Consider the following 54,630-nt stretch of genomic DNA (forward strand, 5'->3'; position numbering starts at 1 on the left):
TATTTCCAGTATGAAAAAAATGATAAAGGATTACATCGTTTTACTAATAGGTCTTGTAATCTCAATTTCTATTTTTTATATGTTTCAAACGCTTGCGTTAAATAAAGAGTTTACAATGAATAACAGTATTATTGGTTCAATCGTATTTGTATTTCAAATAGGCTCTGTTTTGGTGGCGTTTATTACCTTCTTTTATATTTTTTATGCAAACTCATTTCTTCTCTCACTCCGGCGGAAAGAACTTGGCATGTATCTTGTTTTAGGAGCGAAAAAGAGTAAAATTAGTCAACTTTTATTCTTTGAGACATTTTCTATGGGAATGATTTCACTAGCATTAGGTAGTGTATTCGGAGCTACTCTTTCTAATTTCGTTAGTAAATTTCTAACGAAACAATTGGAAATTTCAGCGGAAGGTTATCAAGCATTTTATGTACCTGCATTCAAAATAACATTTATATTCTTTAGTGCGTTATTTCTACTTACATCCGTTGTGAATGCGATTCGTATAGCACTTAAAACGGAACTAGAATTAATTCGTACAGAGGAGCAAACGGAGCGCATACGAATGAAAGGACCAGCCACAATATTGTTACTTTTATGTAGTTTGCTAGGACTAGGAGTAGGGTATTATTTCGTCATCTTCGTAGGAATAAAAGGCGCTGGAGCCATTATGCTTCCACTATTCACGATTACAATTGGGACATATCTTATATTTATTTCGTTCTTACCTATGATTGTTAATAGGTTAAAGAAAACGCGCTATTTAAATGAGAAGAAATTAAATGCATTTACATTTGCACAATTGCAGTTTCGTGTAAGTAGTTTGGCGAAAATATTAGGAACGGTAACGATGCTAATTGGACTGGGTGTGGGGGCAATGGCTGGTGGCATGTCTTTACAGAAAAACGTAATCCTTACAGCAGAAAGAATGTCAGGTTATGATATTACAATTCATGATCCAGAAGCAGAGGATTATAAAGCTATGGAAAAAATGAAAATTGTAGATAAAAAACAATATAAATATAAAGTTAATAATGAGGCTGTTTACTATTTAAAAGAAGAATTATTAGAGAATCCGCCACTGTTGTTTGGAAGGAAAGAGACAACACATATTACTGAACCACTTCCATCTTCGAGCTATAGGATGTTTAAGGGGGAGGAAGTTGTTCCATCTAGTTCCGTGTTACCGATGAATTGGGATAAGAGTATGGACAGTGATTTTAGGTCGAATATTACTGTATATGATCGTAAGCCGGTCTATATCGTTGATACAAATCGTTATGAAGCAATTCAAGGGAATGAGCATACGTTTTTTATTGCTAAAATCGATAATATTTTACGGTATAAGACAGAGTTAAAAGAGATGGACAATCGCCAAATTGAAAAAATAGCCGCTGCTATTAATAAACCTAAGGAAGACGTATATTTACCAACAAACTATAGTGATTATGAATCTATGCTTGCCTTTTCAAAAGGAACTTCCTTTATGGGATTCTTTTTAGGTCTTGCTTTTTTAGCTATGATGGCAAGTTGTTTAATGTTTAAGATCCTTTCTGGAGCTACGAAAGATATAGGGCGTTATGAGATGCTTCGGAAAATTGGGGTACGTAAAGAATTACTTATGCAATCTATGTATAAAGAATTAGGCATTGTATTTCTATTTCCAGCCGTATTCGGTCTTATACACGTTTTGGTAGGAATGAATGTATTTACATTTGTTAAATTTTTTGTGAATCCATATGTGAATATTGGACTTCCGATTTGTATATTTTTAATTATTTACGTTGTTTACTATTTGATCACTGTTCAATTATATAAGAGGATTGTCCTTCCAAAGGAAAAATAGAATATAGAATCCAAAAGCCCCAATCTACTATGATTTGGGGCTTTTGGGTTCTTAAAGAAATGTTAAGAATATCCGCCGCTATTTATTAAGAAATGCTATTTATACTTAGAAATGGGTTAAGAAGCACTCGGAAAATATGTAAGGAAAATAGAAACAATGGTAGCGAATTGATTTAATGGATATAGGGTATAAAATATGATGTGAGAATTTCTAATATCTTACTTTTGTTGTAAGAGAGCATACACTATGTTATTAATTCTTAGCATCATTTTGATAGGAATGATAGTTGGAATGAGTTTGGGATATTGAAAAAGCTTTGCGAGGATACGCAAAGCTTTTTGTATAGTTTATTTTCTTTCGATTCACATTGTAAATAAGGAGAAAGAGGATCCTCTTTGTTTCAGTTTATAAAAGGTGAAGAAGGGAATTTATTATATCTTTTGTAATAAGCGTTCGCTGCTTTCCATATCGCTTTTGCATAACGGACATTTCGGTTCTGCTTCTAATGAAAAGTTTTTACGCATCCATCCACGGCAGTTTTCTTCTTTGCATTCCCATACAGCAATTGCTTCTGGTTCTTCTACAGGTTTATCATTTTTTCTCCAATACATGTGATCGCTCCCTTAAATTGAAAAGTTTTTCAGAAAAAACAAAAAAGGTTGTTAACGATCTCGTTAACAACCTTTTTTGTATTAGTTTATTATACTTTATTTTTTGAAAAAATGCGAAGGTTAGTAATTGTTAAAGTATAGAAAAATAAGGATTATAAATCATCGTTGAAAGCTTTGGTAATAATTCAATTTGATACAGTGTATACCGTCAACCTTCTCTGCGTTTTTCTACATCTTCTTCGTGCCATTGTTTTGTTAGATTTGGAATTTCTATGTCATCACTTAGGCGTTTCTGCTGTTGTGTCTTCCCTAATATGCTCTTTGCATGGCAGCCTTTTTGTTTTGAAAACATTAGGAAGTTTAATAAATTTATCCGGCATAAACGGGTAGTAGGGACCCGGCCTCAAAACTTGGTTGGAGCGAAGAAGTTAGGTAGGAGTCGGGCTACCCGTAAAAGCTCGATTAGCTGAACTTTATTGAGATGTTTTTGCCATTTCTATAAATCTTTGTTCAATTTCATCCAAATCGAATGAATGGCATATTCTGCGGTCTTCTTTATCCAAAATTTGATAGTGTTGAGATAAAATATTTTGTTGTATTTGGTAACCATTTAATTCTTTTATTTGTCGCCACTACATTTTTCCTCCTAACGTTTTCGCGAAATTCGTATTGTAATGTGCAAAAGCGATTGTTTTTATAATTTCATTTACATCATCCCCAAATGTCATCTGGACTGTATCGCTCTGTTCGAAGAGTGTTACGACACAAACTGCCCCTGACCATGTTAGTGTGCGTCTTCCTTTTTCAATTTCTACTAATGTTTTCTTCGATAAACCAATAATTTCTGACATTTTATCTTGTGATAAATTATTTTCAACACGGATGAGTTTTAATTTTGAATTAACGAGTTCAATAAATTCTTGTTTATTCATCATACAGCTCCTTTTTTATGTAGTGTAAAATTACACTACAGGTGTAATTTTGTCAATTGTGGCGTGGAGAATTCTTTTTTTATTTCTTGAGCTTACTAATTAATATTTCACTTCTAGTTTAAGAAAATGTTAAGAAACCGTACGAGTTTTTATTAAGAATTACGCTCTATACTTAGAAACATCTTAAAGAAAACATAATGAAAGGCGGAATATAGATGAAAAGATTTATTTTTGGATCATTACTTGTTATCGTCGCAGGAGCGGCATATTTATTAAATGGGAGCGCTGGGATTGATAGAATGAATCCATTTCTTGATATAGAGCACCATTATGCAATAATTGATAACGATGGTAAAGAGTTAGGTGAAAATAAAGGTCGTGAATATAAAGTGAAAGCTTATGATGAAAATGGTAAGGAAAAAGAAGTTATAATTGACGGAGTAGATGAATTACCAAAAGGATCGTACTGGTATGTGCTTACGAGAGGTAAGTTCTTATATGATAAAGTGCAAGTAACGATAGATAAAATTCCTGATGGAGCAAAGATGGAGTTAGGATTGTAAGTATAAAACCGATTCTCAATGTGGGAATCGATTTTATTATTTTATGGTAAAATTTAGTGGGGGGAGGAGAGAGTGATGCTACTCATTGTTAGTCTTATTTTAATTGGATTTATGTGTAGTATGAGAATCGTATCTTTACATATGATAGAACGAGAAAAGATAGAAGAGCGATATGTATATTGTCCAAAATGTGATGCGAAAATCCGAAGAGGGAATTCTGCTCCTTTTTGTTCGAAATGCAATTTAATATTTTAACTATAGGAAATCCGAAATCATTTTGTATAATTTCGGTTTTTTTATGTTGAAAGTAGAAGAAATAAAGAGCGGAAAAAAGTTTGAACAAGGAATTGATTATACGAATATTATTGAAGGATATCCCATTATTATGAAATGTTTCATAGAGATAGATCGATAAGTTTTGAGGGTTTTATTACCTGATGAAAGAGGGATTCTTCCTACTATGCTAGAGTGTGATGAATGTTATAAGACTCAATTGGACGATATTGAGGAAAGTTTATAAAAAAGAGCTTGAAACCATTCAAGCTCTTTTTTATAACTATTTATGTCCTAAAATATGCTCAACCTCATGCACATTTAATTTACTTGCCTTAGCAATTGTTTCAAGTGGTATACCAAGATCATGCATACTTTTAATCATTTGAATTTTTCCTTGTTGTACCCCTTTTTCCAAGCCCTTTTCCATTCCCTTTTCCAATCCTCTTTTCATACCTTCTTTTTCTGCATGGGCGAATTTTGCGGCTTCATCCATTAAAACTTTCTCCCTTGCATCATAGGCTTGTCGGAAAGAGGAATCTTGACTCATACGTTCCCACTTGTTTATTGCTTTTTGTAAAATAGGGTCTTGATCCATAGCAATATCCTCCAATGTTTTAGTTAATTGTTCATCCTCATTTGCTGAAAGCAATAAAAGCCAACGAACAAATGGATCTTTCCACGGATTTACTTTTTCTTCATGCCATTGTTTTGTTAACTTTGGAATTTCTACAATATGAATTTCTATGTCATCACTCAAGAGTTTCTGTTGTTGTGAATTCCATAATGTGCCCGTTGTATGAAATTCTTTTTGGTCTGAGAATATTATGAATTTTAATAAATTAATGGTGATGGTTTTATGAAGGGAACTGTAAGGCGTACCTTTTTGTAATTGAGATGTGTATAATTTCCCCAATAATATAAACTACGTTTCATCATATCGTGATTATTATTGAGCTGTATTTCTACATTTACTTTTGTTCCTGTGTTTAATGTCGCTGAAATATCTAAAATAGATAACTTATCCTCTTCATATTCCCGATGTAAATGTGGATCTTCTAGCTGTAGAGAAGCGATGGGGGATTCTAAAGAATTTTGTAACGTAGCGTTTAAAAATACAATTAGAATATCTTCACTACCATTCGTACCAAACAATTGTTTAAATGCAAAATCAATGCGTAAATTAACTAACTGTTGGTTGAACAAAGCTTTCCCTCTCCCTTGTATTAGGTGGCTTCTTTCCTTCATTGTATCTAAAAAGAACTAGGGCATGCAAACAGGAAACTTTGCTATTTTTTTAGCAATATTATTAGAAAGTCACAGGCAAGAAAGTCTATGTTATACTCTAGTGAAATTGAAAGAATTTATATAGAGGTGAAGATGATACAGATGAAACAGGATATTTTGAAACTATTAGATAAAAAGCAAAGTAATTTTGAATTCCCTACCCTAGATAATGCAGAGATGAATATTTCACAAGTGAAATTCTCTCTTTTCTTTAAAGATAATGAGGATTGGTTAATGGTGTTTCAATTTGTTGGAGTAGGTTCATTAGGGGTATGTAATGATATTCAAGTATTTGGTGATAGAGTGAATCATTTAATTGGTGATGATGCTATTTTGCAATTAAATAATGGAGAGTATGAATTATTTGATGATGAAGGTGAATTTATAATCGATATTCATAACGGTAGTTTGCAAATTCGTGATCATCATTTTGAATATAAATTTACAGAAGAAGATTATGTGAATCATGGAATAGAAGTACAAACGACAGAGTCTTATCCCGCATATTTCATGCGTATGCTTGCTACTAATGACGAAGCTCGGAATTTAGTATGGTGGGAAAAAGAAAAAATTTTAGAAGAGTGCGGTTTAGAAGGCGACTGGGAAGTAGTGTATGAAACGGAAGAATGGCAACATGTTGAAGACGAGAAAGTAAGTGAAAATGAATTCTTCCAATCAGTAGCCGCTGCAATAGAGAAGAAAGATCCAGGCATTATTGTGAATAAGGATTCTAATACGCATTGGAAAAGTTGGGTGGAGTTTGATTACGAAAACTTGTAATTATAAGTAAAGCAAAATGCCTTTTTAATAAAAAAGCCGAGCCAAAGTGTTGAAACTTTAGCTCGCCTTTTTGCATTACACAACCGCAGGATTATAAATCATCGTAAAGTGTCCTTGCAATAATTCAATCTGACAAGGTGTATGAAGCGAGCTTTCTCCATCTGTATCTACTTCTTTTTCTTCTTCTGTTTCAATATGAATGGATTTCGCTTTTACGTGGAAGATGTCATTTTCATTTGAGTCTTCAAATAGTTTTTTTCCGATATAATCTTTAAACGCTTGAATGCCCGTTGATTTTACGACGAAAATATCAAGTGTGCCGTCATCGCACTTTACGTTTGGAATAAAGGACGGGATACCACCAAGATATTCACCGTTTCCAACCATAACAAGGACAGCTTCGTCTTCGTATACTTGTCCGTCGTACGTAATTTTTACTGGGAAGGTTTCAGCATTTTTGACAGTTCGAATAGTGCTTAAGTAGTAGCCGATCTTTCCAAGCTTTGCTTTCTCTTCTGCATCAATATTGTTTGATACTTCAGAGACCAGTCCAATACCCCAGAAGTTTAAGAAGTGTTGTCCATTTGCTTTTGCGACGTCAACTGGTTTTACATGTCCTTGTGTAATAAGCTTTGCTGCTTCTGCAATGTTTTGCGGAACACCGAGTGTGCGAGAGAAGTCGTTGCAAGTTCCGCCTGGAATGATTGCAAGTGTAGGTCTAGTTTCAAGAGGTGCTAAGCCATTTGTGCATTCAAATACAGTGCCGTCACCACCAAAGACGATAATTAAATCTACTTTACTAGCAAACTCTTGGCAATATTTTGTCGCATCACCTTGCTTTTTCGTATGAAGGATATGTAAGTCAGGAAAAGCTGCTGCAAGAGGTGGTACGATTTTCGTTAAGTTCGTATGTAAATCGCCTTGCCCTGCTTTTGGATTTACGATGAGGAGTACTTTTTCAAATTTTGTCTTTGTCATTATTTTCTCTCCCTTTGTCTTTTACGAATTGTGATAGAAAATAAACTTCCACCAGTAATTGATGGAAGTTTATTCTATTATATTATTCCGTTACAACTGAAGCGATAAATGGTAAGTTACGATATTTTTCTGCGCAGTCGATACCGTATCCAACGATAAATTCGTCTGGAATTTGGAAGCCAACATATTCAGCTTTTAAGTCCACTTTACGACGCTCAGGTTTATCAAGTAACGTACAGAATTTCAATGCTTTCGGTTTATGCATAAAGAAGTGATCTTTTAGGAAGTGAAGTGTTAAACCAGAATCGATAATGTCTTCTACGACAATTACGTTTTTTCCAGTAATGTTTACATCGATATCTTTTAATAGTTTTACTTTTCCAGTTGTTTCTGTTTGATTTCCGTAGCTAGATGCAGAAATAAAGTCGATTGTTACATCATTTTTAATGTGACGAATTAAATCGGCAGCGAATATGAAAGATCCTTTTAATACAGCGATTACTACGATTTCTTCTCCTTCAAAATCACGTTCGATTTGAAGTGCTAGTTCTTTTACTTTTTCTTGTAATTGTTCTTCAGAAATTAAAGTGTCTTTTATTTCAATATTCATTGGAGTCCTCCTACAGTGTAAAACTTGTGAACATTTCGACTGTAAAGGAAAGAAAGGGAAAAGTCAAAGAAGATATAATTTTTTTACAAAAATCCCCACAAAATAATCAGATGATATGATATACTGATTACGTAAAGAAAACGCTTCCATAAAGGGTGATTATGATGAAAAAGAAAGAGTATACAAGTGCAACATTTATAAAAGCATTGCTTTTAACAATTGTTCTTGGTAGTTTGGCTTACATAATTGATGTACCAGCGATTCGGATTTCACTAATTGGAATGACTTTAGTATTAGGCGCAATTTCCCACGGTATGATGTCACAGCTGCAAGAAGCTGGAGTCGATCATATGAAAGATCATATAGATGAGAAATGAGAAACCTTCACGTGTAGAGAGTGAAGGTTTTTTTGTTTCTTACAAAAATGTAAGGTAGTTGTAAGGCAAATCGATAGTTGCATAGTAGTGTTTTGGATAAACTATAGGTGTAAGGTAAAAGGCAAGCATATTTTAGGTAAATTAAGTTTTAGGCACTCTATATGTGAAAAAGGAGTAGGAGGGCATGGAGAAACGTTGGACGACCTTTTCTTTTCTAGCAACTAGCAACACCGTAATGCTAGCTGGCGAAATTGATTTTTTGCACTTGTTTGATCGAGAAGACGATCATTCTTCTTCTAAATTTACAATGAAATGGAATAAATGGAGCGAAAGTTGTAGGTTTGAAGAAGAGACCCCTAACGAAGAGCAAAAGATTATTTTGACAAACCCTATTAAAGCGTGGGTTGTTCAACGTCGTAAGTGTAACGTCAAAAATCACTTAAAGAAAACTGAGCCGAGACAATTAGTTATCGCTCCGGCCCGTTCTACTTCTAAATCACGCGAAAGTAACATGTAAATATTGAGACACACACCCGAAAAAACATCGTATATATTGCGATGTTTTTTATTTTTCTACAAGTAAATCTTTAAATGAAATATATTTTATCTGCATCTTATATTTATATCTCTTGTTTATTCTAGTGATACATCCGATACGAAGTGATGTAAAAAGTATAAAAGGAGAGAAATAAAATGAAAAAGAAACTATTACCAATCTGTGCAATGGCACTGTTAACAGTAGGATATTCTTCAGTAGTAAGTGCTTCAACTGGAACATTGACAAAGGAAGAAGCAGCGCAATTACAGCAAGATATAGCAAAAAAAGAAGCAGCGATTCAGGCGCAGCAAAAAAATGATACAGAGAAAAAACAAGCGGCACAAGCCCAAGAGAAGAATGAAGTAGCGAAAAAGCAAGCGGCACAAGCCCAAGAGAAGAATGAAGTAGCGAAAAAGCAAGCGGCGCAAGCCCAAGAAAAGAATGATATAGCGAAAAAGCAAGCGGCACAAGTACAAGAAAAAAGTAATATGGCTAAAGAAGTAGTAGCACCACAGGTGAAAGAAAAGGAAGCTATTGCAAAAAAAGAAGCAGCAAAAGAAGCTGGAGAGAAATTACCAAACACAGCATCTAATAATGTAGCAATGATGGTACTAAGCGCATGTCTTGTAGGGATAGGGACATTATTTGGTTTGAAACGTCGCAATAAAGTTAAGGCGTAAATAAAATATTGTCCTATAAAGAATAGGATAATTTCATATATTAAAAATGGTAGGTTATTCCTACCATTTTTGGCATGGAGGGATGAAACATGAAGTTACTCAATTATATCGGTATCATATTGATGGTTATAGGACTATGTATGGGATCATATTACGCTATGGAATGGTATAAAGGAAAAAGCTCTGCTCAGCAATTGACGAAAGAAGAAATAAAGAGTCTTAACAATATACAACATAATCAGCTTTCTCATGAAACAACTGTAACTTCCCAAGTGCCTTCTTCTCAAACAGAACATAAAGAAGGAGAAAAGATTGCTCTATTAAATATACCGAAAATAAAGAAGAAGTTTTCTATATATTGGGGGGCGAATGATGCAACGTTGAAGAAAGGAGTTGGAATGTTCGTTAGTGATTTAACGACGACACCATCTGGAGGGGGACATACTGTACTGAGTGGGCACCGGGATACTGTATTTACAGATTTAGGAGAGTTAAAAGAAAAGGACACTCTTGTGTTAGAGTATGATAATAAAATTTACACATATGAAATTCAAAAGACATGGATTACCCATGCGGATGATCGTACTGTTATTATAAAAAAAGAAGAACCGATATTAACACTGACGACTTGCTATCCGTTTGATTATATAGGGGATGCACCAGATAGATATATTATCGAGGCGAAGTTAAATGCTAGTTATTCAAAATGAAATTGTAGTTTCTGAAAGCGAGAGGGGGATATAAGTTATGGCAAAAAACATTTTAATTGTAGAAGATGAAGATATTTTGCGTGAAATATTAAAAGATTATTTTTTGAGCGAGCAATATGTAGTATTTGAAGCAAGAGATGGGAAAGAAGCTTTAGTTGTATTTGAGGAAGAAGAGGTTGATTTAGTTATTTTAGACATTATGTTGCCGGAACTTGATGGATGGTCCGTTTGCCGAAGAATTCGCAAAACTTCCGAGGTTCCTATTATTATGCTGACAGCACGTGTTGATGAAGATGATACGTTACTTGGATTTGAACTTGGAGCAGATGACTATGTGACGAAGCCATATAGTCCACCAATTTTATTAGCAAGAGCGAAAAGATTGTTAGAAAGTAGAAAAGTAACAAAGCAGCTTTTAGAGAATGAAGATGATACGTTAGCAATTCACGGTATTCACGTCCATTTTCCGTCGCGTACTGTTACGGTAGATCGGACAGACATTAATTTAACACATACAGAATTTGAAATATTAGCGTATTTTATGAAAAACCAAGGGATTGTTTTAACACGAGAGCAACTCATTTCAAGAATTTGGGGATACGAATTTGCTGGTGATGATCGAACGGTTAATAGTCATATTCGTAATTTGCGAAATAAGTTAGGAGAGAAAGCGAAATACATTACAACTGTCGTACGAACGGGATATAAATTTGAGGGGAATGTATGAAAAAAGGGATTGTACTAAAATTATTTACGCTCACAACAGCATTATGTATGTTAATTTTAGCGACGATATTTATTGGACAAACGATATTTTTTAAGCAATATTACGCGAATCGAAAAGTGGAAGATATTAAAGTGAATTTAAATTCCTTCGAAAAGAATTATTTGAACTATGCAGGAAGTGCAGAAGGAATTCAGAAGCTGGAGCAAGACTTTTTTAGAGAAAATAACACGTGGATTACGACATTGGATCAGAATGGGAATTTAAAACATGTGGATGATTTTTATGTAGAGGTTACTTTAGATCGTAGGGCAGAAAAGGAGTTTGGAAAAAAGGTAATCAAAATTCCTTTGTACTATCTCATGAGTATAGATGAAATTGAAGGTGGAACACTCCCTAAGTTGGAAGGACGATCCGTGTATTTTCATGGACTAAACAGGGATGATAGTTTTATCGCTTTTTATTTATATGTAGAAGAAGTAAATTTGAGTTGGCTGAATAAACCGTTAGGTAAGAAATTAGCCGCAAAAGAACCTCAGGTGAGTGATGAGAAGCCAAAAGTCGCTCAAGATGCTAGCATTGCAGAAAGAAAAAAGGTTGCTGGAATTATGAGTGCTGAGGAACAGAAGAGGGCGGCTCAAAATTCAGATTTCAATCTAGCAGGGAAAATTACGAAAGTACAATTCCCTGATGTAAAAGGGCCTGTAAATCCAATCTATAAAAATAATCTATTTTTGGATAATATAAAGGAATTTCAAGCTAATTTATTAGTAAAAGAAAGTAAGCAAATACAAGATGCAACAAAAATAATGGACTATGAAAAGAATGATATAAAATATAAATTATTAGTAAAACCAATAAAAGAAAGAGACGGATCAGTTACATATATATATGCGATGGCTTCTTTACAGCCCGTAGATGAAGCTGTACAAATGGTGCAAGATTATTACATCTATATTATTGCATTTGTAGTCGTTCTCATTTTTCTAGCTTCGTTTTATTACTCTAAACAAATTGCAAAGCCGTTATTAAAAATAAATGATAAAACGAAAAAAATAGCGCATTTAGATTTCACAGAACAAATACCGATTACTTCAAAAGATGAAATTGGTGATTTATCGAAAAATATTAATGTATTATCCACTAAGCTCCATTCGCATATTGGACAGCTAGAACAAGATATTGAAAAGGAAAGAAAGTTAGAAAATACGCGGAAAGAATTCATTTCTGGTGTTTCGCATGAATTAAAAACACCGCTGAGTATTATGAAAAGCTGTATTTCTATTTTAAAAGATGGAGTAGCTGAGCATAAAAAAGAGTATTATTTTCAAGCGATGGAGAGAGAAGTAGACAAAATGGATACGTTAATTTTGGATATGCTTGAGTTAGCTAAATTTGAATCTGGTACATATAAAATGAAAAAGGATTCGTTTTATATTGATACAGTAATTGAAGATATATGTGAACATCTATCTGTAGAAATAGAGAAAAAAGAACTTTGTGTTCATAAAAATATATGTTCATTTGAAGTAGTTGCAAATCAAGGCCGGATTGAACAAGTCATTGTGAACTTCATTACGAATGCAATACGTTATACACCAAATAAAGAGGATATCATTATTTCTACAATAGATGAGAAGAACCGTATAAAAGTGTGTATTGAAAATAAAGGTACTCACATTGAAGAAGAGCAATTAGATAAAATTTGGGATCGTTTTTATCGTGTGGATGCATCTCGTCAGCGTTCACAAGGTGGAACGGGTCTTGGTCTTGCTATTTCAAAGAACATTTTAGAACTGCATGATGCTGAATATGGGGTAGAAAATACAGAAGATGGTGTATTATTTTACTTTTACTTACCGAAAAAAGCGTAGATGATGCATGCTACGCTTTTTTTAATTTATTTTCATATTATCTTTACCTAATCTTTATTTTTAAACGATATAATTTGGTTAGAAAATGAGGTTATGTAAGGAGTCGATGAACCGTGCATAGCAATTGGCTAAGTATAATGGTATTTATTTTCTTTTGTGCATTTATTGTATTTTTAATTGATATTACGATATGAAAAAAAGAGCGCTTATTAAGCACTCTTTTTGTTTACATTCCTTTGAGAAGCACCGATGCTTTTGAATAAGCGTGGTGAAGTTCTAAATAAAAGAAATAGTAATACTGTACATAATATGAAAGAACCAAGCATTGTACTACCGTTTACAATTAATGAATATAGCACAGCTGATTGACCTTTCGGTGCATATTGTCCCCAGAAAATAATACCAGCGATAAAGTGACAGAAATAGCGAGCTAGACTACCGATAAATGTAGCAAGGATAATATAGGAAATCGTTTTCTTTCCTTCACCGTTAATTAAGGTCTGCTGAATTTGTTTATAGAAGAGCCCAGCAAATCCAATAAAAGCAAAGGCAATGAAGTACTCAATGAATGCTTGAACAGGTGTTAAAATGTAAGCATCTCCCACGACAATTTGTAATAATCCCCAAATTAAGCCTCCTAAGAAAGCCATCTTGAAGCCCCAGCGGTAAGCGATAATAAAAATAGGAATCATAGCAAATGAAATGGAACCGCCTGTTGGAAGTTTAAGTGATAATGGTAAAATGTCGATAATCATGGCGAAGGCTGCAAGAATTGCAGATTCGATCATCGCTTGTAAATTGGTGTTACGCATGTTGTCTCCCCCTAAATCCAAGTTGTACAAAAAAGAATAGATATCATAGGAGGATACGAAATACGTAAATAAAAAGAGGTATGTATTTCGGACGTTTGCACAATCCCTGCGTTAGCATTAACTAACAGGTTCGAAGGGTCGGAACGAAGTGTTCCCTCTCAGCGGCATGGCTCCCCCAGTGATAACGAGATTCTTTATTTGCTATTGTTTATTGTAAGCGAAATGGATGAGAATGGCAAACGAATCGATTATGACAATTATTGAAATAAAATTGTAGAAAAATGTTAATAAATATGAAGTCAAAGGGGATAGTGCTCGAGAAAAAGAGTGTGCTATAATTCTTCTGAAAATAATTATCATTCTCTTCGGAGGGGGAAGGTTATGAGCTTAGTAGATATTAAAATCGGTGAGAAAGTGCTAGTAAAAAGTGTTCAGTCTTTAGATCATTTATTAAAGAGAAGATTGGCTGCTTTCGGTCTTTCTGAAGGAAGCGAACTTCGCATGAAGCAAAAGGCGATGTTCAAAGGTCCTTGTACATTGGAGTGTCGTGGACAGTTAATTAGTATTCGTCATTGTGACGCGAAAATGATAAAGGTGGAATTAGCGTGAATAAGGTAGCTTTGCTAGGGAATCCGAATACAGGGAAGACATCATTATTTAATGCACTTACTGGTTCTTATGAGTATGTAGGAAACTGGAGCGGTGTAACAGTAGAAAAGAAGGTTGGTAAATTAAAAGATAAGCAAGGAACATTAATTGACTTACCAGGAGTTTATGATTTAAATCCAGTTTCGCGTGATGAAGGTGTCGTTACGAATTTTCTACTAACAGACGAATTTCATCATATGTTAAATATAGTGGATTCTTCGCAATTCGAGAGAAATATGCATTTAACGTTGCAATTACTTGAATTTGGAAAGCCGGTTTCAATTGGGTTAAATATGGTCGATGTGGCAAAGCAAAGAGGAATTATAATTGATGTAAAACGATTATCAGAGCTATTAGGTGTAACAGTCGTTCCTGTCGTTGCAAGAAGTGGAAAAGGTTGTGAAGAACTACTTGCTACTCTTAAAGAAAATGACAAAAACGAGAAAAAGCCATTTATTATTTCATATGGTGTACAAATGGATGAAGGAATTGGAGAGGTAATTTCTCTTTTAGAGAAAGCGAATTATAAGCATCCAAGATGGTTAGCTCTTCAATTTTTAAGCAATAACGAAGTAGTAGAAAAAGAAATGAAAGCATTGCTAATTTATAAGGAACTTGTAGCCATTCGATCTCGCTTAGAAGGAAAACTTGATTGTACGTTGGAAGAGCATATTTACAAAACTCGTGAAGCGTATATTGAAAAGTTAAAAACAAATGTTATGCAGCATGAGAAAGAAGGGAAAATTCCTTTTTCGGAAAAAGTTGATAGATTAATTACACATAAAATTTTAGGACTTCCAATCTTTTTAGCAGTTATGTTTTTTATTTTTCAGGTTACGTTTACATGGATTGGTACACCTTTATCTGATATGCTGGATGAGTTTTTTGGTGGACAGCTTACGGATTGGGTAACGGCCGGGCTCACTAGTGTGGGTGCTTCTGATTTTATTCAAGCGCTCGTTACAGAAGGTATTATTGCCGGTGTTGGTGCGGTATTAGTATTCGTTCCACAAATCTTTGCACTTTTCTTTTTCATTTCATTATTAGAAGACTCAGGATATATGGCGCGAATTGCAGTTGTTATGGATAGAATTATGGAGTTCTTCGGTTTAAACGGAAAAGCGTTTATTCCGATGATTATCGGTTTTGGGTGTAATGTTCCAGGTATTATGGCAGCGAGAACGATTGAACAAGAAAAAGAACGTTTACTTACAGTTCTTGTAACACCGTTTATGTCTTGCTCGGCACGTTTACCTGTATATGCATTATTTGCGGGAGCATTCTTCCCTCAAAGTCAGGCAACTGTTGTGTTCTCTTTATATGTTGCAGGTATTGTTCTTGCATTACTCGTTACAAAAATTATGTCTCTTACCATTTTAAAAGCGGAAAAATCTATTTTCGTTATTGAACTACCTCCTTACCGCGTGCCACAAGCGAAAACGTTATGGCTAAGCACGTGGGAGAAAGGAAAAGGATTTGTTCGTAAAGCAGGTACATTTATCTTCGGTGGCTCGGTGGTGATTTGGTTATTAAACTATGCAGGTCCATCAGGATTTGGTGTTGATATGGGAGACAGTTATTTAGCGATGATTGGTGGATTTATCGCACCACTATTTGCACCGCTTGGATTTGGAACGTGGCAAGCTGCGGCATCCCTTTTAACAGGATTTTTAGCGAAGGAAGTTGTCGTTTCAACAATGGCAATTATTTATGCGGTGAAAGAAGATGTGCTAGGAAATGTAATGGGAGCACATTATACAGCGCTATCAGCATATGCATTTATGTTCTTTATTTTATTATATGTTCCGTGTTTAGCGACAGTAGCCGTTATTAAACGTGAAACAGGGTCAGCGAAATGGACGGTTTTCTCTGTTATTTATCCACTTGTTGTTGCTTATGTATTAACGCTCATTATATACCAAGTTGGATCCCTACTCGGATTCTAGAAGGAGATGTATTACGATGGTGGTCAATATTATAATTGGAGCTATCATTTTTGGTTATGCAGCATACACGTTAGTTAATTTTGTAAAGAGAAGTAAAAAAGGAAAATGCGCAGCATGTTCTTTAAATAAGTCATGTCAGTCGAATACTTGTAGTCCGGATATGGAGCAAATTGCTCATAATAAATAGAAAAAGCTTTGCGAATTTCGCAAAGCTTTTTTGTTTTATTTTTTAATTTTTACAAGTTGAGAAGCTTCTACTCCGTTGTAACCAGGGAATTCTTTACTTGGGTCTTTATCGAATTTTAATACCCCAACAGATTTTTCATCACCTTTTACATTTCCGTAAGTTGCATCGTCAACAATCGCGAACATGTCTGCATATGAACGGCCACTTCCGATAATTGTGTTGCCTTCGTATTTTAATTTTGCTCCATCAAGTGTAGCGTTTTGTACTTTTTCTTTAGCAAATAATACACCTTGCTCTGCTGTTACAGCTGGCAATTTATCAAGTGGTTTTGTGTCGTCTTTTTCATCAACTTTGCTAAGTAATTCTTTCTTCACCAGTTCTTCACCAGTTTTCTTATCCATGACAAGAACTTTTTTACCCTCTAATGTTGTCATTTTCATTTTATAGAAGTCTTTTTCCTTCACTTCTTTTTTGTTTTTATCTGTAATTTGCTGAACTTGCTCTTCTGATCCATACAGTACAAAGCCGTTCGCTTTCTCTCCTAATAAAGAACAACCTGATAATGCTCCTAGTGAAATTGCTGCTGCTAATCCGATTCCTACTAATTTTTTCATGATGATTTCTCCTTTTATATGTTTTATAGTAAATACATTTTTTGTATTAGTTCTGAAATGATGAGAAGCTTGTTTGTTGCTTCTGGTATTAGTGTATAAGAAATATGAAAACGTAACTATCGAGTTAGGTTACAGTAACATTACACTTATGTAATTTAGTGAAATTGCACAAAAGTAAGTTAATTTAAAATGAAGTAATGAGAATATATTAGAGATACAATATTGTATCTAGAATGTCATATTATATTGGATGTATTTTGGAAATAACATGTAAGGACATCTTCGTTTTGTTATAATAAACATATAGCTGTAAAAATGACTATTCTTTACTGTTAAGGGAGATTTTTATTTTTCCAAGTAGTGAATTTGAAATATGAGGTATATCATAGGAGGAATTTGGATGTCTGTATTTAAACGATTAAGAGATTTAACTATGTCGAATGTGTATTCATTAATTGAGAAAGCAGAAGATCCAGTTAAGATGACGGATCAATATTTACGCGATATGCAAGCAGATGTACAAGAAGCTGAGAAAAGTGTAGCAGCTCAAATTGCACTTGAGAAGAAATTCAAAATATTATTTGAAGAGCAAGAAGCACTTGTGAAAAAACGTGAAGAGCAAGCTCATATGGCTGTTCAAGCTAGTAACTTAGATCTTGCGCGCCGTGCACTAGAAGAAAAACAAAATGCAGAGCAAAAGATGAATGAGTATAAAGCAAGCTATGAGCAAAACAAAGCTGCTGCTGATAATCTTCGTCTGAAGCTAGAAGAAATGCGTAAGCAATTAACAGAGCTGAAAAATAAACGTGAAACACTTGTAGCACGTGTAAATGCGGCGAAAGCACAAAAGAATATTAATCAGGCGATGTCTGGATTTGATTCAAACTCAGCAAAAGCTGGTTTAAGCCGTATGGAAGAGAAAGCTCTTCAATTAGAAGCTGAAGCAGAAGCAAGCGGCGAAGTGTACAAAAAAGAAAAGTCATTAGATGATGAATTCGCAAGCTTAAACAAAAATTCTGCTGTTGACGATGAATTAGCTCGTATTATGAAGCAGTATGAGAAATAATATAGAATAGACAAAGAAACCGACATGTCTGAAGAGAATTCATGTCGGTTTTCTATTATTTTTTTAGAGGAGGTTTTGCAATGACATGGACAAATGTGTTAGCCATGCTTGTATGGACTGGAGCAAGTGCAGTACTTTTATTTGCAATTATGTGGGTTGATTCAATTTTTACGAAATACAATGATTTAAAAGAAATAAAGAATGGGAATACAGCTGTAACAACGCGTTTCGTTATGAAATTATTCGCGCAAGGGTACATTTTATCTCAATCGATAACGAAAGCAAATGACTTATGGCAAGCGCTACTTGCATCAGCAGTTTCTTTCGTTATTTTATTAGTGGTAGAAATGTTTATCGAACTTGTGTTAAAGAAAATAGCAGGTTTAGATTTAGAAGAAGGTACGAAAGAAGGCAGTGTTGCGCATGCGATGTTGGCCGGATCATTACATATCGTTGGTGCACTTATTTTAGGTGCTTGTTTATAAAGAGAGAAGGAGGGGTAGATCGTGAGTTTATTTAAACGCATTAAAAATATAATGAAGAGCCCAGAGCCGCCGAAACCAGAGAAAAGTTTGTTAACGTTAGCTCCTGGCGATATGATTGAAGTTTCATTAGTCATGTATGAATTAACCGGGAAAACGAGTATGCATTCTCGTAAAGAAATTGTTTTAACATTGCAAGACGGGAAAGATATTCGTTATTTGAAAATTGAAGACCGTGAAAATACGTATTACAAATTATATACACCCATCGATGGTCGCTTAGATTCGATTGATGAAATTCCGACGACAATTGAAATGGATGATATAGAGTACCATATGGAAGAGCAATATAGCGGACGTGTTGTTGTGATGGGGAAAACACCATTCTCTGCTTCAGAGGAACAGTACGTATGGGAATTCCAATCAGATAACCGAAAATTATTACGTATTGAATGGCAAAATGGTCGCACAATGATGTATGAGGGAGAAGCAATTATTCCTGCTGATGTACAAATTATAAGAGCAACGTAAGGGGGCGTAATCATGTCAAACCGATTGTTTACCATGATTAAATCGTTCGTGATCCCTATACTTGCTATCGTTACATTACTTGTTGTTGCTGGATATGCCTTATCAGGTTGTCAAGGCGGGCAGACAAAGTCGATTCAAGACCGTTATCCACTTGAGTCTGTTGCAAAAGAAGGTAAACAAGAATCTTACGTGTATAGGGCCGCCAATCGGTCAGTTCCTGAAGTCGCAAAGGAACTTATAGCTGAAAGGAAACCGAAGCAAGCATCTAAAGAAGACGAAAATCAAATGTTCCTCGTTTATTCTGATAAAATGTATAATTTGCAAAAGGATAAAGAGAAACCATCTGATACGTTAATTGAAGTAAGCAATGAAGAATTTGTCCGTCAAAATTACCAACCATCCTTCCTGCAAGGATATATTATGGGAAGTATTTTAAACGATATATTCGGTTCAAAAAAATCATCTTCAGGTGATTACCGAGGATATAATGACAGACAAAATCATAAGCCAGTTGTTCCAGAAAGACCACCTACGAAAGAAGAAAAGAAAACCCCGCCTCCAATTACGAAGGAAGGGAAAGGATCTATCATTAAGCGAGGCGATAATGTAGATTCGAAATCTTCTGTAGGGGATACAGGAAGTATTACGAAAAAAGGAAGTAGTACCCCTCCGCCTTCTACTGGAAGCAAAGGGAAAATTACGAAAACACCAGGTGGCTCGAGCGGATCAGATGTAAAGCCGAAATCATCTATTAAAACGCCGCCAAGGAATACTTCTCCTCCGAAAACGAGGGTCGGTGGTTCAGGAAAGATTACGAAGAGAAGATAGTTATAGAGACCGAAAAGTGGAATTTGCTTTTTGGTCTTTTTATTATGGAAATTAATTCCTTATAGCTGGTACAATTAAGTTATAAGGAGGAGATTATCATGACTTTATATAAAAGGTTTAGTTTGATTATGTTCCTCGTCTTATTCCTCAGTTTGTTTATTAGCACAACGATGAAATTTCACTTTGTAGTAGGTATTCTATGGATATTATGTACATGCACCCTCTTTCTATATGTTCCGCTTCGCTTTCAACAGGAAGTACCGGCCTTTCAAAAATACGTAGCATGGATTAAGAGAGGAGGAAGATGGGGCGAGTAAAAATATATCAGCGATTATTAGAATATATCGACCGCAACTTAATAATAAGAAGAGGGTGTGCCAAATTGTTGGCACACCCTCTTTATTCATAATGATTAATGAATATCACGTTTCTTAAAGTTACCGCCTTTTACTTCTGCTACGTCATAAACTGTAATAAAGGCGTGTGGATCGATTTCATTAATAAGTTCTTTCATTTTACTTTCTTCTAAACGGTTAATTACACAAGAAATTTCTTTGAATTTCTCTCTTGAATAACCACCGTACACTTCGTTATATGTTGCACTTCGGCCTAAACGATCGCGAATGGTTTCTACCATTAATTCAGGCTCTTTCGTAATGATTTTAAATGCTTTTGAACCACTTAAACCAACTTCAACGATATGAATCACTTTCGAAGCAATAAAGTAAGCAATTGCTGAAAGGATAGCTCCTTGAAGACCGAATACTGTTGATACGAAAATAAATACGAACATGTTTAAGAATAAAATAAGGTCACTTGTTCCAAAAGGTAACTTACGAGAAAGCAATACAGCTAGCATATCGATTCCATCTAATGCGCCGCCGTTACGTAATGCTAGTCCCATACCGAAACCGATGATAATACCACCAACAACTGTAACAAGTAGTGTATCGCCTTCAATAATAGCTGGTATTCCGTGCATAACAACAGTGCCTACTGCTAATGAAGCAATCCCGATAATAGAATAAATTGCAAAGCTTTTACCGATTTGCTTATATCCTAACCAAACGAAAGGAATGTTAATAACTGCGATTAGAGCCCCTAATGGTAATCCAAATAATCTTGAACTAACGATACTTAAACCAGTCACACCACCGTCTGATACGTTATTTGGAATTAATACTGCTTCTAATCCGTACGCTGTGATAAATGCCCCAATAATAATCATCAAAGCTTTAGAAGCAATTTTTAGCTTATTGGGCTTGTTTTTGATAATTTTCTCCATGTAATTTCCTCGTTTCAAACTAGTTTCTTATTTGTTACGTAATTCACACCTAACTTCCATTTTAACATTTTATTTGAAAAAATTCTCCTTTAATGGATGTATGCAGGGAATATTATGACCATATTAACTTTAAAATATTTTTGAAATGAGTATAAGAAATCCCATCCTTTCAAAGGATGGGAGACTATTAAGAAATGATAAAACTAAGCACGGATAGGAATAAAGAAAATCCTAAAATAGCTCCGCAAACTTTCATATGACGCTTACGTCCCATCACAACGATTGCGACATATTCGCGAATCATTGCGTTAGGCCAGTAATAAAAGGCAGTTTTTGATCCAATTCCTTGGCTATTAAGACCTGCTTGTCTTGCATATATACCAGCGCGGAAAAGGTGGAAATTATTCGTTGTAAAAATACTTCTATACTTACCTTCAGGTTTTAAAGAATCCATAATTTCTTTAGAGAACGACATATTTTGATATGTGTTTACAGAGCGATTTTCTTGTACTGTATGTTCAAGCGGAATTCCTTTTTCAACAGCATACTTTTGCATCGCTTCTGCTTCAGGAAGGCCTTCATCGGGACCTTGACCACCAGAGAAAATAATTGTTGGTGGTGTATTCACAGCGGCTTGTTTCCAGTAAAAGTCGATCGCTTTATTAATACGACTTGCAAGTAAAGGTGGTACTTTATCATTAATTAAGCCGCTACCAAGAACGATAATGAAGTCTTGATTACGCCTTGGTCTGTTGAATTGATATAAAAAATAAGCGGTTAAGAAGTTAGATAAGTGTATAAAGAAATATACGGTTATAAGAGAAATACCACCAAAAATAGGTTGGAAATGTGGTGAAAATAAGTTAGCTGGATTTATGATAGCGAGTAGTATGCATAATAAAATCCCTAAGGCTGCAATTAAGGTTAAAGAGTTTGTAAATCGTCTTCCTTCACGCTTCATCAAGATTCTCGCATTAAGAAATAGCCCAAACATTAAAGCAACGATACCAAAAGGTATCATTACAAGTAGTGCTAACATAGGTAGAATAACGATAAAATGCAAAGAATTACTACCAGACTCATATGAGGCTATAGCGCAAAATAATAGAAATGAACAGAAAAAGGCATTAAATAAAAAGCCGTTTATTATTTTTCGTGGATCCTTTAAATAAGAGATAAGAAAAATAATAAACAATATAAGGGGAATAATTCCAAAATACATAAATATAGTACACCTCAATTTGTATAAGAATTTGACATACCATTTATATTACATGATTTTATAATTGAAAATGAAAGAAAAAATGATTTAGAATTTTCTCAATAAAATATATAGATACATATGTTACAATGTATGTAAAGCGATATATTAAAAGTAAAATGGTTGAAGAGGCACTCTATGGAGTGCCTTTTCTTTTTCGTATGTAATTATGCATATTATATTTATTTTCAAGTAAAGAGGATTAAAATATAAGTGGTAGGCAGACTATATAAAGCAGAATTTTATACAAACATTTCCCTCTACTTTTTGTATCTAACAATCGTATAACAATAAATAATTCTGTTTTATAGTGTCTGTTTATAAAAGTGTCTTCTTTGAAGGCACCTTTTTTGTTATGTAGTATAGATAGTTTCTACTGTTTGCATAGTGGAAACTATCTATACTAAACATTAGAAATCTTCCGTATAAATATTATCAATTTACTATATATTCCAGTGGTGTTAACCTACATATGAAAGGCTTTCTTTTTCAAAATATTACCCCTAATAAATTTTTGAAGAAGTCAACTGTCTCCAAAATTGCCATTCATGCTTAGAGAAAAAGCACTCATTTAGAGTGCTTTTTCTTATTGAAACATGCTATTTTTTTAGGCGCCTTTCATAAAATAAAAGTAACGAAATGAAAGTAGGTGACAAAATGCCGTCAATTGTGGAAGGTGTTATTATTGAAAATTGTAACGGAACAATTAACTTAGGTGATAAATATAACGTGCAGCCAATTGAAAAAACGAAGGCTTATAATGGATCAGGATCATCGAATACAGGAAAAAAAGTACAAACATTTAGTGGTATTAGTACATCAGATGTAAGGGATAGCGATGCGAATGATCAGGGAATACAATTTACTTTATAGAGAAATATGTAAAATTGCATAAAATGATGAACTGGCCCTGTGCTACAATCTAGCTGTGAGCTGTTAATGATTCTTCTGTATTATAGTTGTTAGATTGGAAATATAACATCTTATCAAAAATCATACGTAAAAAAGACACTTCAAACGAAGTGTCTTTTTTCATTTTAGTGATACCCTTTAGCAGAGTCTTTATGAATTTTGTTTTTAAAGATACTGTAGCTCCAAAGTTGATATCCAATAACAATCGGTACCATAACCATTGCAACGAAGAACATAATTTTTAAGTTTAATTGACTACCTGCTGCGTTGTATAACGTTGTGCTATACGCGTCGTTAATACGTGACGGCAACATTCTTGGGAACATACCTGCAAATCCAGTTGTCATAAACATTGCGATTGTTAAGCAAACGAATGTAAATGCAAGACCGATTTTATGTTTGTACACCATAATAAGTGCGAGTACACTCATTAACATGGCAAGTACTGGAAGAATGAATAGTACAGGATATTCCGTGAAGTTTTGGAATAAATTTGTACGATTTGCAGTTGCTACATAGAAAATAGCTAAAATGATAGCAGCTGCCATTGAAAATGGTCTTGCGATTTTATAAGCGCGATCAGATACTTCACCAGTCGTTTTAATCATAACCCAGAGGGCACCAGATACGACGAATATAGCAGTGAAGAACAGACCTCCTAAAATACCGTAATGATTTAGTAAGCTAAGTAAATTTCCTTCATAGCCATTTTTTCCGATTTGTAGTCCGTAATAAAGGTTAGCGAACGTAACTCCGAATAAGAAGGCGATTAGGAAACTACCAATTGTAAATGTCCATTTACAAGTTTTTTGCCAAATTGGTGAATCATCTTTATGCATAAATTCAAGTCCGGCAGCACGAGCAAACAGTGCAAGTAATACTAAAAATAGTGGTGTATATAGGTAACTAAACATATTTGCATATGTGATTGGGAAGGCAGCAAATGTTGCGCCACCAGCTGTAATTAACCATACTTCATTACCACCCCAGAAAGGGCCAATTGCTTCTTGCAATTGATTTCGTTCTTGTCGGTCTTTCGCAACGAAAGGGAAAATCATTCCGTTACCAAGTGCATACCCATCAAGAATGAAATAAACTGTCCAAATCACACCCCATAAACCGAACCAGATAATTGCGAGCATATCATGAGACATGAGCAGTACCTCCTTCAGTAGCAGGCTCTTCTAATGCTGCAGGTCCTTTTTTCGCGAACTTCAGCATTAAGTATACGTCTGCGATTAAAAGTAAAGTGTAGAACAAGATTAAACTAATTAATGAGAACCAAATTTGTGGAACGGATATAGGTGATACAGATTCTGCTGTACGCATTAGTTTATAAACTGTCCATGGTTGACGACCTACTTCGGCAACAATCCAACCAGCGTTAATTGCGATATATGGTAGTAAAACAGACCACATTGTAATTTTTAAATAACGTTTTGAGTTTTCTAGTTTTCCTTTTCGGTTTAAATAGAAGCCATACCAAGTTAATGCCATAAAGAACATGCCAAGTGCAACCATTAAGCGGAAGCTATAGTACACGAGGTTAACGTTTGGGCGATCTTCTTTCGGAATATCTTTTAAACCAACAATCTCTCCATCAAATGAGTTTGTGTAGAAGAAACTTCCTAGTTTCGGAATCGTAAGGAATTCAAAGTTTTTTTCGTTTTTCACATCAGGAATTTGAACAATCGAGAAGCCTTGTCCTTTTCCAGTTTCCCAAACTGCTTCCATCGCAGCTCCTTTTGCTGGTTGATATTTAGCTGCTGATACACCAGATTGATGGCCCATAAACGGTGTAACAGTTGCGGCGAATAAACCTAACAGTAAACCAAATTTGAATGATTTTTTGAAGAATTCCACTTCGTTTTTACGTAATAAATGATAGGCACTAATTGCCATAACGAAGAAAGCACCAACGATATAACAACCAATTACAGTATGGAAGAACATGTTCCAAGCATATGGGTTTGTAACAAGTGCCCAGAAATCATTTAATTCAGCGCGGCCGTTACGTACGACGTAGCCAACAGGATTTTGCATAAAGCCATTTGCTGTAATAATCCAAAGGGCGGAAATATTTGTTCCAAGTGCAACCATCCACATACAGAAGGCGCGGAACTTTGGTGAGATTTTGTCTTTACCGAATAACCATATTCCCATGAAAGTAGATTCTAAGAAGAAGGCAACGAGTGCTTCGATTGCGAGAGGTGATCCGAAAATATCTCCCATATATTTGGAGTACTCAGACCAGTTTGTTCCAAATTGGAACTCCATCGTAATCCCGGTTATTATCCCCATGACGAAGTTAATTGTAAATAATTTCCCCCAGAAATTTGCCATTTTGCGGTATGTTGGATTCAATGTGCGGGCGTATTGAGTTTCCATACATGCTACTAAAATAACAAGTCCGATTGTCAAAGGTACAAATAAAAAGTGATAAAAAATAGTAATTGCAAATTGAAAACGACTCAGTAACAGAACGTCGGACATAATAAATATTCACTCCTTTTTTACATTATCTACAATTAGTTTATAGTGAAAATAGCAGTGTAGTATGTGAGACTTGTTACAAAGCTGTGTGTATATTTTGAAAGAATTATGTCGGTTATCTAAAAATATATTGCTTTTATAATATTACAATATACTTTTTGTGTTTTTCATATTTTGGTACACTGTTTATGTAGTGTAAATGAGAGAAAAGAGGGTTCCTTACTATGAAGTCATTAGAAGAGATTTTGCAGTACAATGAAAAATTCGTTGAAGAGAAGAGATATGAAGAGTTTGTAGCAGGGAAATTTCCAAACAAAAAGATGGTCATTATCTCTTGTATGGATACACGTCTTGTTGAACTATTACCGAAAGCAATGAATATGCGTAACGGTGATGTGAAAATTATTAAAGTAGCAGGTGCTGTTATTTCACATCCGTTTGGAAGTATTATGCGTAGTATTTTAGTTGCTGTATACGAGCTTGGTGCTGATGAAGTATGTGTAGTTGGTCACCACGATTGCGGTATGGCAAAAATTCAAGCGAGCAGTACAATTGAGAAGATGAAAGAGCGCGGTGTAACAGAAGAAAAATTAGATACACTTCGTTATTCTGGAATCGATTTAGAACAATTCCTGCGTGGTTTCTCTAGTGTAGAAGAAAGCGTAGAACATAGCGTATCAGTACTTCGTAACCATCCGTTACTTCCTGAAGAAGTACCTGTTCATGGTCTTGTTATTAACCCTGACACAGGAAAATTAGATTTAGTTGTGAATGGCTACGACAATTAAGAATTTACTTTGTCATCCTTTTTATCTGGGACAGGATCAAATCCTCCCGGGTGGAAAGGGTGACATTTTAATATACGCTTACATGTAAGCAAAAACCCTTTTAATGCACCATGTTTTTGAAATGCCTCTAATCCATAATGAGAGCAAGTTGGATAGAAACGGCAAGTTGGTGGTGTCATCGGAGAAATGAACTTTTGATAAAAGCGTATAATCCCAATAAAAATCTGTTTCATAATGGTCTCCTTTTCGGCATATTCTTAAAGTATTATAGCACGACTGTACATAATACTTTACTAATGTGCATTTCCATTATATCATATTGGATATAACGGAATTAAATTAAAAGCGGGAGAGATGTTGTATGCCATCAGTAGAAAGCTTTGAATTAGATCATACGATTGTAAAGGCGCCTTATGTAAGACATTGCGGAGTTCACAATGTAGGTAGTGACGGTATTGTAAATAAATTCGATATTCGTTTTTGCCAACCGAATAAACAAGCAATGAAACCAGATGTTATTCATACGTTAGAACATTTATTAGCATTTAATTTACGTAAATATATTGATCGTTATCCGCATTTTGATATTATCGATATTTCACCAATGGGCTGCCAAACAGGATATTATCTTGTAGTAAGCGGAACACCAACGGTTCGAGAAATCATTGATTTATTAGAACTAACATTAAAAGATGCGGTTCAAATTACAGAAATTCCAGCTGCAAATGAAACACAATGTGGTCAAGCGAAGCTTCATGACTTAGAAGGAGCACAACGCTTAATGAACTTCTGGTTAAGCCAAGATAAAGATGAACTTGAGAAAGTGTTTGGATAAGAAGGAAAAACTGCCTGTGAAAGGGCAGTTTTTTTATTTGTAGAAATGTATGTTATGAAGAGTATTGACTTTAACGTATACGTCAAAGTTTATAGTAGGGATAAATAAAGTAAGTAAAGGGAGGAAATGATGGATAAGTATAGCATTGGCGAAATTTCAAAAGAAACGAATGTAACGACGAGAACACTTAGATATTATGAGGAAATTGGATTGTTACAACCGTCGTATGTTGCCGATTCAGGATATCGTTACTATTCAAAAGATGATGTAATTACATTGCAGCAAATCACAACTTTTAAACAGCTTGGTTTTAAGCTTTCAGAAATAAAAGAAGTATTAAAAGAAGAAAAGGGGATTTCAGAAGAAGAAAGATGGAAAAATGCGATTCAAAATGAAATTCAAACAATACAAAGGGAAGTAAAAAGATTACAGGGTTTAGAAAAGCTACTATATACAACATTTCATTCCATTCCATTGAATTAACAGGAGAGCTTAGAACTGAAGATTTAATGTTATTTATAAAATCAGTACAGGGAATTGATCAGAGGGAGAAATTTTGGAAAAGGTATTTTAATGAGGAAGAGCAGCAGATTATTCAGGGGTTACCAACATTTGAAGAAAACGATAAAAGAACGCAAGAGTGGCTGCAAGTATTAAGAGAAATTCGCGAGCGTATAAATGAACCAGTAGATTCACCAGAAGTTCAACAATTAGCGGGGAAAGTAGTGGCTTTTTCTATGCATGTGTTCCAAGAAGATGAACAATTAATAAATAAGTATTGGGAATTAATTAGACCTGAAGAGGGAGAGATTGCAAAAGTATATGGACTTGATTCGGTAACAATGAAGTATATAGATGAAATGGTAGAGTATTATTTGAAAAAGGAGGAAGATAAATGACAGCTATGCAAAAAGAGAAACTATATGGAAAGGCGCACGCACGATTAGAGCGGCAATATTTTTATAAACATGTGGGCATTTTCATTCTTGCGCAGCTACTATTTATTTTCGTAGTAGAGCTTGTACCAGCTCAAGAGTTACCGAGCGGTTCTTATTTTCTTCATATGAAAGAATGGATTTTAAATAAACAAATCGGTTTTTATCAAAATGAAACTATTAATACCATTATCAGTGTTTGGACATCGGTACTTATGATTCATTTTATATGGGCGATGTCTTACATTTTTTTTCCGAAAAAGAAGCGTAGCTCTTCAAAACAAGAAATACGACAAGAGGAAAAAGAAGAAGTGAAAGAGGAGATTAGTACAAATAGGGCGTGGCTGTATTTAGTATTTGGAGGCTTAATTGAAATATATTGGGCAACAGGATTAAAAACAAATTCGATGAGCATTTTGACACTTATTGCAATTTTAGTTAGTTTTCATCTATTAATTGAAGCAACGAAAAGAATCCCAATTGGAACGGCATATGCAGTCTTTACTGGAATTGGGACAGTTGGAACGATAGTAATAGATATTGTGTATTTTAAAGAGCCATTTTCGTTTATTAAAATTTTCCTTGTTTGTTTATTGGCACTATTTATTATCGGATTGAAATTTAGTGGCGACAAGGAAGAGGTGAAATAAAATGGCGTGGATGTATTTAATTATAGCCGGGCTTTTTGAAATTGTCGGTGTAATTGGGATAAAGAAAGTAGCAAAGGATAATAATTGGACGAATAATATTATTTTAATAGGTGGCTTTATTATTAGTTTTCAATTTTTAACGATGGCGCTTCAAGAAATTCAGTTATCAATTGCATATGCAGTTTGGACTGGAATTGGGACGCTTGGTGCAGCAGTTGTCGGTATTTTATTCTTTCAAGAGCCGAAAAATGCTTTTCGGATTATTTGTATCGTTGGAATTATGGGAACGATTATTGGATTGAAAATGGTGAGTTAAAGAAGAGCTGAAATGCTCTTCTTTTTTTATGAAAGTATACTAGACGCCCCAACATACAAAACAAAGGCAGAACCGAGAAAATAAACAAATGCCTTAGCTTTTTCTTGTTTTTTCATTTCATCAATTCCAAAAAAGATAAACATACTACTTAAAAGGATAAAAACGTATGGTAAAAGGATAGTGAGGTTTGCGAAGAAGCTAAATATGGCGAGAATAAGTGCGATAGAAGATATTATAATTCGAATGTTTTTAAACATATAATCCTCCTTTAAAAGAACATTATAAATGGAATAACAAAAACAATCGTAAAAAGACTTAAACCGATGCTAATAGCTCCAATTTGTTTTTGCTGTTTTTGAATCGTCTCCATTCCTACTAAAATGCCATATAAACTAAAGAGGAACAAAATGATAGGTGAAAAGGTTTGAAAGTTCATTGTAAAGGTGCTGTATAAGCATAAGATTAAAGTAATAAAAACGATGGTTAGCTGTAACTTTCTTATATGCATTTTAACCTCCTAGTAGAAAGTTAGTTATTGAGAGACAAAAATTATAATAGCAACGATTAAAGTGAATACGCCAGAAAAGAAGGAGAGTGTACTATGTACTTTCTTTTGTTTCTGTTTTTCTTCTGCACTCATGATGAAGGTCATAATAGATAAGGCGATGAGCATATAAGGCATTGTAACAAGTGCGTTTGTAAATATTATGGATAGAGCGAGAACGATGACGATAAGAGCGGATATAATGCGAAAGGTTTTTAGCATACAAATCTCCACCTTTTAAATAAACTATTTACCGGAATAGCTCTGAGAAGCTAAGAAATAAAGCACCAGCACCTGCCATAAAAGCAAGTATACCGCTAGATTTTCTGTCTTGTTTTATTTCTCCTAGCGCTATAGTGAAAGCCATTAATCCTAAGAAAAAGAACATATAAGGCATAATGTCTCTGTTACCGCTAATAAAACCATAGATTGCTATACATAAAGCGATAAGTGCAAAAGTAATTCGAACGCCATTTAACATAAAAACCCTCCTTCTAGTTTATCCTGCATTTAACGGGCAGTAAGACCCCCACCTCAAAATTCAGCGAAAGCAAAGAAGTTAGGTGGGGGATGAACAAAACCCCCACTGATTAAAGTTTCACTTTATGTAGGTAATGATAAGAACAATCCAAGAGAAAGCTCTAGCAGCAATACAAATAAAGCCTATTCCTGAATCCTTTTTTTTATTTGCTCAATAACAATGAGAAACGGTAAAGCTCCTAATAGAGATTGTGAAAGTTATGTTGACCTGTCAGTAAACTAATACTGAGTATGATATAGGCTAAAATAAGTAGTATATGAAGCGTATTATGAATTCTTCTTACTGTTTTTTGTATAAGGATTATCTTCTGGTTTATCAACAGAATGTTTATATGCATAGCCTTTATTAATCGTCATGACGGAGAGTACTAGTATGACTAGGACGATTATAATACCGATAATTAATATTTTGAACATGAAATCCCTCCTTTTCTTTATTTTACATAATTTTGTAATTGATGAAAACAATAGAAATTAAAAGGATGAAAGAAGGGTGTTACATGGAGACGAAAAAAACATATTATATATCAATAGGAAACGGTCAAATTTCACAAGTGAAGACGGCGGATACGTATAATTTTGAGATTTCCGCAAGTGATGAGGAAATTACGGAGTTAAGAGAGTACTTCGATCAAGCATATGTAGAGGATTTAGGTTCATTTGTACGTTCTCACGTTCCATTTGTTGAGTATCATCACGATTCAAATAATGACCGATATGATGAACAACTACAAAAAGCATATAAAATGATTTACGATTTAGGAAATCATGAGACGAAAGAATTAGTCGCGCAAATGGGAATAATCAATGGATTGTAATTGGATAATATTATGCAGAAAAGCTAGAATATGCTACAATTTGTGGTAGGAAAAACTTGTAACCATCAATAGGGGAGTAATGGCATGTACAAATTTAAAGATTATTACCACAACACTGTACAATTATCGTTTGAACGTTATCCATTTTCTCCTGAGCCAAAGCATGTTTGGGTTGTATGCCGGTACGGGGATCAATGGTTATTAACGCATCATTTACGTCGCGGTCTTGAATTTCCAGGTGGTAAAGTGGAACTTGGGGAAACACCGGAAGAAGCGGCAGTTCGAGAGGTTCATGAAGAAACCGGCGGCATAGTTTCTGATTTAACTTACTTAGGACAATATAAAGTATCTGGAAAAGACAAAATAATCATTAAAAACATTTATTTTGCAACAATTAGTGCGGTAGAAGAACATACGCATTACGAAGAAACGAAAGGATCTGTTTTATTAACAGACATTCCTGATAACATTAAAACGGATAGAAAATTTAGCTTTATAATGCGTGACGATGTATTGGCACGTACGATGAAACATATAGAAGAAATCGGCTGTTTTACGAAGTAAAGTGGCCGGTTTCTTTTTTTGTGGGCAAGAATGAATGTAAATATATCTTTACATAATTTTGGGTATATTATACAATTTTGTAAAGATATATTTATATTTTAGGAGGGGGAAAGATGAATAAAAGAAAAGAAACGACTGTTACTGTTTCGATGGTTAAATTAAATTTCTATTCATGTTGTATAGCATTCGCTCTAGCGATTGGAGTTAGTTTTTTACATTCACTTCTTTCAGGCGGATTTCAAATCGAAATTACGTTACCAACCCTGTTTCTTTTTATTATCGTAATGATTGTTCTTGTTTGTATTCATGAAGCGATACATTTAATAGGGTTTCGCTATATCGGAGGCGTTCCGTGGGGTGAACTGAAATGGGGCGTCAATTGGAAATTAGGCGTTGCATACGCTCATTCTAAACAGGCAATTACAGTAAAGCAAATGAAGAAAGTATTAATGCTACCGTTTTTACCAACTGGAATTTTGCCAATTATAATTGGGTTAGCTACGAATGTGCAATCCATCTCATTTTTAGGGATTTTACTAACAGCAGGTTGTATCGGTGACATTGCCCTATATCGAAAAGTTTCAAAGTTTCCAGATGATGCACAAGTTAAAGATCATCCGAGTAAACCGCAGTTTACAGTATATGAATCATAAAGGAAGAGGAGGCATTTTTGAATAACGGCCTCCTCTTTCTTTATGATTTTTGTTGATAAGTTAATATTTCTTGCCATATCGCTAATAAAATCCCATGTACTATCATATTGTTTTCATCTTTACCTCTAAAAACGAAAGCACCTCCAACAAATCGTTCACTACACGTGGATGCTCAAAGCCATCCAAAAATGAATCTCGCTTCCACACACCAAGAATCCCTACTCGTTCAGAAGCAAGCACATCGTTTTCTGGATGATCTCCAACGTAAAGACATTCTGTGGCCTTAACGTCCAGCTTGTGCAAAGCTCGTTCGAAAATTGCAGGATGTGGTTTTTTAATTCCTTCCGCTTCAGAAACGAGAATTGTATTTGTATACGTATGTATGTTTAGTGCGCGAAGATTGTTCATTTGAAAGTCAGTAAATCCGTTTGTTATAATGCCAATTTTCATATTTTTTTGTGTTAAACGCTGAAGTAATTCATGCATGTTTTGGAAAGGAATACAATGATGTTGAAAGTTAGTAATATAGTCGTGCAGCAGTTGCTCTTGCGTTAAAGTGGTAATATTGTATTCGCAAAGGAGAGTAGCATATACTTTATCTTTCCACGTATAGCCATTATTATCGAGTTCAAGAAACCGAGAACAATACTCTGATTTTTCTATGCTCATTAAGTGAGAGGAAAAGCGATTATATTGATCATGAATAAATTGTTCTAGAGATTGGCGCCGATCTAATAGTGTTCCATCTAAGTCGAATAAGACTGCTCGAATCATGAGAAACCTCCTTACAGTTTGTATAATTAAGTATCGCACATTCGTTAGAAATTGATTATGATATTTTTGTAGAATGAACGACGGAGGTTTATATGAAGAGATTGTATGGCAAGTTAGTAGGGTTTATCGTCGCAATGGGTTTAGTAGCAGGATGCGATAGTTCTATGAAGAGCGTGAAGGAAAAAGAAATTTGTAAAACAGAAGAAGAATGTGTGGAAATAGGAGATAAGAAACTTCAAAAAGTATATGAAAAAATAGATGGATTATCTGAGCTTGAAGCAGTAGAAGATTATGAGATAGAAGAGCATGAAAGTGCGGATATGAAAGAGGCAGAGCAGAAAAAAGAGGATGACGAAAATTATTTCTTTTTAGCATCTTATTATATTGATGGTGATGAAATTGTAGATCCTTATTTTGAAAAGATAGAACGGAAACGTTTAAATAAAGTATTCGCTGAAGATAAAGAAGCGAAAGAAGAGGTACTACAACAGCGTCAAGATAAAGGTTATCATGAAGACTTATGGGATATGTACCGTACTCTCATTCCAGCTAAATATCGCGGGAATATAACAGAATTTGATTTAATCACGGATGGTTATGACGGCGTTGTTGCCCACGTTATGCCGAGTATGGAGAATCCGAAAGACTGGACTCTTAGCTTAGATACGCTTGATTCGGCGGTAAATATCGATGAAGTGATGAAAACATTAATTCACGAGACGGCTCACGTGTTGACGCTCGGGCATAAGCAAATACCAGTAGATGAAAAGTATGTAAAGGATTTTGAAGAAGATAAAGATATTTCAAAGTACAGAAGTAACTGTGAAACGCTTTTCTTACAAGAGGGATGTACGAAGGAAAAATCTTATATTAATCAATTTTATAACTCTTTCTGGAAGGACATTGAGCAGGAGTGGACAGAAAAGAAAGTAGAAGAAAGTGAAGAAACTCAAATTGAATTTTTTAAAGAAAAGCATGAGGAGTTTGTATCACAGTATGGAACGACAAATGTAGCGGAAGATATTGCAGATACGTTTACAGCATTTATTTTGCAAGACTCAAAAAAAGTGAAAGAAGGATCGGAGTTAAAGTATAAAAAAATTGCGTTCTTCTATCAGTTCCCTGAGCTTGTAAAAATGAGAGCGGAAGTGTTGACGGGATTATATGATGTTTCGAAAACGATAGAACAACAAAGTGAACAATAAAGTGAACAATAAAGTGAACAATAAAGTGAACAATAATGCGAGTTATATATTTTAGCTACGAAAACGTAAAGAATTTAGTTCTTTGCGTTTTTTTGTTGATAAAATTGAAAATTCTGTCTTTTTTAAAAAAGAAGAAGGAACTGAAGCTTTAAAAGAGAATTAGTATAAAAATGTCACAAATTAGACACAATTATAATGCGCATATTGTAGGGACTATAAGTTTACTCTCAAGGAGGTAATGAAACGTATGAAAACGATTCTTGCGGTTGCTGGTCTCATTTGGGTAATGTCTCACGGTTTTCCGATTTTTGAAGGAGAGCAAATTCGTAGTGCATTAAATAAAAAGTATGATGATTATCATGTAATAGATCGAAAAGAAAATGTCGTTACAGTACGTGTGAAAGATTGTTTCCATACAGTTACAGTTGCGGATGGTAACGTTACAAATGAAACAAAGATGTGTGATAAAAGGTAAAGAAAGAAGCTGACTATAGTCTATTGCTCTAAGTCAGCTTCTTTTTCGTTTCCCAATTAGAAGTTTTTCAAATGCCTCAACAAACACATACATAAGTGTTGCGAGGACACAGGTGAGTAGTACGCTCAGTAAGACGAGCGTGAAATTAAATACTTGGAATCCGTAGCTAATTAAGTAGCCAAGACCTTGTTTAGAGACGAGAAGTTCGCCGAATATAACACCGACCCACGATAATCCAACGTTCACTTTTAACGTTGAAATAATGGCAGGGAAGGATGCAGGGAGAACGACTTGCTTATAACATTGCCATTTATTTGCGCCAAATGTGTCCATCACTTTTATATAGTTAGAATCGACTTCTTGAAATGCGCTGTAAATAACGAGAATGGTAATGATGATGGAAATGATTACTCCCATTGCAATTGACGAAGAAATATTTGGACCGAAGATTACAATGATAATCGGACCAAGTGCCACTTTTGGCATGGCGTTTAGGACGACGAGATATGGATCGAGTACGCGGGCGAGAAGTGGGATCCACCAAAGGAAAGTAGCAATAATAGCGCCGAGCACTGTTCCTAGAATGAAGCCTAATCCTGTTTCAAGTAATGTCGTCCATATGTGAACCCAAAGTGAACCGTCAATCCATTTACTAAGGAAGAGATCCCAAATGCTTGAAGGAGAACTAAAGAGTAAAGGATCAATCCACTCTTTTTTGCTAGCTATCTCCCATAGTGCAAAGAAAAGAATGAGTAGTAAAAGCTGTAGTGAGCGTGCTAACCATGCACGTTTCCGTTCTTTCTTCCGAAACTGTTCATGTAGTTGCTTTATGTTATCCAAGGCGCTCCAACTCCTTCCATATATCTTGGAAGAGGGATGGGAAGTCATGGTGGTGACGTGATTCTAACGGTGATAAGGAACGGATGCTTTCTGGGACGATAAATGTTTTTGCAATTTTTCCAGGGTTTGCTTGTAGTAAATAAATACGATCACTCATCGCAATTGCTTCTTCAATATCATGTGTCACGAGTAGTGACGTTTTCTTATATTTGCGTAGTAAGCTGAAAACGAGATCTTCTAGTTTCAATTTCGTTTGATAATCGAGCGCCGAGAATGGTTCATCTAGCAATAAAATTTTCGGATCGGTCGCTAAAGTTCGAACGAGAGCGGCACGTTGACGCATACCGCCGGACAGTTCACGAGGGTATTGATCTTCTACATCATGTAGGCCGACTTGCTTTAAAAGTTGTAAAGTATGTTCTTTCGTCTGTTCATTGTAAATTTTGCGGGTGTGAAGTCCAAGCATAATATTTTCTTCAATTGTTTTCCAAGGGAACAAGTAATCTTGCTGCAACATATATCCCATGGATGAAGTTTTCGTTGTAATGGGCTCACCATCTAAAAAGACGATACCTTCAATTGGATCAAGCAGCCCAGCAATAATGGAGAGAAGTGTTGTTTTGCCGCAGCCACTTGGGCCGAGTATAGAAATGAATTCGCCTTCTTCCACTTGTAAACTCATATCTTCGAGAATTAGTTTGGCATTCTCTTTTGCGAAAAAGCAGTGAGAAACGTTACGTATTTGTAAAAAGCTCATACACTTCGCCTCTATTTCTTAATAACGCTTTCGGCAATTTTTGTATTGACGAGCGCTTCATGTGGAACTTCTTTTTGTAATTCGCCAGCTTCTTTCATTATTGTTTGGAGCTGTTTCCATTCTTCAGTGTCTAATAGCGGATTTGTTGCATAAGAGTGTTGTTTTTTATAACGTTCGATTACTTTTACTGTAATGTCTTTTGAAGTGTCTTTAAATAACGGAGAAACGGCATCAGCAATCTCTTCTGGACTATGAGTATCAACCCATTGCTGCGCTTTATAGAGAGCACGTGTGAATTTTTCAGCAGCAGCTTTATCTTTCTTTAAGAAACTTTCTTTTGCCATGAACGTTGTGTACGGAACAGTACCAGACTCATTTCCGAACGAAGCGACAATATATCCTTTACCTTCTTTTTCGAATATACTTGCAGTCGGTTCAAAGAGCTGAACAAATTCTCCTGTACCAGATGCAAAGGCATTTGCAATGTTAGCAAATTCGATGTTTTGAACTAAGTTCGTATCTTTGTGAGGATCAATGCCATTTTTCTTTAAAACGTATTCTCCAACCATTTGCGGCATGCCGCCTTTACGCTGTCCTAAAAATGTAACACCTTTTACGTCATTCCAATTAAAAGAGTCTAATTTTTTGCGCGAAACTAAAAATGTTCCATCTGTTTGTGTAAGTTGTGCAAAGTTAATGATAGGGTCTTTTGCACCTTGTTGATGAACGTAAATGGACGTTTCAGAACCGACGAGGGCAATATCAATGCCGCCAGATAATAGTGCGGTCATCGTTTTATCTCCGCCGGCTGTTGTTTGGAGTTCAATATTTAACCCTTCATCTTTAAAAAATCCTTTTTCAATCCCGACATATAAAGGGGCATAGAAGAGAGAATGGGTAACTTCGCCGATGCGAATGTTTTGAGTTTGTTCTTTCGTACCTTCTTTTTTATTACTACAAGCAGCAAATGTGAAAACAGCTAGTAACATGATACAAAAAACAGCTATTAATTTTTTCACTATATAACACCTCCTAGAAGTCACTCTACAAGCATGATATGTAGGTAAGTGCCCATATGTGAGTGTGAATAGCAGGAATTTTTTTGGTGATAAAGAAGTACAAATATAAGGGGTGATAAAATGGAGTACGAATATGATGATAGCGTACATTTACATCTTGATTATTTCGGAACAGAATGTGATATGGAATCGATTGCTTATAAGCGGAAGAATGAAGACGTGTGGGATGTGTATTTTAATTTTGGAGCATATGGTCTTCAGAAAGATGAGATCGAGACAGGTAGATTTATGGATGAATATGCTGGTCATTACGTTTTTTCTGTACATGCTCGTGATCTTAGCTGGGAATTTGGAAGTGCTCAGTTTGAAGAGTGGATTTTGAGAAATCATATAGTAGAAAAATCGCTGCAAAAATAGGGAGGAATTTTGTGGTCGATTTTCTCATTTTATTGTTCATTTTCGTAGTCGGATTTTTTATTATGCAAGTACTCGTTTACCGATTTGCAAAGAAAAACATCCAAAAATATACAAAAATAAAATGGGTTCATATGTGGCTAGAAATGAATATGAAAAAGGGCCCGAGATTAGACTTTTTTGATTTTGTAGTTATCGTATTTGTATGTATTATATGGAAAGTATGGATGTATCCTCTTCTATAATACATATGTTCATGTCTGTTAAAATGAAGGAGAACCTGTCAGTGTTGGTAGGTTCTTTTCTTATGGTAACAATTTTGTGAAGCATAGTTCATTTATGCTGTTAGAATATAGAGCGAAGCAGTTTTCTCTCGTTTAGTCCTGAACGGTTCGGACTAATTAAAGTATCACTGTATTTTTAAGGGGAAATTAAGGATACATGTGTATATTATAAGCACATAGGGAGACTAGCTGCATACAAATATGGTATTTTGTATAGGACAATATGTTTGTGGATGCGAGACGAAGGGGTAAAGGAAAGAGGGAATAAATTGCGTTTTGATTTTTTAACACAACAACGAAGAAGAGATGAATTTTATCTTAGTTTTTCTCGTCAAGAGTCGAGGAAGAACCTATTAATTTCTATCATTCTTAGTGGAATGTGGGCGATCTGTTTAGAAACGCTGTTTTTTGTTATGTTAAGATCTTTCGAATTCGAGAGAACTAAAGAATTTTTTAATGGAAAACTACCGTTAAGTATACTCATTATTGTTTTGTGGAGTGTACTACTATACATTATTCATTTAAATAAAGGCATCAGTCATAAGCTTAGGCCGGCTATTCGAGCTTATGCCTTACTATTTTTAATTGCCCATACAATGAATTGGATGTATATCATGATACAAGAGAATATGAGCCTTGTATTAGTTAATAACTGGGTTTATGTTCGATACGGACAGTATATATTAAGCTTATTATTTATTTATATGATATATGTTTTTGTGTATAGTTTGCTTGGACGAATCTTTTTGAGTGTCACGATAACAAGTTTGGTGTTAACTATCTTTGGAATTGTGAACCATTTTAAACTTATTTTTAGAGGAGATCCATTCTATCCGTCTGATTTCATACAGATTACTCAAATGCAGTCCGTTATACCAATGGTTATGGAATATTTTAGTTGGTGGACTATATTTTTAGGGATATTCGGAATTACTCTGCTTGTATATTTAGTTATGTATATACGAAAGCATATTCCGGTTATAAAACCTAATATAATTACGAGAATTATTTTAATATGTGGCTCTACTTTTATGGTGTATGCATATAGTAATTATCCTAATACATTTATGAATAGTGTATTGCAAAAATATGGGGTAACCTTTGTGGCCTGGAATCAAAATGTAAACTATGGTGATAATGGTTTTGTTTTAGGATTTGTCAGTAACTTAGATACAACTGTCATTGAGAAGCCAGATGAATATTCAAAAGAAACTATGCTACAAATTTCAAATGATATAAAGAAACAATATGGAAGCGATGTAGGAAAAAAAGAGAAGACTGAGAAACCAAATATTATATTTTTCATGAGTGAAGCTTTTTGGGATCCAACAAAGCTAATGAATCTTTCGTTTAGCGAAGATCCGGTGCCGAATTTACATCACTATATTGAGAATTTTCCAGGTGGACAAACAATAGCTCCTGTATTCGGAGGGAACACAGCAAATACAGAATTTGAAGCGTTAACGAGCTATTCAATGAGCTTTTTAAAGCCAGGTTCTATACCATATCAACAAGCGGTGACAGGGCAAAGAGAAATTCCGTCTATCGCAAGTGAATTGAAAAAACATGGATATTATACGAATGCAATTCATGCTTATGGAAGATCGTTTTATAAGCGGGATGATGTATATAATATTTTAGGAATTGATAATTTCAATGCAGAAGATACAATGAACAATGTAGAGGTAGCTGGAGATTATATTAGCGATGTATCTATTAGTAAAGAAATACTAGAGGAATTAAATAAGAGACAGCAACCTACGTTTATTCATGCAGTTACGATGCAAAATCATTTCCCATTCAATCCAGGACGATTTGAAGAAAAACAAATAGAAGTTAACGGATTAACAGATGAGGGATCGAAAGCAGAATTAGAAACATATATTGAGGGGGTACGTCGTTCTGATGAGGCTCTAAAATATTTAGTAGAACAAATTCAAGAGCTAGAAAGACCTACTATATTGGTTTTCTTTGGAGATCACTTACCAATATTAGGGGTAAATAAAGCTATCTATGAAGAAGCTGGATATATAGAGAATGAAGAAACTCTAAATGAAAGATTAGCTATGTCAGAAACGCCATTGTTAATGTATGCAAATTTCGATTTACCAAATGACAATCTAGGTTTAGTAAGCCCAATTTATTTTTCTAATCTTGTTTTGGATTATGCAGGGATAAATAAATCAACATTCTATCAATTTTTATCAGAAATGCATAAAGAAATACCAGTCCTTAAAGAGGAGTTAAAGGTTAATAAAGATGGGGAAGAGATAACAGATTTAACAAAGAAACAAAAAGAAATGTTAGAGCAATATAAAATGATCCAATATGATTTGCTTGCTGGAAAACAGTATAGTAAAGATATACTGTTTAAATAGAAAAACAAAAAGAACTTGTATAACGATACAAGTTCTTTTTTTATAGTATTTAACGGGGTAACCAGACAAGCTGGGTTTAGGGAGTATTACCTGTACATTTAGTATAAATGAAAATGTAATCGTTTTATTGATTAATTTGTGAGAAATGTGTGAATTTTAACCTTTTCAAAAACTGCGTTTATATCGACATGATTTGGCACAGATTTTTATGAATTTAAAAATTTTATAAGTTCTTCATTTAATTCATCCGCTTGATCAATTGGAGAGCCGTGACCGCTATTTGTAAGAGGATGTAACTGAGAGTTTTTGATTCGCTTTTGCGTGAGTTCGGCACTTTTGTAAGGGATAAGTTGATCGTGAACACCGTGGAATATTTTTGTTGGGACGTTAATTTTACTTAAATCTTTCGTTACATCTTCATTTGCGGCAGCTTGTAATATTTTGACGAGAGCGTAGGAAGCAGATTGCATACCGAGATAAGAAAACCATTCTAACGTAGCAGATCCTAAGTTTCTATTAAAAAATGATAAAGATACATCATTTAAAAATTTAGGCATATTGGCATACATTTGATTAATGAGGGTATCTGCTTGTTCTTTTGGGACACCATAGGGAGATTCTTGATTTTTAACGAAAGAGGGGGAAACAGCATCGACTAATACAAGTTTAGAAATGCGATGACCATTGTAGCGAGACATGTACCGAATAGAAAGAGCGCCACCTACTGAAAAACCGACTAATGTAGCATCTTCTACTTGAAGTGCTTCTAGAACAATGGCGATATCGTCTGCTAAACGGTCGTATGTGTAACCAGTCCATGGTTTATCAGATTGCCCGTTTCCACGTATATCCATAGCAATGCAACGGAAACCGTGCTGTGGTAACACATTGAGTTGATACTGGTACATTTGATGATTTAAAGGCCAGCCATGGACGAAGAACACGGTTTTACTACCGTTTCCGGGATTAACGTCTTGCACAAAAATATGCACATCTTTCTCGACGGTAACAAACATAAATTATCCCCCTATCCTATTCATATGCTCTATCCCAAAAGCGTTGTTTCGTCATAGCTTTAATGAATTCGTTTGCAAGTTGCGTAGGATTTTGTCCTATTGAGACACCAGGCTTTCCTTCATTCTCACGCGTGAAGGATTCCAGTTGTTCTGTTTTTTTATTTTTTTGCCGTTCCTATAAAACACCTCCCATAATATACGTATTATTGTTTATAGCTTTTATGCTTATATATAGTCTGAAGATTCTTTGCTTTATTGGGATGATTTTCCTCAAATGTTCGATTTATGTTTGTTTGTCTATGAAAATCATTTATTATAATAAATGGTATTCTTCGAGATATTATTTTGAAGGGGTGTTGAAGTGAAAGGAAGTTTTCTATCATATAAAGAAGAAGAAAGGAATGCAAAAATTTTTTTATGGGTGCTGTATGTCATTGTTGTTTCATACCAAATTTTCTACGCAATCGTATTAGAGAATAAATCGCTAACCGATAAGGGACATAGCATACTATGGCAATTTATTTGCGGAACTGCAATACTCGGTGTGAATGTATATTTAATAAAAAAAGAGAAAGCAAACCTTGTTAAATATGCATGTGTATTTGCATACATAGGAATAGAAATCGTTAATATACTTTCGTATATGCTTTATAATGAGGCGGCATTTGATGGAGTAAATATAATAGAAATTATTTTCATCTTCTTTGTACCTATATTTTTAAATAAAAAATATTTTGTGTTTGTACTTTCGACAATTGTAGGGAAATATGTTATTTATTTATTTGTATTAAAGGAAGTAAAAGGGTTTATGTTCCTCATTATGTATACACTCGTATTAATAGCGGCATATATCATTTTAAATCGATTTATACAATACCTTTCAGCGGTAAAGGAAAGTATTAAGATTGCTAGTGAATCACAAAAATTAGCAGTAATCGGAAAAATGGCAGCGACAGTGGGACATGAAATTAAAAATCCACTTGCTTCATTAAAAGGGTTTACGCAATTACAACGAGAGAAGCATGGGAAGGACCCTATTTACAAACAGATGATTTTTGAAATAGAAAATATGAATAATATGATAAGTGAGTTAATGGAAGTTGCTACATGTAAACCTTCTGTTTATAAGAAACATAATATAGGTGAAATTGCATTACAAGCAGTAACAATTGTTCACGAAAAAATGAATGAATCTAGCATCCAGTTTATTTCTAATGTGGAAGAAAAGACGATAGAAGTTGAATGTGATGAGCGGAAAATAAGAGGAGTCTTTCTATATGTCATAAAAAATGCTCTGGAGGCAATGGAGCAAGGTGGCACATTAGAGTTACGGTTAGAAAATAGAGGACGAGATTATGTAATGCTAAGTGTAATCGATAATGGTTACGGTATTAAGAAAGAAAATCTAGCTCGTGTTAAAGAGGCTTTTTATACAACGAAACAAGATAAAATTGGCCTAGGTCTTACGGTAGCGAATCGGCTTGTTACTGAGCAGCATCTTGGTGAATTACATATTTCAAGTGAAAGAGATATTGGAACTAGAATAGATATCATACTCCCGAAGCAACGTGGAAATAATGAAATCCAAGAGGGAGAAAAGCTAGGAGTTACGATATGAATAAAGACGATATATTTAAAAATGAAGAAATGAAGGCACTGAAAATATTTTTAAGTTTATTTTTCATTATATTTTTTGTATACGATCTTGCCTACGAATTTATTGTACCTTTAATAGGAGGAGAGCAAGAAGGAGTAGGACAATTTGAAGATGGTTTAGGTTTATGGCTTTATTTTCTAATGGTGATTTTGTTTTGTATTGGAGTATACTTCATGAAATGGAAGAATCCATTTGCAGTGAAATATATTATTCTAATTGGATATAACCTATTAGATTTTATCCATAATTTTATGATTTACTACGGTAGTGATGCTGAGTTTGATGGTGGGAATATAGTAGAAGGATTTTTTATTTTATTTGCCCCACTCTTTGTGAATAAAAGATATTTTTGGTTAGTTCCTAGCATACTTGTTGGGAAATACGCTCTTATAGGAATCATTATTCAATCGTCACTCGTTTTAATCCCGATGGCATTATATAGCGTATTTACTATCATATGTTGGATTATGTTTTTAAGGTTTCAATCTTACGTTCGTACGCTTGAGATGATGGATAAAGAGATCGAACAAACAGAAAAGCTAGCAACTGTTGGGAAAATGGCAACAGTTATTGGCTACAAAATTAGAGGACCTCTAGCGAATTTAGATAAATTTGTGAATAAACAAGCGAACAAATATCCAGAGGATAAAATATATAGTGATATTATGAAACAAGAAGTAGAACGAATTCATACAATCGCTACAGAACTTAGTGGATTTGAGAAATCTAAATCACCAGAATCAGAAATTCATAATATAGAAGAAATTATCGCTTATGTTATTCGAGTTATGGGGAAGCCTGCTTTAAAGCAAGGAGTGCACATACAAGGTATTTATAGTAAAGACATACCATCGATTACATGCGATGAAAAACGATTAAAACAAGTATTTTTTAATTTAATAAAAAATGCGATTGAAGCAATGTCAGTTGGCGGAACGATTACGATTAAAGTGACTGTCGAAGATGCAATCATTGTTCAAGTTAAGGATGAAGGCTGCGGCATTCCAAAAGACAAAATTCCGAAGCTAAATGAAGCTTTTTACACAACGAAAGAAACGGGAACTGGTTTAGGTTTAGTAGTTACAGAAAAAATTATTAAAGACCACAACGGTAAAATGAGTTTTGAAAGTGAAGTTGGAATTGGAACGACGGTGAAGGTTATATTGCCGTTATAATGAAAAAATATTTTTAAAAGGGAGGTCGCTTATTTGAGAGGGATCTCCCTTTTTTTATCGTGCATGAGAGTAAGACGTGTTCATAAAGGTAAGAAAGTTAGTTGCATTAACGTATTGTATAATTTTTAGAAACTGATATATGGGTGCATTTACAATAATAGTATATACTAAACTTGTCTGTTATTTGTTTTCATTCATTTATGTTTCTATTTGTTGGCCCCAATTATTGGGGTCTTTTTTTGTTAAATAAACGACTTGTAAGAGAGAATTAAATATTAGTGATTAGAAAAATGGAATATACAGCACTGGCAGCAATTCCAGGGGTAATATAAAGGGATATAGCATCTCCTCTCGAAACTGGGTTTCCAGTTGTAATACTAGTCCAATTTATAGTAGCGGGACCTACTGCTGGTGTAGGATTAAACACTTGAATTTGTCCTGAGCCACTATCCGTCGGTTTAATGGAAAATACCATAGTTCCGGTAATTTTGTCAGTACTAGTTAAGGTAATAGTAGATAGGATATAACTAGAAGTAGGGGCAGTGAGGTTTGTGGGGACATTTCTACAAATATTAATCGTATAAACAGCAGCAGGTAAGTTATTTACATTTATAGACGCAGCAAAACCAACTATATTTCCAGCACCGGCAGTTACATATGGGATAACGTTAGAATCAACACCTGGAGAACCTGCTATACGTTGAAAACCAGCATTTGTTCCTTGAAAAACAATACTTTTTGCTGAGGCACTACCTGCGGTTCCCGTAGGTCCAGTGATGCCAGTAGTCCCAGTATTTCCGGCAGGTCCGGTATTGCCAGTAGGTCCAGTACTGCCGGAAGGCCCCGTACTACCAGTGGGTCCACTTTCTACTAATACGATATAATCTGGAGATACATTCGGAAATCCTTGAGGTGCATCTTTTTTTACAACATAGCCGCTGCTTGTATAAGTGACAACTTGTCCTTTTTTATAGGTGGGAGCGGCTGCTAGACTAAAGGCGGTAGTACTTTGGAAACCAGCTCCGGCAGGCCCGGCAGAGCCCGTAGGTCCAGTACTACCGGTGGGTCCGGTGCTACCAGTGGGCCCGGTGTTTCCGGTAGAACCACTGTTGCGTCTACCGTCGCAACTAAAACAATTACGCGGATACATGTACGTTCTCCTTTCTATATTTTGAAAATCTAGTTTTAAAAATAGAACCACTATATGTATATTATGAAATCTATATTTTTGTGTGGTCGATTGTATTGTGTATCTAGATTTCAAAAATAGGTGGGAGAGTTGAATTGTTTTAGAGTCACCATTTTTGGTGGAATGAAAGTAACATCCACATCAAAATTTGCAGCAAACGAATCTCAAGGTAATTCTTATTTTTTTATAGCAAAATAGGAAGCAGTTAGGAAACAAATAAATCCTAAAATCCAACCAATAGAAGGAGAATAGGGAAGTATATGTTGTAATACCATTCCGCTAGAAAGAAAAAAGCTACCGAATAGACCTAAGAAGATGGGGTATCGCAGTAATTTGAACATAGTGATACAACCGCATTTATTACATATATCGCATATTAGTCTTAATTTTCTGTATATAATTTTAGAGAAAAATGGTGGTACAATATAGGAAGGATACGAGAAGAGAGGATGAAGATTAACGTATGTACGTTACTGTAACAGAAGCAGCATATAACAAGATTATGGATACGATTCCAAATGAAGCAAAATATATAAAGTTATTTTACGATAATGAAGGTTGCGGTTGTGTAATGAGCGGAATTATCGATTTAGTAGCTGTAGCAGAAAAAGATGAGCGCGATGTGGATATCGAATCTAGCACAATGAAATTTATCGCAGATCGCACAAAGCTTGTATTTATGGACGATCAGTTAACAGTTGATTGGCATGAAGGTGGAGGAACTTTTCAGCTGAAGAGCCCGAGCCAATATTATAATCCAAATATGAAGCTACACGTTCGAGTGTAGTAAAGGAAAGGTGGTTCCAAAATGTTTTTTGGAACCACCTTTTTTTATTGTATAAGTCGATATAATTTCATATACCAAACACAGCAAACCTCTCCATACAATACAAAAATTTTTTCACATAATGAAATGTACATATGATTGAATTTTCTGTATAATTTTATTTGCGGAGGGGATACGCATGAGAAGATGGGGGATTGAGTTATTAATTTTAAGTGTCGTTATTATTTGGGGGATTAATTTTACGATTGCGAAATATGGACTTTTAGAATTTACAGCAATTGAGTTTACTGCACTTCGGATGATATCGGCGGCACCGCTTATGTTACTCCTTACATTTTTCATTGAAAAGTCGGTTTATATGGAACGAAAGGATATACCTAGATTAATCATCGTTAGTGTTGTAGGTATTGTACTGTATCAAACATTATTTATGGAAACTGTCAAATATACGTCCGCTACAAATGCCTCTTTACTCATTTCTATTTCACCTATTTTTACAACTTTATTTGCGATTTTCTTGAAACAAGAAAAGTTTTCTTCTCGAAAGCTCATCGGTTCTATCATTGCCTTTGGTGGTGCAGCATTAGTTTTAGTCGCAGGGCATTCACTTGCTAGTTCTTTTTATGGAAATGGAATGGGACTAATTGCATCAATATGCTGGGGGCTTTATCCTGTTTTAGCAGGTCCATTAATTAAAAAATATTCAGCATTACGTGTTACCGCATGGTCAGCATTAGTCGGCGCGATTCCGCTTTTATTGTTAAGTGGACCATATGTATTTATCATGCCATTTCACATTACACACGGGATGACACTATTTGCTTTACTATATTCGATTTTCTTTGTAACAGTATTTGGTTTAGTGATGTGGTATGTTGGTGTTCAAAAAATTGGGGCGTCACATACGATGGTATATATGTATATAACGCCACTTGTAGCAGTTTTATTTGCAGCTATATGGGCAAATGAATATGTATCGTTTCAACAAATAATTGGTGGAATTATTATTTTCTTCGGTCTATGGTTTGTGAAATCGGAGAAAGTAAAAGTGCATTCTATTGCGGGGGAACCTATATCAAAATAGGAAAACAGATCACCTATGATCTGCTTTCCTATTTTTTTATTTTTGGTAAGAAGACGAGAAATAAGATAGCAGTAATAAGTGGAATTAAGTTTAAAAATGGAATACGGAAGAGTGTGATAAGAATAATACCTGGAAGAAGGACACCGAGGACAGCGTAGAAAATACTATGATTTTTCGTGTACCAATACAATGAAAGTCCAATAAGTGCAGGGATAATGAGGTGAATGAGAGCCATTAAAAAATAAATCATTAGACGCCCCCTTTATTTGTGTGCTTATTACATCATATCCGTATGTTCATAGATTGATATCACTTTTTTCATAAATGGACGAAAAATGTTTGCAAAAACGTCACAAATTATGAGAATATGATGTTTGAAATCTTGTATAATATTATTTCCTAAAAACATTTAAACAACATAAACGTACTGTTTATGTTGTTTTTAATTTGAGTGAAATGGATGTAAACAGTATAAACTTGAAAGAAATTTTTTGTTGGATAGATAAAGTGAAACTTTAATCAGTGGGGGTTTTGTTCATCCCCCACTGATTATTAGCCCTCACCAATCGGGCTTTTACGGGCAGCCCGCCCCCCACCTAACTTCTTTGCTTCCACTGAATTTTGAGGTGAGGGTCTTACTGCCCGTTAATGCGGGATAAAAATTACTGAAGAGGAGAACAGCATGATAAGTATGTCATTAAGGTCGTTTAAAATTCAATCGTATTATCTACTAGGTATTCTTTTGCTAGGATGGATGGTAACACCGTTTTCAGCACATTTTCTAGGTGCAGGAATTGGACTGATTGTAAGTATGTATTGTGTGTGGCTTTTAGGGAGACGAATTGAGAAGCTTGGAGATAGTATCGTAAAGAAAACGAAAGCACCGACGCTCGGTATGTTTAACCGTTTTGCTGCTGCTATTTTGGGTGCTATTATTATGTACGAAATTGAGCACCACATGGTTATGTGGGCATTTGCAGTAGGGATTCTGGGTGGTTATTTCTTAATGGTTGTTAATTTAGGCTACTATAGTATGAAAGATGAAGAAGAATTAACAAAGAGCTAAAAAGATAAAAAGCCTCTTTTTAGATGGAATAGAGGATCCGGCGAAAGATAGTTACAACAGGAAGCGTAACTTTGCATAAAATACAGATTTCCGCTTCCAATAAGTTAATATGAAATCACGTATTAGTATGACTCTTAGCTTCTTTAAAAAAGTTGGATATAATACAACAAATTATTCTGATAATTAGAATAATGTATTTTATCGTTTCATTTGTATGCTCAAATAAATTAACGTTAAGCATCACAAGTCCCCAAAATGTTTGGATCGCTCCGTAACTGAATAAAATTTTTCATAGGCCTCACCCTTTCCTGTATATGTAAATTATATCATGGAAAACTAAAAGTGGATGATTATAAAGTGAATTTTCTGTAATTTCATGAACTAAGTCATAGATGCAAAGATAAGATATAGAAAGAAGCTTACGTAAAAAACGTAAGCTTCTTTTTTATGTAAGTGTGTATAACCGTTAAGCCGCATTGGGTTTTGTCGGTGAGTACGCGAAACTTTACAGTTACACGACACTTATTCATATGAGTAAAAGGGTTATTCCAACAGAAAATTTGTACTTAAGCGATTGGACCGCCTAAGTTAATAATATCTTCAGACACGCTGTCGAACTTTTTGAAGTTCTCTTTGAATTCGCTCGCAAGTTCGATTGCTTTCGCTTTGTAAGCAGCTTTATCAGCCCAAGTTTGTTCAGGCATTAACACTTCGTCAGGTACACCTGGTACGTGAAGTGGAACTTCAAGACCGAAGATGTCATGTTTAGCTGTTTCAGTTTTCGCAAGTTCGCCGCTTAATGCAGCTTGAATCATTGCACGAGTATAACCTAAGTTCATACGTTTACCAATGCCGTATTCGCCACCAGTCCAGCCAGTGTTTACTAAGAATACTTTCGCATCGTGTTTCTCGATTTTTTCACCAAGCATTTCAGCATAGCGAGATGCATCAAGTGGTAAGAATGGTGAACCGAAGCAAGTTGAGAATGTTGCTTGTGGAGATGTAACACCACGCTCTGTTCCTGCTAGTTTACTAGTATAACCACTTAAGAAATGATACATAGCTTGTTCTTTTGATAATTTACTGATTGGAGGCAATACGCCAGATGCATCAGCAGTTAAGAAAATGATTGTATTTGGGTGTCCAGCAACACTTGGCAGTACGATATTGTCGATCGCATGCATAGGGTATGCAGCACGAGTATTTTCTGTTAAAGTAGTATCGTTGTAGTCTGCGATACGCGTTTGGTTATTAATGATAACGTTTTCTAAAACAGATCCAAATTTGATTGCATCGAAAATTTGTGGTTCTTTCTCGTGAGAAAGGTTTACACATTTTGCGTAGCAACCGCCTTCAATATTGAATACACCGTTATCAGACCAACCATGCTCATCATCACCGATTAATTTACGGTTTGGATCAGCAGATAATGTTGTTTTACCTGTTCCAGATAAACCGAAGAATAGTGCTACGTCGCCTTCTTCACCTACGTTTGCAGAGCAATGCATAGAAAGAATATCTTGTTCAGGTAGTAAGAAGTTCATAATAGAGAAGATTGATTTTTTCATTTCTCCAGCGTATTCTGTACCACCAATTAGTACGATACGTTTTTCGAATGAAACCATAATAAATGCTTCAGAGTTTGTACCGTCAACAGCTGGATCAGCTTTGAAATTCGGTGCAGAAACAATTGTGAACTCTGATTCATGAGTTGTTAATTCTTCTTCAGTTGGACGAATGAATAATTGATGTACAAATAAATTGTGCCATGCATATTCATTAATAACTTGAATTGGTAGGCGGTAATTGCGGTCAGCGCCTGCAAATCCATTGAAGACGAATAACTCTTCTTTTTCTTTTAAGTATTCTAAAACTTTAGTATATAATTTATTAAAATGTTCTTCAGAAATCGGTTGATTCACTGCTCCCCAAGCAATTTTGTCAGCAACCGATGCTTCTTTCACAATAAATTTATCTTTAGGAGAACGTCCTGTATATTTTCCTGTTGAAGCAGAAACGGCACCAGTAGAAGTTAACTTCCCTTCATTTCGCATTAATACTTTTTCCACTAATTGCGGAACACTTAGTTGAATCTGTGCATTGCTTCCGTTCAATAATTCGTGTAAACCAATTTGGACATTCACAGTACTCATATTTATATACCATCCTTTTCATTTAATGAAATATTTCTCGTAATCCCCAACAAGAGTATAACACAATTATATAAATAATGTATACTATTTATTTCTTTTTGTTTGTGTGAATGCATTATTTCCTTATTAATATTTCATTTCAGGCGTATTGAGAAAAACTTTCAGGAAAATGTGAATATTAATTGACAAATCAATATCATTTCTTTAGTATAGGTTGGGACGGATACTCTCTTATCCCGAGCTGGCGGAGGGACAGGCCCGATGAAGCCCAGCAACCTCACTTGTAGTGGTAAATACAGGTGAATAGGTGCTAAAACCTGTGCGAGGCTACAGGTCTCGAACGATAAGAGCGAAGGGCAAAAAGCAGTATGCAAGTAGCAAATTAAACCTTTCCTCTATGTAAAGTGGGAAAGGTTTTTCTGTATGCTTGTGGGAGAATAAATGTATGTCGCAATTTGTGGCAAATTAAGGATGAGTTCCGTACAATATATACAATTACTGTAGGGAGGTTTACCACATGACAAAAAAACGTCATCTGTTCACATCTGAGTCTGTAACTGAAGGACATCCAGATAAAATTTGTGACCAAATTTCTGATTCAATTTTAGATGCGATCTTATCAAAAGACGCAAATGCACGTGTAGCTTGTGAAACAACTGTAACAACTGGTTTAGTATTGGTAGCGGGGGAAATTACGACTTCTACTTACGTAGATATTCCAAAAATCGTTCGTGAAACAATTCAAGGCATTGGTTACACACGCGCAAAATACGGATTCGATGCAGAAACTTGTGCAGTTTTAACATCTATCGATGAGCAATCTGCTGACATCGCTATGGGTGTTGACCAAGCGCTAGAAGCACGCGAAGGTCAAATGACTGACGCTGAGATTGAGGCAATTGGTGCAGGAGACCAAGGTTTAATGTTTGGTTTCGCATGTAATGAGACACAAGAGTTAATGCCACTTCCAATCTCGCTTGCTCACAAATTAGCTCGCCGTTTAACTGAAGTACGTAAAAATGATACATTATCATACCTACGTCCGGATGGAAAAACGCAAGTTACAGTTGAGTATGATGAAAATGGTAAACCTGTACGTGTAGATACAATCGTAATTTCTACACAGCATCATCCAGATGTTACATGGGAAGAAATCGATCGCGATTTAAAAGAGCATGTAATTAAAGCTGTAGTTCCAGCAGAATTAATGGATGGAGAAACAAAATTCTTCATTAACCCAACTGGCCGCTTCGTAATTGGTGGACCACAAGGTGATGCTGGTTTAACAGGACGTAAAATCATCGTTGATACTTACGGTGGATACGCTCGCCACGGTGGCGGTGCATTCTCTGGTAAAGATGCAACGAAAGTTGACCGTTCAGCAGCATATGCAGCTCGTTATGTTGCGAAAAACATCGTAGCAGCTGGTCTTGCTGACAAAGCAGAAGTACAACTTGCATACGCAATCGGTGTAGCACAACCAGTATCAATTTCAGTTGATACATTCGGCACTGGTAAAGTATCTGAAGACGTACTAGTAGAACTAGTTCGTAACAACTTCGATCTTCGCCCAGCTGGTATTATTAAAATGCTAGACTTACGTCGCCCAATTTATAAACAAACAGCAGCTTACGGCCACTTCGGACGTACTGATGTAGATCTAACATGGGAACGTACAGACAAAGCTGCCGCTTTAAAAGAGCAAGCTGGTCTATAATATATGAAAAAAAGCTTTGCGCCGTGAGCGCAAAGCTTTTTTATTTTGTTTTATTTACTACTTGGATGCAAGAACCACAATAAATTTCGCCGTCTAGCTCAATATACTTTTTCATATTAGTCATACCACTTGCGGGAAAAGGCATATGAACCCATGCCTTTTCATACGTTTGTATCTCTTTTTCACACGATTTACAAAAAATCGGTTTCTTCTTGAACATATGTAATCAACTTTTCATTTGACGTGCTTTACCCGCGCAAAAGGCACTGCTTAGTAAAAAGAGTGTTGCGAATATAATACTTACTAATGTAGCGTATGGAATTGCGCCTTTTAGAGAAAAACCGACAGTAATGGAAGCGACGAATAAGAGGATGAATGTTGTTGTTAATTTTTTATAAAGTTCCATAGTATGTAGACCTCCTTATTTAGAGATAGAACGTATAAAAATAAAATCTAATATATAGGCAAGTACGAGAGGGATTAATGTGCTAGTCAAATAGTAGCGAATACCACCATCAGGCATAAGCACATACAATTTTAAAAAGTTAATATCGAACCCGTAAGCGATGCATTGAAAAAGGGATAATATAATTAGGAATGGTATAATGGGTACGTATCGTTTCATATTTTGAATCATGTAAAGCTCCTTTATATGGATAAATATACTTATATTGTATCATATTGAATTCTTTAATTTATACATAATTTTACAAAGTTAAATGAAAGGAAAGATGAAAAATGAGCGTAACCGAACATAAAAAACAAGCGCCAAAAGAAGTGCGCTGTAAGATCGTGACGATTTCTGATACACGTACAGAAGAGACAGACAAGAGCGGACAACTATTACATGAATTATTAAAAGAAGCAGGGCATACAGTGACCTCTTATGAAATTGTAAAAGATGATAAAGAAAGTATTCAGCAAGCAGTGTTAGCTGGTTATCATAGGGAAGATGTTGATGTCGTGTTAACAAATGGCGGTACTGGTATTACGAAGCGTGATGTAACGATTGAAGCAGTATCAGCGTTATTAGATAAAGAGATTGTCGGGTTTGGTGAGTTGTTTCGTATGATTAGTTATTTAGAAGATATCGGAAGCAGCGCGATGTTAAGTAGAGCAATCGGCGGTACAATTGGGCGCAAAGTTGTCTTTTCCATGCCAGGATCTAGCGGAGCAGTTCGTCTTGCGATGAATAAATTGATTTTACCAGAATTAGGTCATATTACATTTGAGCTGCATCGCCAATGAGTAAGTATGCTGGAATTGTATTGGCAGGCGGTATGTCGAGTCGATTCGGTGAGCCGAAAGCATTAGCGAGCTGGCAAGGTAGTACTTTTATAGAGCATATTTTGAAAGTGATGACAAGTGCGCTTCAAGAAGTTGTGGTCATTAGTAACTCCGATATAAAAGAGCGGGTAGAGAAACTTGTACAAGTTCCTGTTATAGAAGATATTCCGCATTATAAAGGAAATGGACCACTTGCTGGAATTGTATCAGGAATGGAATATATAGAAGCAGATTGGTACGCTATTATGCCTTGCGATGCGCCAAATGTTTCGCAAGAATGGTTTACCATTTTGCTAGAGCAAACGAGCAATGAATATGATGCGGTTGTACCTATTATTAATGGAAGAAAACAACCATTACTTGCAGCCTACCATAACCGTGTGAAAGAAAAGATTTACGCTTTGCTTCAGGAAGAAAAAAGAAGTATGGGTCAGCTTTTATCACAATGTAATGTGAAATATATTGCTGGTGAAGATGTACAAGCGAATGCAGATTGGTTTATAAATGTGAATACGAAAGAAGAATATGTGCAGGCTCAAAAAAACCTTTCAAATGAATGAAAGGTTTTTTGATATACAGAAATTGGGGAACAATTACTGTATAAAGGTATGTGAGTAAGTTGATTTTAAGGGGAATTTCTTAAAATCACTATACAGTAAAAACACTGTATAACCATATATTAATTTTTATGGGTTTTTATTACAAGTCTGTTTAGTTATGTTTATTTTTGATATAATGAATATAGAAATTAAACAATGTTTAACCTTATGTATCATTTATTAAACTAAAATTTATGACCATGTAATAAACTCCCTTCGTTTTTTGAAGGGAGTTTTTCTGTTTAAGCGAGTAATTCTGATGC

66 protein-coding genes, 6 pseudogenes and 2 riboswitches (2 of these 74 running past the window's edge) are annotated in these 54,630 nt (G+C 35.0%); of the genes and pseudogenes, 41 read left to right on the top strand and 31 right to left on the bottom strand.

The window, feature by feature from the left end; all coding sequences use genetic code 11:
- On the top strand, positions 1 to 1,846 hold the 3' portion of the coding sequence (locus FS742_RS09300; RefSeq protein ID WP_144612122.1) for an FtsX-like permease family protein. It extends 17 nt beyond the left edge of the window; 1,846 of the gene's 1,863 nt are visible here — the last part of the coding sequence; its start codon lies beyond the left edge, outside the window; the stop codon is at positions 1,844 to 1,846.
- A 431-nt stretch (positions 1,847 to 2,277) separates the two neighbouring features.
- Here the strand turns inward: FS742_RS09300 and FS742_RS09305 are convergent, their stop codons facing one another.
- The 3 genes and pseudogenes from FS742_RS09305 to FS742_RS09315 all read right to left on the bottom strand — a co-directional run bounded on the left by FS742_RS09305 (position 2,278) and on the right by FS742_RS09315 (position 3,389).
- Positions 2,278 to 2,457 carry a cold-inducible protein YdjO-related protein gene (locus FS742_RS09305; RefSeq protein WP_144612123.1) on the bottom strand — a complete coding sequence of 60 codons (180 nt, stop codon included), beginning with the start codon at positions 2,455 to 2,457 and terminating at the stop codon, positions 2,278 to 2,280.
- A gap of 229 nt (positions 2,458 to 2,686) precedes the next feature.
- Positions 2,687 to 2,830 (bottom strand): annotated as a pseudogene (locus FS742_RS27995) (Rpn family recombination-promoting nuclease/putative transposase); the annotation flags it as partial.
- Positions 2,831 to 2,930: 100 nt separating this feature from the next.
- A pseudogene (locus tag FS742_RS09315) lies at positions 2,931 to 3,389 on the bottom strand (helix-turn-helix transcriptional regulator).
- 215 nt (positions 3,390 to 3,604) lie between these two features.
- On the opposite strand from FS742_RS09315, the gene FS742_RS09320 reads away from it, so the two are divergent.
- The 3 genes and pseudogenes from FS742_RS09320 to FS742_RS09330 all read left to right on the top strand — a co-directional run.
- Positions 3,605 to 3,952, top strand: a complete 348-nt coding sequence (locus tag FS742_RS09320; RefSeq protein WP_144612124.1) for a YxeA family protein — start codon at positions 3,605 to 3,607, stop codon at positions 3,950 to 3,952.
- Between the two features lie 75 nt (positions 3,953 to 4,027).
- Positions 4,028 to 4,207 carry a hypothetical protein gene (locus FS742_RS09325; protein ID WP_144612125.1) on the top strand — a complete coding sequence of 60 codons (180 nt, stop codon included), beginning with the start codon at positions 4,028 to 4,030 and terminating at the stop codon, positions 4,205 to 4,207.
- Between the two features lie 40 nt (positions 4,208 to 4,247).
- Positions 4,248 to 4,472, top strand: a pseudogene (locus tag FS742_RS09330) (hypothetical protein); the annotation flags it as partial.
- 36 nt (positions 4,473 to 4,508) lie between these two features.
- On the opposite strand, the pseudogene FS742_RS09335 reads toward FS742_RS09330, so the two are convergent.
- Positions 4,509 to 5,431, bottom strand: a pseudogene (locus FS742_RS09335) (Rpn family recombination-promoting nuclease/putative transposase).
- 174 nt (positions 5,432 to 5,605) lie between these two features.
- On the opposite strand from FS742_RS09335, the gene FS742_RS09340 reads away from it, so the two are divergent.
- Positions 5,606 to 6,292 (top strand): DUF7003 family protein, encoded by a 687-nt coding sequence (locus FS742_RS09340; RefSeq protein ID WP_144612126.1) that lies wholly within the window; start codon positions 5,606 to 5,608, stop codon positions 6,290 to 6,292.
- 75 nt (positions 6,293 to 6,367) lie between these two features.
- On the opposite strand, the gene FS742_RS09345 is transcribed toward FS742_RS09340, so the two are convergent.
- Both FS742_RS09345 and hpt read right to left on the bottom strand, forming a co-directional pair.
- Positions 6,368 to 7,270, bottom strand: a complete 903-nt coding sequence (locus FS742_RS09345) for a diacylglycerol/lipid kinase family protein (RefSeq protein ID WP_144612127.1) — start codon at positions 7,268 to 7,270, stop codon at positions 6,368 to 6,370.
- An 82-nt stretch (positions 7,271 to 7,352) separates the two neighbouring features.
- A complete protein-coding gene (gene hpt / locus FS742_RS09350; RefSeq protein WP_144612128.1) occupies positions 7,353 to 7,880 on the bottom strand; it encodes a hypoxanthine phosphoribosyltransferase in 528 nt (175 codons plus the stop codon).
- 161 nt (positions 7,881 to 8,041) lie between these two features.
- Between hpt and FS742_RS09355 the strand changes: the two genes are divergently transcribed.
- The 6 genes from FS742_RS09355 to FS742_RS09380 all read left to right on the top strand — a co-directional run bounded on the left by FS742_RS09355 (position 8,042) and on the right by FS742_RS09380 (position 12,783).
- Positions 8,042 to 8,257: a hypothetical protein gene (locus tag FS742_RS09355; protein WP_002073368.1), complete on the top strand. Its 216-nt coding sequence runs from the start codon at positions 8,042 to 8,044 to the stop codon at positions 8,255 to 8,257.
- Positions 8,258 to 8,441: 184 nt separating this feature from the next.
- Entirely contained in the window at positions 8,442 to 8,774 is a 333-nt protein-coding gene (locus FS742_RS09360) for a hypothetical protein (RefSeq protein WP_144612129.1), read from the top strand.
- Positions 8,775 to 8,950: 176 nt separating this feature from the next.
- Complete coding sequence (locus FS742_RS09365) at positions 8,951 to 9,475, top strand: LPXTG cell wall anchor domain-containing protein (protein WP_144612130.1); 525 nt, start codon at positions 8,951 to 8,953, stop codon at positions 9,473 to 9,475.
- A gap of 89 nt (positions 9,476 to 9,564) precedes the next feature.
- Positions 9,565 to 10,185 carry a class D sortase gene (locus FS742_RS09370; protein WP_144612131.1) on the top strand — a complete coding sequence of 207 codons (621 nt, stop codon included), beginning with the start codon at positions 9,565 to 9,567 and terminating at the stop codon, positions 10,183 to 10,185.
- Positions 10,186 to 10,222: 37 nt separating this feature from the next.
- Entirely contained in the window at positions 10,223 to 10,912 is a 690-nt protein-coding gene (locus FS742_RS09375) for a response regulator transcription factor (protein ID WP_144612132.1), read from the top strand.
- Entirely contained in the window at positions 10,909 to 12,783 is a 1,875-nt protein-coding gene (locus FS742_RS09380; RefSeq protein ID WP_144612133.1) for a sensor histidine kinase, read from the top strand. Before FS742_RS09375 ends, FS742_RS09380 begins: the two co-directional genes overlap by 4 nt.
- 209 nt (positions 12,784 to 12,992) lie before the next feature.
- On the opposite strand, the gene thiT is transcribed toward FS742_RS09380, so the two are convergent.
- Positions 12,993 to 13,616 (bottom strand): energy-coupled thiamine transporter ThiT, encoded by a 624-nt coding sequence (gene thiT, locus FS742_RS09385; RefSeq protein ID WP_186327170.1) that lies wholly within the window; start codon positions 13,614 to 13,616, stop codon positions 12,993 to 12,995.
- A gap of 64 nt (positions 13,617 to 13,680) precedes the next feature.
- A riboswitch (TPP riboswitch) is annotated at positions 13,681 to 13,782 on the bottom strand.
- Positions 13,783 to 13,976: 194 nt separating this feature from the next.
- Here thiT and FS742_RS09390 point away from each other — a divergent pair.
- From FS742_RS09390 to FS742_RS09400, 3 genes are read left to right on the top strand one after another with little or no spacing between them, the layout of a single operon-like run.
- Positions 13,977 to 14,204: a FeoA family protein gene (locus tag FS742_RS09390; RefSeq protein WP_000060518.1), complete on the top strand. Its 228-nt coding sequence runs from the start codon at positions 13,977 to 13,979 to the stop codon at positions 14,202 to 14,204.
- Positions 14,201 to 16,189, top strand: a complete 1,989-nt coding sequence (gene feoB / locus FS742_RS09395; protein WP_144612135.1) for a ferrous iron transport protein B — start codon at positions 14,201 to 14,203, stop codon at positions 16,187 to 16,189. The genes FS742_RS09390 and feoB overlap by 4 nt, the downstream gene beginning before the upstream one ends.
- A 16-nt stretch (positions 16,190 to 16,205) precedes the next feature.
- On the top strand, positions 16,206 to 16,376 hold the full coding sequence (locus tag FS742_RS09400; protein ID WP_144612136.1) for a FeoB-associated Cys-rich membrane protein: 171 nt from the start codon (positions 16,206 to 16,208) through the stop codon (positions 16,374 to 16,376).
- 35 nt (positions 16,377 to 16,411) lie between these two features.
- On the opposite strand, the gene FS742_RS09405 is transcribed toward FS742_RS09400, so the two are convergent.
- Positions 16,412 to 16,990, bottom strand: a complete 579-nt coding sequence (locus FS742_RS09405) for a lipoprotein BA_5634 family protein (protein WP_144612137.1) — start codon at positions 16,988 to 16,990, stop codon at positions 16,412 to 16,414.
- Positions 16,991 to 17,390: 400 nt separating this feature from the next.
- Between FS742_RS09405 and FS742_RS09410 the strand changes: the two genes are divergently transcribed.
- The 5 genes from FS742_RS09410 to FS742_RS09430 all read left to right on the top strand — a co-directional run bounded on the left by FS742_RS09410 (position 17,391) and on the right by FS742_RS09430 (position 20,214).
- On the top strand, positions 17,391 to 18,056 hold the full coding sequence (locus tag FS742_RS09410) for a PspA/IM30 family protein (RefSeq protein WP_000110287.1): 666 nt from the start codon (positions 17,391 to 17,393) through the stop codon (positions 18,054 to 18,056).
- Between the two features lie 80 nt (positions 18,057 to 18,136).
- Positions 18,137 to 18,541: a DUF350 domain-containing protein gene (locus FS742_RS09415; RefSeq protein ID WP_098096193.1), complete on the top strand. Its 405-nt coding sequence runs from the start codon at positions 18,137 to 18,139 to the stop codon at positions 18,539 to 18,541.
- A gap of 21 nt (positions 18,542 to 18,562) precedes the next feature.
- Positions 18,563 to 19,069 carry a DUF4178 domain-containing protein gene (locus tag FS742_RS09420; protein ID WP_144612138.1) on the top strand — a complete coding sequence of 169 codons (507 nt, stop codon included), beginning with the start codon at positions 18,563 to 18,565 and terminating at the stop codon, positions 19,067 to 19,069.
- 12 nt (positions 19,070 to 19,081) lie between these two features.
- Entirely contained in the window at positions 19,082 to 19,897 is an 816-nt protein-coding gene (locus FS742_RS09425) for a DUF4247 domain-containing protein (protein WP_071725039.1), read from the top strand.
- A gap of 98 nt (positions 19,898 to 19,995) precedes the next feature.
- Positions 19,996 to 20,214 carry a hypothetical protein gene (locus FS742_RS09430; RefSeq protein WP_000177450.1) on the top strand — a complete coding sequence of 73 codons (219 nt, stop codon included), beginning with the start codon at positions 19,996 to 19,998 and terminating at the stop codon, positions 20,212 to 20,214.
- A 95-nt stretch (positions 20,215 to 20,309) separates the two neighbouring features.
- Here the strand turns inward: FS742_RS09430 and FS742_RS09435 are convergent, their stop codons facing one another.
- On the bottom strand, positions 20,310 to 21,182 hold the full coding sequence (locus tag FS742_RS09435; RefSeq protein ID WP_000411244.1) for a YitT family protein: 873 nt from the start codon (positions 21,180 to 21,182) through the stop codon (positions 20,310 to 20,312).
- A gap of 187 nt (positions 21,183 to 21,369) precedes the next feature.
- Entirely contained in the window at positions 21,370 to 22,404 is a 1,035-nt protein-coding gene (locus tag FS742_RS09440; RefSeq protein WP_144612139.1) for a YdcF family protein, read from the bottom strand.
- A gap of 678 nt (positions 22,405 to 23,082) precedes the next feature.
- Here FS742_RS09440 and FS742_RS09445 point away from each other — a divergent pair.
- Positions 23,083 to 23,316, top strand: a complete 234-nt coding sequence (locus FS742_RS09445) for a spore germination protein (protein ID WP_144612140.1) — start codon at positions 23,083 to 23,085, stop codon at positions 23,314 to 23,316.
- Between the two features lie 164 nt (positions 23,317 to 23,480).
- Here the strand turns inward: FS742_RS09445 and cydB are convergent, their stop codons facing one another.
- Both cydB and cydA read right to left on the bottom strand, forming a co-directional pair.
- Positions 23,481 to 24,509, bottom strand: coding sequence for a cytochrome d ubiquinol oxidase subunit II (gene cydB, locus FS742_RS09450; RefSeq protein ID WP_144612141.1), 1,029 nt, complete (start codon positions 24,507 to 24,509; stop codon positions 23,481 to 23,483).
- On the bottom strand, positions 24,499 to 25,848 hold the full coding sequence (gene cydA / locus FS742_RS09455) for a cytochrome ubiquinol oxidase subunit I (RefSeq protein WP_061677535.1): 1,350 nt from the start codon (positions 25,846 to 25,848) through the stop codon (positions 24,499 to 24,501). Before cydA ends, cydB begins: the two co-directional genes overlap by 11 nt.
- Before the next feature lie 224 nt (positions 25,849 to 26,072).
- Between cydA and FS742_RS09460 the strand changes: the two genes are divergently transcribed.
- Positions 26,073 to 26,636, top strand: coding sequence for a beta-class carbonic anhydrase (locus FS742_RS09460; protein ID WP_048529555.1), 564 nt, complete (start codon positions 26,073 to 26,075; stop codon positions 26,634 to 26,636).
- Here FS742_RS09460 and yidD read toward each other — a convergent pair.
- A complete protein-coding gene (gene yidD, locus FS742_RS09465; RefSeq protein WP_016085830.1) occupies positions 26,633 to 26,869 on the bottom strand; it encodes a membrane protein insertion efficiency factor YidD in 237 nt (78 codons plus the stop codon). The two genes, FS742_RS09460 and yidD, sit on opposite strands and share 4 nt — an antisense overlap.
- A gap of 128 nt (positions 26,870 to 26,997) precedes the next feature.
- Here yidD and luxS point away from each other — a divergent pair, with 128 nt between their 5' ends.
- From luxS to FS742_RS09485, 4 genes and pseudogenes are all read left to right on the top strand, one after another.
- Positions 26,998 to 27,471 (top strand): S-ribosylhomocysteine lyase LuxS, encoded by a 474-nt coding sequence (luxS, locus tag FS742_RS09470; RefSeq protein ID WP_001141371.1) that lies wholly within the window; start codon positions 26,998 to 27,000, stop codon positions 27,469 to 27,471.
- Between the two features lie 129 nt (positions 27,472 to 27,600).
- Positions 27,601 to 28,370, top strand: a pseudogene (locus FS742_RS09475) (MerR family transcriptional regulator).
- Positions 28,367 to 29,056, top strand: a complete 690-nt coding sequence (locus tag FS742_RS28195; protein WP_144612142.1) for a DMT family transporter — start codon at positions 28,367 to 28,369, stop codon at positions 29,054 to 29,056. Before FS742_RS09475 ends, FS742_RS28195 begins: the two are co-directional and overlap by 4 nt.
- Position 29,057: 1 nt before the next feature.
- Complete coding sequence (locus FS742_RS09485; protein WP_000312450.1) at positions 29,058 to 29,372, top strand: DMT family transporter; 315 nt, start codon at positions 29,058 to 29,060, stop codon at positions 29,370 to 29,372.
- Positions 29,373 to 29,398: 26 nt separating this feature from the next.
- Here FS742_RS09485 and FS742_RS09490 read toward each other — a convergent pair whose 3' ends face one another.
- From FS742_RS09490 to ytzI, 6 genes and pseudogenes are all read right to left on the bottom strand, one after another.
- The gene (locus FS742_RS09490; protein WP_144612143.1) at positions 29,399 to 29,629 is read right to left on the bottom strand and encodes a YczI family protein; all 231 of its coding nucleotides are present in this window, start codon (positions 29,627 to 29,629) and stop codon (positions 29,399 to 29,401) included.
- A gap of 11 nt (positions 29,630 to 29,640) precedes the next feature.
- Positions 29,641 to 29,880 (bottom strand): hypothetical protein, encoded by a 240-nt coding sequence (locus tag FS742_RS09495; RefSeq protein WP_144612144.1) that lies wholly within the window; start codon positions 29,878 to 29,880, stop codon positions 29,641 to 29,643.
- A gap of 24 nt (positions 29,881 to 29,904) precedes the next feature.
- Positions 29,905 to 30,138 carry a DUF3953 domain-containing protein gene (locus FS742_RS09500; RefSeq protein WP_144612145.1) on the bottom strand — a complete coding sequence of 78 codons (234 nt, stop codon included), beginning with the start codon at positions 30,136 to 30,138 and terminating at the stop codon, positions 29,905 to 29,907.
- Between the two features lie 28 nt (positions 30,139 to 30,166).
- Complete coding sequence (locus FS742_RS09505) at positions 30,167 to 30,397, bottom strand: YczI family protein (RefSeq protein ID WP_144612146.1); 231 nt, start codon at positions 30,395 to 30,397, stop codon at positions 30,167 to 30,169.
- A 117-nt stretch (positions 30,398 to 30,514) separates the two neighbouring features.
- Positions 30,515 to 30,731, bottom strand: a pseudogene (locus FS742_RS09510) (hypothetical protein).
- Positions 30,724 to 30,873 (bottom strand): YtzI protein, encoded by a 150-nt coding sequence (gene ytzI / locus FS742_RS09515; protein WP_000472802.1) that lies wholly within the window; start codon positions 30,871 to 30,873, stop codon positions 30,724 to 30,726. The pseudogene FS742_RS09510 and the gene ytzI overlap by 8 nt, the downstream one beginning before the upstream one ends.
- An 83-nt stretch (positions 30,874 to 30,956) precedes the next feature.
- Here ytzI and FS742_RS09520 point away from each other — a divergent pair, with 83 nt between their 5' ends.
- The 3 genes from FS742_RS09520 to FS742_RS09530 all read left to right on the top strand — a co-directional run bounded on the left by FS742_RS09520 (position 30,957) and on the right by FS742_RS09530 (position 32,491).
- Positions 30,957 to 31,274 carry a hypothetical protein gene (locus tag FS742_RS09520; protein ID WP_000448410.1) on the top strand — a complete coding sequence of 106 codons (318 nt, stop codon included), beginning with the start codon at positions 30,957 to 30,959 and terminating at the stop codon, positions 31,272 to 31,274.
- Positions 31,275 to 31,358: 84 nt separating this feature from the next.
- The gene (gene mutTA, locus FS742_RS09525) at positions 31,359 to 31,838 is read left to right on the top strand and encodes an antimutator 8-oxo-(dGTP/GTP)ase (RefSeq protein WP_000276386.1); all 480 of its coding nucleotides are present in this window, start codon (positions 31,359 to 31,361) and stop codon (positions 31,836 to 31,838) included.
- 113 nt (positions 31,839 to 31,951) lie between these two features.
- Complete coding sequence (locus tag FS742_RS09530) at positions 31,952 to 32,491, top strand: DUF3267 domain-containing protein (RefSeq protein WP_144612147.1); 540 nt, start codon at positions 31,952 to 31,954, stop codon at positions 32,489 to 32,491.
- Positions 32,492 to 32,593: 102 nt separating this feature from the next.
- On the opposite strand, the gene FS742_RS09535 is transcribed toward FS742_RS09530, so the two are convergent.
- Positions 32,594 to 33,265, bottom strand: a complete 672-nt coding sequence (locus FS742_RS09535; RefSeq protein WP_144612148.1) for an HAD family hydrolase — start codon at positions 33,263 to 33,265, stop codon at positions 32,594 to 32,596.
- A 92-nt stretch (positions 33,266 to 33,357) separates the two neighbouring features.
- On the opposite strand from FS742_RS09535, the gene FS742_RS09540 reads away from it, so the two are divergent.
- Together FS742_RS09540 and FS742_RS09545 are read left to right on the top strand one after the other, a co-directional pair.
- Positions 33,358 to 34,470 (top strand): recombinase family protein, encoded by a 1,113-nt coding sequence (locus FS742_RS09540; RefSeq protein ID WP_144612149.1) that lies wholly within the window; start codon positions 33,358 to 33,360, stop codon positions 34,468 to 34,470.
- 247 nt (positions 34,471 to 34,717) lie between these two features.
- Positions 34,718 to 34,945, top strand: coding sequence for a hypothetical protein (locus tag FS742_RS09545; protein ID WP_000849118.1), 228 nt, complete (start codon positions 34,718 to 34,720; stop codon positions 34,943 to 34,945).
- Between the two features lie 33 nt (positions 34,946 to 34,978).
- On the opposite strand, the gene FS742_RS09550 is transcribed toward FS742_RS09545, so the two are convergent.
- The 3 genes from FS742_RS09550 to FS742_RS09560 are packed head-to-tail and all read right to left on the bottom strand — an operon-like array spanning position 34,979 to position 37,561.
- Entirely contained in the window at positions 34,979 to 35,785 is an 807-nt protein-coding gene (locus tag FS742_RS09550; protein WP_144612150.1) for an ABC transporter permease, read from the bottom strand.
- Positions 35,778 to 36,542 (bottom strand): ABC transporter ATP-binding protein, encoded by a 765-nt coding sequence (locus FS742_RS09555; protein ID WP_144612151.1) that lies wholly within the window; start codon positions 36,540 to 36,542, stop codon positions 35,778 to 35,780. The genes FS742_RS09550 and FS742_RS09555 overlap by 8 nt, the downstream gene beginning before the upstream one ends.
- Positions 36,543 to 36,553: 11 nt before the next feature.
- Entirely contained in the window at positions 36,554 to 37,561 is a 1,008-nt protein-coding gene (locus FS742_RS09560; RefSeq protein ID WP_144612152.1) for an ABC transporter substrate-binding protein, read from the bottom strand.
- Positions 37,562 to 37,681: 120 nt separating this feature from the next.
- Between FS742_RS09560 and FS742_RS09565 the strand changes: the two genes are divergently transcribed.
- The 3 genes from FS742_RS09565 to FS742_RS09575 all read left to right on the top strand — a co-directional run bounded on the left by FS742_RS09565 (position 37,682) and on the right by FS742_RS09575 (position 40,637).
- Positions 37,682 to 37,978, top strand: a complete 297-nt coding sequence (locus FS742_RS09565; protein ID WP_144612153.1) for a DUF3986 family protein — start codon at positions 37,682 to 37,684, stop codon at positions 37,976 to 37,978.
- Between the two features lie 11 nt (positions 37,979 to 37,989).
- Positions 37,990 to 38,220, top strand: a complete 231-nt coding sequence (locus FS742_RS09570; RefSeq protein ID WP_144612154.1) for a hypothetical protein — start codon at positions 37,990 to 37,992, stop codon at positions 38,218 to 38,220.
- A 272-nt stretch (positions 38,221 to 38,492) separates the two neighbouring features.
- On the top strand, positions 38,493 to 40,637 hold the full coding sequence (locus FS742_RS09575) for an LTA synthase family protein (RefSeq protein WP_144612903.1): 2,145 nt from the start codon (positions 38,493 to 38,495) through the stop codon (positions 40,635 to 40,637).
- A gap of 206 nt (positions 40,638 to 40,843) precedes the next feature.
- On the opposite strand, the gene FS742_RS09580 is transcribed toward FS742_RS09575, so the two are convergent.
- Positions 40,844 to 41,653, bottom strand: a complete 810-nt coding sequence (locus tag FS742_RS09580) for an alpha/beta fold hydrolase (protein WP_144612155.1) — start codon at positions 41,651 to 41,653, stop codon at positions 40,844 to 40,846.
- Between the two features lie 361 nt (positions 41,654 to 42,014).
- On the opposite strand from FS742_RS09580, the gene FS742_RS09585 reads away from it, so the two are divergent.
- Together FS742_RS09585 and FS742_RS09590 are read left to right on the top strand one after the other, a co-directional pair.
- A complete protein-coding gene (locus tag FS742_RS09585) occupies positions 42,015 to 43,271 on the top strand; it encodes an ATP-binding protein (RefSeq protein ID WP_144612156.1) in 1,257 nt (418 codons plus the stop codon).
- Complete coding sequence (locus FS742_RS09590; RefSeq protein WP_144612157.1) at positions 43,268 to 44,485, top strand: ATP-binding protein; 1,218 nt, start codon at positions 43,268 to 43,270, stop codon at positions 44,483 to 44,485. Before FS742_RS09585 ends, FS742_RS09590 begins: the two co-directional genes overlap by 4 nt.
- A 268-nt stretch (positions 44,486 to 44,753) precedes the next feature.
- Here the strand turns inward: FS742_RS09590 and FS742_RS09595 are convergent, their stop codons facing one another.
- The gene (locus FS742_RS09595; protein ID WP_144612158.1) at positions 44,754 to 45,635 is read right to left on the bottom strand and encodes a collagen-like protein; all 882 of its coding nucleotides are present in this window, start codon (positions 45,633 to 45,635) and stop codon (positions 44,754 to 44,756) included.
- A gap of 502 nt (positions 45,636 to 46,137) precedes the next feature.
- Here FS742_RS09595 and FS742_RS09600 point away from each other — a divergent pair.
- Both FS742_RS09600 and FS742_RS09605 read left to right on the top strand, forming a co-directional pair.
- Positions 46,138 to 46,461, top strand: a complete 324-nt coding sequence (locus FS742_RS09600; protein WP_144612159.1) for an iron-sulfur cluster biosynthesis family protein — start codon at positions 46,138 to 46,140, stop codon at positions 46,459 to 46,461.
- Positions 46,462 to 46,639: 178 nt separating this feature from the next.
- Positions 46,640 to 47,545 (top strand): DMT family transporter, encoded by a 906-nt coding sequence (locus tag FS742_RS09605; protein ID WP_144612160.1) that lies wholly within the window; start codon positions 46,640 to 46,642, stop codon positions 47,543 to 47,545.
- Between the two features lie 28 nt (positions 47,546 to 47,573).
- On the opposite strand, the gene FS742_RS09610 is transcribed toward FS742_RS09605, so the two are convergent.
- Positions 47,574 to 47,795: a hypothetical protein gene (locus FS742_RS09610; protein ID WP_000639043.1), complete on the bottom strand. Its 222-nt coding sequence runs from the start codon at positions 47,793 to 47,795 to the stop codon at positions 47,574 to 47,576.
- A 432-nt stretch (positions 47,796 to 48,227) separates the two neighbouring features.
- On the opposite strand from FS742_RS09610, the gene FS742_RS09615 reads away from it, so the two are divergent.
- Complete coding sequence (locus FS742_RS09615; RefSeq protein ID WP_144612161.1) at positions 48,228 to 48,611, top strand: ATP synthase subunit I; 384 nt, start codon at positions 48,228 to 48,230, stop codon at positions 48,609 to 48,611.
- A 566-nt stretch (positions 48,612 to 49,177) separates the two neighbouring features.
- Here the strand turns inward: FS742_RS09615 and pckA are convergent.
- Positions 49,178 to 50,764, bottom strand: a complete 1,587-nt coding sequence (gene pckA, locus FS742_RS09620; protein WP_144612162.1) for a phosphoenolpyruvate carboxykinase (ATP) — start codon at positions 50,762 to 50,764, stop codon at positions 49,178 to 49,180.
- A 228-nt stretch (positions 50,765 to 50,992) separates the two neighbouring features.
- Positions 50,993 to 51,114: riboswitch (SAM riboswitch) on the top strand.
- Between the two features lie 167 nt (positions 51,115 to 51,281).
- Between pckA and metK the strand changes: the two genes are divergently transcribed.
- Complete coding sequence (gene metK / locus FS742_RS09625; RefSeq protein WP_144612163.1) at positions 51,282 to 52,481, top strand: methionine adenosyltransferase; 1,200 nt, start codon at positions 51,282 to 51,284, stop codon at positions 52,479 to 52,481.
- A gap of 40 nt (positions 52,482 to 52,521) precedes the next feature.
- Here metK and FS742_RS09630 read toward each other — a convergent pair whose 3' ends face one another.
- From FS742_RS09630 to FS742_RS09640, 3 genes are read right to left on the bottom strand one after another with little or no spacing between them, the layout of a single operon-like run.
- Entirely contained in the window at positions 52,522 to 52,701 is a 180-nt protein-coding gene (locus tag FS742_RS09630; protein WP_144612164.1) for a hypothetical protein, read from the bottom strand.
- Between the two features lie 6 nt (positions 52,702 to 52,707).
- The gene (locus FS742_RS09635; RefSeq protein ID WP_144612165.1) at positions 52,708 to 52,887 is read right to left on the bottom strand and encodes a hypothetical protein; all 180 of its coding nucleotides are present in this window, start codon (positions 52,885 to 52,887) and stop codon (positions 52,708 to 52,710) included.
- Positions 52,888 to 52,902: 15 nt separating this feature from the next.
- Entirely contained in the window at positions 52,903 to 53,118 is a 216-nt protein-coding gene (locus FS742_RS09640; protein ID WP_144612166.1) for a hypothetical protein, read from the bottom strand.
- Between the two features lie 101 nt (positions 53,119 to 53,219).
- Here FS742_RS09640 and FS742_RS09645 point away from each other — a divergent pair, with 101 nt between their 5' ends.
- Together FS742_RS09645 and FS742_RS09650 are read left to right on the top strand one after the other, a co-directional pair.
- Positions 53,220 to 53,729: a MogA/MoaB family molybdenum cofactor biosynthesis protein gene (locus tag FS742_RS09645; RefSeq protein ID WP_000117133.1), complete on the top strand. Its 510-nt coding sequence runs from the start codon at positions 53,220 to 53,222 to the stop codon at positions 53,727 to 53,729.
- Positions 53,726 to 54,328, top strand: a complete 603-nt coding sequence (locus FS742_RS09650) for a molybdenum cofactor guanylyltransferase (protein ID WP_144612167.1) — start codon at positions 53,726 to 53,728, stop codon at positions 54,326 to 54,328. The genes FS742_RS09645 and FS742_RS09650 overlap by 4 nt, the downstream gene beginning before the upstream one ends.
- Before the next feature lie 281 nt (positions 54,329 to 54,609).
- Here the strand turns inward: FS742_RS09650 and FS742_RS09655 are convergent, their stop codons facing one another.
- Positions 54,610 to 54,630: the 3' end of a glycosyltransferase family 4 protein gene (locus FS742_RS09655; protein WP_144612168.1), read on the bottom strand. Its footprint extends 1,122 nt past the window's final position; the window shows 21 of its 1,143 coding nt (coding positions 1,123-1,143); its start codon lies beyond the right edge, outside the window; its stop codon occupies positions 54,610 to 54,612.

It is taken from the genome of Bacillus cereus, assembly GCF_007678085.1.
GTDB lineage: Bacteria > Bacillota > Bacilli > Bacillales > Bacillaceae_G > Bacillus_A > Bacillus_A cereus_BE.

What these genes read in the sequence shown, in the direction of transcription:
- FS742_RS09305 (WP_144612123.1), bottom strand. Translation starts at nt 2,457, where the DNA reads ATGTATTGGAGAAAAAATGATAAACCTGTAGAAGAACCAGAAGCAATT.
- FS742_RS09320 (WP_144612124.1), top strand. Translation starts at nt 3,605, where the DNA reads ATGAAAAGATTTATTTTTGGATCATTACTTGTTATCGTCGCAGGAGCG.
- FS742_RS09325 (WP_144612125.1), top strand. Translation starts at nt 4,028, where the DNA reads ATGCTACTCATTGTTAGTCTTATTTTAATTGGATTTATGTGTAGTATG.
- FS742_RS09340 (WP_144612126.1), top strand. Translation starts at nt 5,606, where the DNA reads ATGATACAGATGAAACAGGATATTTTGAAACTATTAGATAAAAAGCAA.
- FS742_RS09345 (WP_144612127.1), bottom strand. Translation starts at nt 7,270, where the DNA reads ATGACAAAGACAAAATTTGAAAAAGTACTCCTCATCGTAAATCCAAAA.
- hpt (WP_144612128.1), bottom strand. Translation starts at nt 7,880, where the DNA reads ATGAATATTGAAATAAAAGACACTTTAATTTCTGAAGAACAATTACAA.
- FS742_RS09355 (WP_002073368.1), top strand. Translation starts at nt 8,042, where the DNA reads ATGATGAAAAAGAAAGAGTATACAAGTGCAACATTTATAAAAGCATTG.
- FS742_RS09360 (WP_144612129.1), top strand. Translation starts at nt 8,442, where the DNA reads ATGGAGAAACGTTGGACGACCTTTTCTTTTCTAGCAACTAGCAACACC.
- FS742_RS09365 (WP_144612130.1), top strand. Translation starts at nt 8,951, where the DNA reads ATGAAAAAGAAACTATTACCAATCTGTGCAATGGCACTGTTAACAGTA.
- FS742_RS09370 (WP_144612131.1), top strand. Translation starts at nt 9,565, where the DNA reads ATGAAGTTACTCAATTATATCGGTATCATATTGATGGTTATAGGACTA.
- FS742_RS09375 (WP_144612132.1), top strand. Translation starts at nt 10,223, where the DNA reads ATGGCAAAAAACATTTTAATTGTAGAAGATGAAGATATTTTGCGTGAA.
- FS742_RS09380 (WP_144612133.1), top strand. Translation starts at nt 10,909, where the DNA reads ATGAAAAAAGGGATTGTACTAAAATTATTTACGCTCACAACAGCATTA.
- FS742_RS09390 (WP_000060518.1), top strand. Translation starts at nt 13,977, where the DNA reads ATGAGCTTAGTAGATATTAAAATCGGTGAGAAAGTGCTAGTAAAAAGT.
- FS742_RS09400 (WP_144612136.1), top strand. Translation starts at nt 16,206, where the DNA reads ATGGTGGTCAATATTATAATTGGAGCTATCATTTTTGGTTATGCAGCA.
- FS742_RS09405 (WP_144612137.1), bottom strand. Translation starts at nt 16,990, where the DNA reads ATGAAAAAATTAGTAGGAATCGGATTAGCAGCAGCAATTTCACTAGGA.
- FS742_RS09410 (WP_000110287.1), top strand. Translation starts at nt 17,391, where the DNA reads ATGTCTGTATTTAAACGATTAAGAGATTTAACTATGTCGAATGTGTAT.
- FS742_RS09415 (WP_098096193.1), top strand. Translation starts at nt 18,137, where the DNA reads ATGACATGGACAAATGTGTTAGCCATGCTTGTATGGACTGGAGCAAGT.
- FS742_RS09425 (WP_071725039.1), top strand. Translation starts at nt 19,082, where the DNA reads ATGTCAAACCGATTGTTTACCATGATTAAATCGTTCGTGATCCCTATA.
- FS742_RS09430 (WP_000177450.1), top strand. Translation starts at nt 19,996, where the DNA reads ATGACTTTATATAAAAGGTTTAGTTTGATTATGTTCCTCGTCTTATTC.
- FS742_RS09435 (WP_000411244.1), bottom strand. Translation starts at nt 21,182, where the DNA reads ATGGAGAAAATTATCAAAAACAAGCCCAATAAGCTAAAAATTGCTTCT.
- FS742_RS09440 (WP_144612139.1), bottom strand. Translation starts at nt 22,404, where the DNA reads ATGTATTTTGGAATTATTCCCCTTATATTGTTTATTATTTTTCTTATC.
- FS742_RS09445 (WP_144612140.1), top strand. Translation starts at nt 23,083, where the DNA reads ATGAAAGTAGGTGACAAAATGCCGTCAATTGTGGAAGGTGTTATTATT.
- cydB (WP_144612141.1), bottom strand. Translation starts at nt 24,509, where the DNA reads ATGTCTCATGATATGCTCGCAATTATCTGGTTCGGTTTATGGGGTGTG.
- cydA (WP_061677535.1), bottom strand. Translation starts at nt 25,848, where the DNA reads ATGTCCGACGTTCTGTTACTGAGTCGTTTTCAATTTGCAATTACTATT.
- FS742_RS09460 (WP_048529555.1), top strand. Translation starts at nt 26,073, where the DNA reads ATGAAGTCATTAGAAGAGATTTTGCAGTACAATGAAAAATTCGTTGAA.
- yidD (WP_016085830.1), bottom strand. Translation starts at nt 26,869, where the DNA reads ATGAAACAGATTTTTATTGGGATTATACGCTTTTATCAAAAGTTCATT.
- luxS (WP_001141371.1), top strand. Translation starts at nt 26,998, where the DNA reads ATGCCATCAGTAGAAAGCTTTGAATTAGATCATACGATTGTAAAGGCG.
- FS742_RS28195 (WP_144612142.1), top strand. Translation starts at nt 28,367, where the DNA reads ATGACAGCTATGCAAAAAGAGAAACTATATGGAAAGGCGCACGCACGA.
- FS742_RS09485 (WP_000312450.1), top strand. Translation starts at nt 29,058, where the DNA reads ATGGCGTGGATGTATTTAATTATAGCCGGGCTTTTTGAAATTGTCGGT.
- FS742_RS09490 (WP_144612143.1), bottom strand. Translation starts at nt 29,629, where the DNA reads ATGTTTAAAAACATTCGAATTATAATATCTTCTATCGCACTTATTCTC.
- FS742_RS09495 (WP_144612144.1), bottom strand. Translation starts at nt 29,880, where the DNA reads ATGCATATAAGAAAGTTACAGCTAACCATCGTTTTTATTACTTTAATC.
- FS742_RS09500 (WP_144612145.1), bottom strand. Translation starts at nt 30,138, where the DNA reads ATGCTAAAAACCTTTCGCATTATATCCGCTCTTATCGTCATCGTTCTC.
- FS742_RS09505 (WP_144612146.1), bottom strand. Translation starts at nt 30,397, where the DNA reads ATGTTAAATGGCGTTCGAATTACTTTTGCACTTATCGCTTTATGTATA.
- ytzI (WP_000472802.1), bottom strand. Translation starts at nt 30,873, where the DNA reads ATGTTCAAAATATTAATTATCGGTATTATAATCGTCCTAGTCATACTA.
- FS742_RS09520 (WP_000448410.1), top strand. Translation starts at nt 30,957, where the DNA reads ATGGAGACGAAAAAAACATATTATATATCAATAGGAAACGGTCAAATT.
- mutTA (WP_000276386.1), top strand. Translation starts at nt 31,359, where the DNA reads ATGTACAAATTTAAAGATTATTACCACAACACTGTACAATTATCGTTT.
- FS742_RS09530 (WP_144612147.1), top strand. Translation starts at nt 31,952, where the DNA reads ATGAATAAAAGAAAAGAAACGACTGTTACTGTTTCGATGGTTAAATTA.
- FS742_RS09535 (WP_144612148.1), bottom strand. Translation starts at nt 33,265, where the DNA reads ATGATTCGAGCAGTCTTATTCGACTTAGATGGAACACTATTAGATCGG.
- FS742_RS09540 (WP_144612149.1), top strand. Translation starts at nt 33,358, where the DNA reads ATGAAGAGATTGTATGGCAAGTTAGTAGGGTTTATCGTCGCAATGGGT.
- FS742_RS09545 (WP_000849118.1), top strand. Translation starts at nt 34,718, where the DNA reads ATGAAAACGATTCTTGCGGTTGCTGGTCTCATTTGGGTAATGTCTCAC.
- FS742_RS09555 (WP_144612151.1), bottom strand. Translation starts at nt 36,542, where the DNA reads ATGAGCTTTTTACAAATACGTAACGTTTCTCACTGCTTTTTCGCAAAA.
- FS742_RS09565 (WP_144612153.1), top strand. Translation starts at nt 37,682, where the DNA reads ATGGAGTACGAATATGATGATAGCGTACATTTACATCTTGATTATTTC.
- FS742_RS09575 (WP_144612903.1), top strand. Translation starts at nt 38,493, where the DNA reads ATGCGAGACGAAGGGGTAAAGGAAAGAGGGAATAAATTGCGTTTTGAT.
- FS742_RS09580 (WP_144612155.1), bottom strand. Translation starts at nt 41,653, where the DNA reads ATGTTTGTTACCGTCGAGAAAGATGTGCATATTTTTGTGCAAGACGTT.
- FS742_RS09590 (WP_144612157.1), top strand. Translation starts at nt 43,268, where the DNA reads ATGAATAAAGACGATATATTTAAAAATGAAGAAATGAAGGCACTGAAA.
- FS742_RS09595 (WP_144612158.1), bottom strand. Translation starts at nt 45,635, where the DNA reads ATGTATCCGCGTAATTGTTTTAGTTGCGACGGTAGACGCAACAGTGGT.
- FS742_RS09600 (WP_144612159.1), top strand. Translation starts at nt 46,138, where the DNA reads ATGTACGTTACTGTAACAGAAGCAGCATATAACAAGATTATGGATACG.
- FS742_RS09605 (WP_144612160.1), top strand. Translation starts at nt 46,640, where the DNA reads ATGAGAAGATGGGGGATTGAGTTATTAATTTTAAGTGTCGTTATTATT.
- FS742_RS09610 (WP_000639043.1), bottom strand. Translation starts at nt 47,795, where the DNA reads ATGATTTATTTTTTAATGGCTCTCATTCACCTCATTATCCCTGCACTT.
- FS742_RS09615 (WP_144612161.1), top strand. Translation starts at nt 48,228, where the DNA reads ATGATAAGTATGTCATTAAGGTCGTTTAAAATTCAATCGTATTATCTA.
- pckA (WP_144612162.1), bottom strand. Translation starts at nt 50,764, where the DNA reads ATGAGTACTGTGAATGTCCAAATTGGTTTACACGAATTATTGAACGGA.
- metK (WP_144612163.1), top strand. Translation starts at nt 51,282, where the DNA reads ATGACAAAAAAACGTCATCTGTTCACATCTGAGTCTGTAACTGAAGGA.
- FS742_RS09630 (WP_144612164.1), bottom strand. Translation starts at nt 52,701, where the DNA reads ATGTTCAAGAAGAAACCGATTTTTTGTAAATCGTGTGAAAAAGAGATA.
- FS742_RS09635 (WP_144612165.1), bottom strand. Translation starts at nt 52,887, where the DNA reads ATGGAACTTTATAAAAAATTAACAACAACATTCATCCTCTTATTCGTC.
- FS742_RS09640 (WP_144612166.1), bottom strand. Translation starts at nt 53,118, where the DNA reads ATGATTCAAAATATGAAACGATACGTACCCATTATACCATTCCTAATT.
- FS742_RS09645 (WP_000117133.1), top strand. Translation starts at nt 53,220, where the DNA reads ATGAGCGTAACCGAACATAAAAAACAAGCGCCAAAAGAAGTGCGCTGT.
- FS742_RS09650 (WP_144612167.1), top strand. Translation starts at nt 53,726, where the DNA reads ATGAGTAAGTATGCTGGAATTGTATTGGCAGGCGGTATGTCGAGTCGA.